The following is a 56,183-nucleotide window of genomic DNA, read 5'->3' as shown; positions in this document are numbered from 1 at the left end:
ACCACGTGCATTGATAAAAAGCACCTCAAAGACCAAAACGCTTTGCGCATGCGGCAACTCAAAAAGCAACACGAGCAGCTCAGTCAAGAAAAAGAAAAGACCGAGCAGTTGTTGCTGAACATCTTGCCGCGCACCATTGCCAAACGCTTGAAAGCCGGCGAAGAGCGCATTGCCGATGCCTGTCCATCGGTGAGCGTGCTGTTCGCCGACATGGTGGGTTTTACCAAAATGACCCGCACCATCACGGCCACGGCGTTGGTGGAAATGTTGGGTGATTTGTTTTCTCGGTTTGACTTGATCACCGAGCGACATGGCCTGGAAAAAATCAAAACCATTGGTGACTGCTACATGCTCGCCGGTGGTGTGCCTGAAGCGCGCAACGACCATGCCGAAGCCACCGTGATGGCCGCCATGGACATGTGCGAAGCTTTGAAAGAGCTTTACGAACGCACCAATGGTGCTTTGAATATGCGCATTGGCATCCACAGCGGCGCTGTGGTGGCGGGCGTGATTGGTATTCGCAAGTTCACCTACGACTTATGGGGCGACACCGTCAACGTGGCCAGTCGCATGGAGTCCACGGGCCAGCCCGGAAAAATTCACGTCTCTTCTGCCACTGCCGATTTGTTGGCCGGTAAGTTTGAGCTAGAGGCGCGCGGCATGATCGAAGTCAAGAGCTTGGGTCAAGTTGAAACTTTCTTTGTTGGCTCACCCATCAAAACGGCAGCCTGACCTGATGCGCACCTACCTGACCCCCTCAGCTTGGAGAAAACAGCCATGAGTTTGCGTGACATTGTCCCCACGGACAAAGAAATTGTGATGCGTGAAGATGACTTCATCGTCTCAAAGACTGATTTGAAAGGCCGTATCACTTACGGCAACAAAACGTTCATCGAGTTTTCGGGTTTCGAGGAAAAAGACATCTTGGGCATTCAGCACAACGTGATCCGTCACCCCGACATGCCGCGTGCGGTGTTCAAGATGCTGTGGAGCAGCATTCAAGAAGGTCGCGAAATTTTTGCGTACGTGAAAAACATTTGTAAAGACGGCAGTTTTTATTGGGTGATTGCCAACATCACACCGTCGGTCGACGAGAAGGGCCAAGTGCTGGGGTATTACTCTGTGCGACGTAAACCGCATGCACGCGCCATTCCAGTCATTTCGGCCCTGTATCGCAGGATGCTTGACGAAGAGCGTCGCGTGGGTTCGCGGGATGCCATCGCAGCGTCTACCCGATTGATGGATGATTTTTTGAACGAAAAAGGTATGGGCTATGAGCAGTTTGTCCTCACTCTTCAGTCGGCTTGAGTTGAGCCCCGCCAAGGGCCTATGGCTGCAGGCGCTGCTCAGCGCTGTGTCTGTCGCTTTGTTGTGGCTGCTGACCGGCACGTCGCCTGTGGTTGTTGCCCTGGCCGTGGCGATGCTGCTCGTGCTCGCTTTGTCCCTGCGTGGGCAAAAGAGCGACGCTGATTTGGTACGCCGAATGAATGTTGTTTTGAGCGGGGCTGCCAGCGGCGTGTTGGAGCCGCGCGTGACCAACATCACCAGCACCGGTCCGTTGGCCGAATGTGCTTGGAGCCTGAACGAAGTGCTCGACCAAGTCGAAGCTGTCTTCCGTGAGTCTTTGACCGTGGTGTCTCGCATGAGCGCGGGTAACTTTTCGCGCCAACCTCAAGCGGCTGGTTTGAAGGGCATTTATCCGCAAGTGCTGCACAAAATGGCGGATGCGCAAAATGGCGTGTCTCGCACAGTGCAATCCTTGCGCACGGCCATGACGGCCATGGCTTCAGGTGATTTCACCGTTCGTTTGGACGCCAGCAAAGACCAAGGCGAGTACAAGTTGATTCTTGAAGCTGCCCAATCGGCCATCCGCTCGTTGGAAACAGTGCTGGGTGAGGTGGTCCACGTCATGGATGCCATGGTCCGCGGTGACTTGACCCGTCGTGTGCATGCGCAAGGCGAGGGCAGCTTGGGCAAGCTTAAAGAAGACATCAACCGATCCTTAGAAGCCTTGGCAATTTCAATGCGCAGCATTGGTGACAACGCCCAGCAAGTGGCGGGCGCCGCCAGCGATACCAGCACGGCGATTGGTCAACTGGCCGATGGTGCACAAAGCCAAACCCACTACATCAGCGAAGTGGTGACCTCCATTCGCCAAACGTCGAATGCCGTCAACGACATCTCCAACAGCACCGAGTCGGCCAGCCGCCAAGCGCAGGAATCGGCCACGATCGTGCGCGATGGACGCGTGAAGATGGAGCACATGGTCGAGGTGGTCAATGGCATTGCGCGCAACTCCGAGAAGATCAACAAGATCACGGATGTGATTGAGAAAATCGCCAACAAAACCAACCTGTTGTCCCTCAACGCCGCCATCGAAGCCGCCCGCGCGGGTGAACACGGCAAAGGCTTTGCGGTGGTGGCGGACGAGGTGGGTAAGCTCGCCGCCAGCAGCGCCGACAGCACCAAAGAGATCACGCAGCTGATTCAGCAAGCCGTGTCTGAAGCAAACCGAGCCGTTTTGGTGGTGCGTGAGGTCAGTGGTGACATGGAGCGCATTGTGGCCAGCTCGTCGCAAACAGACGGCATGTTGCAACGTATTTCTGCCGCGGTGGAAGAGCAAACGCGAACCATGCAAGAGATCAACAGCAGCGTGTCTAACCTTGAGCAGATCGCTCATACCAACTCTTCCGCTTCGGAAGAGTTGGCTGCGAGCATGATCGAGTTGTCGAAAGTCGCAGACTCGACGCGTCGCGAAATCGAAAAATTTAAGATCTGACGGAACACGACATGGAACTGGTTCTCTTTGAAGTTGGCAAGGGGCGATTCGCTTTCTCGGCCATTGGTGTGAGCAAGGTTTTGGACATTTTGCCCGTGACCCCGCTGCCCTATGCGCCCGCCGACGTGGAGGGCTTGGTCAACGTCGCGGGTGCCGTTTATCTGAAGGTTGATTTGGCTGCCCGCTTAGGCATGGGCGCGCGATCTGCCGATCCCAATGGCAACCTGTTGGTGGTGACGGCGCAAAAAGACACGGTGGTGGTGCAAGTTGACCGCGTGTTCAACAAAATCACCCTCGAGTCTGATGCCATCAAGCTGTACGACGAGGGCGACGCCAACGCCTTGGTGCGCGGCGAGTTCTTGTTGCCCGATGGCATGGTGCTGTTGCTGAATGAGGCTTCGTTGGGCTTGCAGAATATGGAGCCGGAGGGGGTGCCTGAAGGCGGCGGTGGCTTGGTGGGGCAGCTTGAAGTGACCAATGCGGCGCAGGCCGCTGAGTTGGTCAGCAACGACATGCCCACGGTGACGGTGCAAGACGGTGGCGAGAGCTATGCGTTCCACATGGAAGACGTGTTGGAAATCGTTGAAATTCGCGATCTCACCGTTTTGCCGGGCGCGGGCGCTGAGGTGGAAGGCTTGATGCAGTTGCGCGGTACAGCGTTGCTGGTGCTGTCGCTCTCCAAATTGCTCAAATGTGCGCCCACGGTGGCTCCTAAATTTGTGTTGGTGGTGGCGGTTCACGGCGCCCGTCTGGGCATTTCGGTGGCCGACATGGTGGGCATTGAGCGCTACGAAAAAGACATCTTGCAAGCGATCACGGGTGGTGACTCACAGCTCGAAGGCTACTTGCCTGGCTACGGCGCTTTGGAAGGCCGGATGACGGGTTTGGTGGCGTTGGGCGGCTTGGTGTCTCTCGACGACATGACGCGACTGCGCCGTTATTTGATTCAACACGGGGTAGATATGGCAACCATGTCAGAGAAAGAACTGAAATCGGTGCGTCGCTTGTTGTCGTTCCGTTTGGGCGATGAGCGCTGCGCGTTGCCGCTGGCGTTGGTGGATCGGGTGGAAGAGTACGGCTCTGCCGTCAACTTGCCGCAAGGTGACGACTCGCTCGCGGGCGTGGTGCAGATCAAAGGTGAAGTGGCCCCCGTGCTGGACATGCGTGACATGTTGGGCATCAAAGGCAAAGACACCTCAGCCTACGTGGTGGTGCGTATTCAAGGGGCGGCTTGGGCCTTGGTGGTGGACAAAGTCGATCGCGTGATTGAGATCGCCGAAAAAGACATCACCCCTGTGCGCACCAGCCAAAACGATTATTTGACCGAAGTCGGTCGCTTAGACGGCGAGTTGATCTCCTTGCTGTCCTTGGAGCCCTTGTCCAGGGCTGCTTAACTTCAAAGGAACATCTTTGTCTAAAGACAATGTCAACGATTTAATTGCGCAAATGCGCACGGCAGTTCAAAACGCCAAAGGCACGACGGCGGCGTTGAACGCTGGCTTGACGTCCAAGCCCTCCTCTGCGAGCGTGGCTGCACCCGCACCTGTCTCTAACCAGGTGCGTTCGGACACGGCCATGCAATTGGAAATCGTGAACCAATTGATGTTGGGTGTTGAAACCCGTTTTGGCATCAAACCCGGCACCTTGGTGGAGCGCAAATTGGTGCGCATTTTGAAAGAAATGCCCATCTCTGTGTTGCGCGATTGGGTGAACTCCATGAACACGTGTTCATCGGAGCACCCAGAGTGGCAATCGCTGGTGGAGAACTTGACGGTTCACGAAACCTACTTTTGCCGCGACCCCGATTTGATGGAGATGTTGGCCAAAGACATCTTGCCCAACTTGATCGCCTCGCGAGAAAAAAATCGCCAGCTGCAAGTCTGGTCCGGTGCGAGCTCGACGGGCGAAGAGGTGTACGACTTGGCCTATATGTGCCTGCGCGGATTGCAAAAGGCGGGCAAGGCCCGTCAACAAACCGATGGTCGTGTGGTGCCTGAGTTGGGCTGGTCTTTGTTTGTGATGGGCAGCGATGTGTCCAACCAAGCGCTGCGTACTGCCCGCGAAGGCGTGTATGGCGAACTTGGTATGGGGTCGTTTCGCAATTTGCCTGAGCATTGGCGCGCCATGTTTGACGATGTCTCGATGGCACCGACCAACGCCATGCCCGGTGTGCGTTACCACAAGGTGCGTGATTGGGTGAAAAACTGTGTGCGCTTTGAGCGCTTCAATTTGATGAACAGCCGCCCACCTGTCCAAAACATGGATTTGGTGTTTTGCCGCAATGTGTTGATTTATTTTGAAGACTCGGTGAAGAAGACAGTACAGACCATGTTGGCGCGCTCCATGTCACCCGGCGGCGTGCTGGTGATGGGGGCTTCGGTGCAAATGTTGGTGCCTGAATATTTCGAACAGCGCTTGGGCAACGGTGGCCCTTGGTATGTGCGAAATGGGGTGTCCATATGATCAAACTGCTGATCTCCGACGACTCTGCGTTCATGCGCATCGCCATTCGCAAAATGGTGGAAGGTCATCCCGACATTCAGGTCGTGGGTGAAGCGCGCACGGGACAAATGTGCGTCGAGATGGCTGAAACACTGCGCCCTGATGTGATCACCATGGATGTGGAAATGCCCGTGATGGACGGCTTAGAAGCTACCCGCCAAATCATGGCGCGTTGTGCTTGCCCGATCATCATGCTGAGCAGCTTGACGGAGCGCAACTCAGTCACCACCATCAAAGCCTTGGAGCTGGGTGCGGTCGATTTCATCGCTAAAAAATCATCGTTTGTGCAGCTCGACATTGTCAAAATTGGTGACGAGTTGGTGGACAAGCTGCGTTATTGGGCGAAGAAGCGTTCGCGCTTTTCTGCCGGCGGTATACGCCCTATCTCTGGCGGTGTGGACACTTCAAAGCCGGTCTCTCAGCGAAAAACTGAAAATCAAGGCGTGCCGGGCTTGGTGGTGTTGGGCATTTCGACGGGTGGACCCGCGACCTTGCCTCAAATGCTCAAAGCCATGGGCAAGTTGAAATGTCCGGTGGTGGTGGCCCAGCACATGCCGCCTATGTTCACCAGTGGTTTTGCCCGGCACTTGAGCAGTGAAACTGGCTTGACCGTGGTGGAGAGCACCGACGGCATGGAAGCCAAGCCAGGCATGGTGATCATCATCAAAGGTGGCAGCGATGCCGTCATTCGCGAGCCGTTTCCCGGTCGTCTCATGCTGTACGAGCGCACCAGTGCTGAGGCGACGATTCATCCCAATGCGGATGTGTTGTTTCGCTCGGCAGCGACGGTGTCGTGCCCTGTCGTGGCGGTTGTGATGACCGGCATGGGCAGCGACGGCATGAAGGGCGCGCAAGAGTTGGTGGCCCGCAAAGGCAGTGCCGTTTTGGCACAAACGCCAGACAGTTGTATTGTCGACGGCATGCCGTCTTCTGTGATTGATGCCGGCTTAGCCACCGCCGTACTCGCGCCTGCAGCGCTGGGTGCACGGTTGGCGCGCATGGCGGGTGTGAGCGGCCTCTTGGGCGCCACCGTTCTTTAATTTGTTACGAGGTGAATTGAAATGTCCAAGAAAAATATCCTGATCGTTGATGACTCTTTTGTGATGCGCGCTTTGTTGCGAGGCATCATCAGCGCCGATCCTGATTTGGCCGTGGTGGGCGAGGCGACCAACGGTCTTGAAGCGCTGCAAAACATCAAAGAACTCAACCCCGACTTGGTGTTGTTGGACATTGAAATGCCGCACATGGATGGCATTGAGTGCTTGAAGCGCTTGCGCCTCATCAGCAACGTGCCTGTGATCATTGTTTCTTCTGTGGCCCAAACCGGTTCACCGCAAGCGCTGGAAACACGCAAGCTGGGTGCGGCCGAAGTGATCGCCAAGCCCTCGGGTGCCATGAGCTTGGACCTGAATGCGAAAAAAGGCCACGAGATCGTGACCGCTTCACGCAAAGTGCTTGGTATTTGATCTTCCGCTCGCGAAGACATCCAAGCATCACGTCATTCAGGTAATCAGCGCACAAGGGGCACAAGTCAATGTCAGATGACTTTATCGAAACCATATGGGCTCAATATGCGGTAGAGACCGAAGAGCATATTGAGGGCATTGAATCGCTGTTAGTGCGTGCCGACGGTGGCGAGCTGTCCGGCGAAGAAGTGTCCAGTCTGTTTCGTGCGTTTCACTCCCTCAAGGGTTTGAGTCGCGTGATGGAGTTGGGTGCACTCGAAGCCGTGGCCCACCGTGCCGAAGATTTGTTGGGCCTGGTGCGCGAAGGTGTGACCGGATTGGACAAGCCCACCGTGGATGTGCTGCTGCGTGCTTTGGATGCCATCAAGAGTTTGCGCGACGTGGCCGTAGCTGAACGCTCCGATGGTCAAAAACCTGAGGCCTTGTGCAAAGAATTGGAAGTTGTGTTCCGCAAAGCCTCTGGCGGTGGCGCGGCTGAGCCTGAAGCGCCTGTTGCTGCGGTGACCGCGGCGCCCCCTGCTGCGGCAACAACCCAAGCGGCTGAAAGTCCGCAGGCGACGGCACCTGTTGCGCCCAAAGCACCTGCTAAAAAAGCCCCGCCGCCTGAACCCAAAAAGTTGGTCAAAATTTCGGCATCTGGCACCGATGAAGATGCACCAGACGACCAGTCCATCTTTTTGCGCTTGCTGAAAAACGGGTTACCAATTCTTGAGCAGTTGGCGCTGTCGATCGCAGCCAAACAAGATCCCAAACAAATTTTGTCGGTGGCCAATGACATCCGCCGTCCGTTGGTGTGGATGGTGCGAGCTTCCGATAAGCTGGGTTATCTGGGCATCACCCAACGCATTCAAGATATCTCTGCGGCCTTGCCCAAAGACGAAACCATCAGTCGCGAAAACGGCGAACGTGTGGTGGACACCATCGTGTCCTTTTTGAGCGATTTGCGTAATTTGGGTGAGACCACGGGCACGGACCTCGGTGGCGAGTCTTTGAGCCAAGTGTTGTCACGCACTTTGCATGAGAGCTTGGACCATTTGCTCAACAACATTGGGCAAAACTTAGACCTGCTAGAGGCCGCCGTGGCCTACGCCGATGAAACGGTGGCCGGTCATGTGTCGCAAGAGTTCTCGCGTGTGCACGCTTATTTGACCTCGTTGTTTCCAGACTCGCATTGCGACGTGCCCTTGTTGTTGATGGATGCTTACGCACGCGCTGGCCGATCACACTTGACCTTGAACAGTGACGTCATCGCTTTGACCCGGGACACCGTCACTTTTGTTCGCGACGTGTGTCAGAGCAAAGACAAAAAACCGCTTCTCAACGAGACCTTTGTGGCACGCCAAGAGAGCCTGTCGCAACGCATGAAAGACTATGTCTGGGCACATGACAACGCCAGCGACATGTCGGCCCAAGAAATTCAAGCGTTTCACGCGTCCTTGCGTATTCCTCCCGAGTTGGCGGAGCTGTTGTCCTCTGAGAACACGCGTGAGTTAAAGGACCTGATGGACGACGGGTCCAAGGCCTACTTGATCGTGGCGCATTTGGAGTCGTCGGAGCAAGTTGCCACCTCATTTTTGTCGTGGGTGTCAGAGCGTGGACGCATCATCACCAACCGATCCGTGTTTGTGGAAGAAGAGAGTTGGTATGAGATGTTGTTCATCTCCAAAGGTGAATTCGGCGAGATTGACACGGAGATCAAACAACTTGATGCGGACCAACGTCTGATCAAGTTGCTGGGTCAACTCGGCGTGACCAGTGGTCCCGGCATGATCGAATTGGCGACACTTGAGGAACCTGAGGCAGTTGCTCCTGTTGCAGTTGCGCCAGCTGCTCCAGTTGCACCTTCTGCGCCTGCACCAAACCCCGTTGCTGCTGCGCCGGTTGCCTCTTCAGCGCCACTGGCCACACCGACACCCGCTGCCCCCACTGAAACGGCACCTGTGCCGGCGCCTGCCATGGCGGACACGCCAGCGGTGGCATCTGTGGCCAGCGTTGCTGAAGCACCCGCCGCTGCGGCGCCTGCTGCTGCCAAAGCAGCAGCACCTGCAGCGTCCGCGCGTGCACCTGCACCGGCTGCTGCCGCGGCCAATGTGATTCGTGTTCCCGGCGAGATGTTGGATCAGTTCATGAACCAAATTGGCGAGATGGTGTTGGTGCGTGGCCAGTTGGCGCACGTCATCGCCGACCAGCGTTTGCGCGAGCAGGCGGTGACGCTGCGCCGCTCCAGTGATTCGGGTTTGACCGATCTTGCAGGCGTGGCTCAACTGCAGCGCCTGATCGATTTGATCGACGAACAAAACCGCCGATTGCAAGAGACCGATGCGTTGATCCAAGGCGCTTTGTCGCGCTTGCAAGACAGCGTCATGGGCCTGCGCGTGGTGCCTGTGGAGTTGGTGTTCAAACGCTTTCCGCGCATGGTGCGCGACTTGGCGCAAGCCCAAGGCAAACAGATTCGTTTGGAGTTGACGGGGCAAGAGGTCAAGATTGACAAGGCCATGGTGGAGTCGCTGGCCGATCCGCTGCTGCACATGGTGCGTAACAGTGCTGACCACGGTATTGAAACCATTGCTGAGCGTAAGTTGACGGGTAAGCCTGAAGAGGCGGTCATTCGCATTCAGGCTGAGCAGCAGGGCAGCCGCATTTTGATTCGCGTCAGCGACGACGGCAAAGGCATTGACCCCGAGCGCGTGCGACGCAAAGCGGTGGAGCGTGGCTTGGTCAAAGAAGAAGACAGCCTCTTGATGAGCCGCGACGATATTTTGAAATTCATCTTCCGCGCGGGCTTCAGTACGGCCGATGTGGTGACCGAAACCTCAGGACGAGGTGTCGGCATGGATGTGGTGCGCACCAACGTGATGCGTTTGGGCGGCAATATTCACCTCGATTCCGAGTTGGGTCGCGGCACCATTTTCACCATGCAAATGCCTTTGTCGGCGGCGGTGCAAGAGGTGTTGTTGGTCAACACCGCAGGCCAGACCTTGGCAGTGCCGGGTCGCTATGTGGCTGAGTTGGTTGAAATCAGTGAGGCGGATGTGCAGTCGGTCAAAGGTCGCACGGCCATCATGTTGCGCGGTAACTTCTTGCCTATCGTGCGTCTCGAAGAGCTGTTGGGTTTCAAGCAAACCAGCGAAGGGCAACATCGCTTTGTGGTGGTGCTCTCCGATGGACAACGCACATTGGGTGTGTCTGTGGACGAATTTGTCGGCCGCCAAGAGTTGTTCACCAAAGACATTCATCCACGCTTGGCGGCTTTGCCAGGGGTGGGCGGTGCGTCGATCTTGGGCGACGGTCGCGTGGTGCTGATCCTCGATGGTGCCGCTATTTACCGCCTGGCTGAGAACATTGGTAACCATGCCCAGTTGCCTAAGTTGCCTCAAATCTCACAAATGCAGCAAGCTGAGCAAGCGCAGCCATTGGCTGTTGCTGCCTGATCTGTATGGCCATTTACCTCCAAGTTCGCGCAGGCCCTTTGCAACTCTTGGTGGACGCCTTGGGCGTGCACGAGGTGTTGAGTCTGGACGACTTGGCGGTGGGCGGGCAGGGCGGTCATGTGGAGTGGCGCGGCCAAGTGCTGAACTCGGTGGCGGTCCATACATTTTTTGGGCAAACACAAGGTGAACGTTTGATGGGCGTGGTCTACAGCGCCACTGAGGGCGATGCGCCCTTGATGCTCGAGGTCGATGAGGTGGTGGGGCTGCGCAACATCACCCCGGCCCAATGGCTGCCTATGCCACGTCTACCCGATGCAACCCGGGTGTTTTTTGATGCGTTGATTGATGACCTGCATTCAGACGCGCAGGTTTACCGCCTTCGCCGCCCTTTGGACAGCGCGCTCTTTCAGACGGACTTGGTGTCTGACGACCTCACAGGTTGATGCCGGGAATGGCAGAACGAATGGAGTTCTGCAAATACAGCTGAAGAAACAAACCTTCTAAGACGGGGCGAATCAGCGAAGTCTGGCTTTGCACAATTTCTTGCAACGATTCGGCGGTCATTTGAATGCAGACCATGTCGGTCACGGCAATGGCTGTGGCGCCTCGCACGCCGCCCGTCAAAATGGCTTGTTCACCAAAAGCTTCACCCGCACCTAAGCGGACCAAAAATGTGTTGGCTGGTGGCACAAACAAGTCGACCTCGCCAGACTCGATCATGTAAAAAGTGTGCGCTGCGTCGCCGCGCGAAAACAGCACGTCACCCGCTTTGTAGCTTTGAATGGGGAAATAGGCTTCGCTCATTTCAAACTTTCTGGGGTTTGGTCCATGCCCAATGTACGCATCACGGTGACGCGGCAAATGCTTCGCAAGCCTGCGTCGGTGGTGCGAATTTCTTCGACCGCACGTTGGATTGGAATCAGTCGGGTGTTCAGCAAGGTTTCTGCTTGCAAGGTCCAACGCATGGGCACGCCTGCAATGCCTTCAGCCAAGCCGATCACCGCGCCAGGACCCATGTAAAAAGAGGTGTCACCCGAGATCACACGCACTTGCCCTTGAAAGATGACGTGGGCTTCTTTCACCATGTCACCTTGGCTGAACAAGATATGACCTTTGCTAAAAATAGCGCTGCGCAAGAAGCTGGATGAGCGAAGACGAGAGAACAAGTGCTCCTCGCTGCTGAGCTTGGTGTCATGTGCATCGTCCGTGAGGGGTTGACCATTGCTGTCGAGCAACCCCGTTTTGGACAATTTTTGGGTATTGATCCCGAAAAAGAATGAATCCACGCTGAAATAAATCCTTGATATTTATTGTGATTTCATCACTTTTGCTAAACTAGTGTTAATTTTAAACCTTACTGAGAAAACTGCTGATGCGCTACCCGGTTTTTGCAAGGTTTGACGCCGCCTGTGTGTTCGCTAGCCTTTACCTTGCTTTGGTGCTCCTGCCGTCTCAGGTGCAAGCGCAATCCGCCGTTTGTTTGGGTGACGCCAGCGCATCCAAGCCTTACGTGGTGTCTGTGGTTCCTCAGCTGCCAGCATCTGAGACCTACAGCCATTGGGCACCCTTGCTCGAGGCCATTGGCGTGGCGACCAAGCAATGTTTCATCCTCAGTATTTCGAAATCCATCCCTGATTTTGAGACCGAATTGTTGGCTGGCACGCCTGACTTTTCATACATGAACCCCTACCACCAAGTGATGGTTCATCGCCGTCAGGCTTACCGTCCGTTGGTGGCCGATGCCACACCTCTGACGGGCATTTTGGTGGTGCGTCGAGATAGCGGCATCAACAAGATCGAGGACTTGAACGGCAAATCTTTGGCTTTTCCGTCGCCCAATGCCTTTGCCGCGTCGTTGGTCACGCGTGCCATCTTGAGCCAGCGTGGCATTGACATCAAACCCATTTACGTCAAAACCCACAGCAATGTGTACCGCAGTGTGTTGCAAGCTGACGTCGTCGCGGGCGGCGCGATTAACAACACCTTGCTGCGCGAGCCTGAAGGGCTACAAGCGCAACTCAAAGTGCTTTTTGAGACAGCGGGCTACCGCGCCCATCCGTTTTCGGCCCATCCGCGCGTGCCGGCTGCCTTGCAAGAAAGTGTGCGCAAGGCTTTTATGGCCTACGCGGGCACCGAGGCGGGCAAGGCGGTCATGAACAAAGCGCAAATGCCCCAGCCTGTGTCCGTGGATTACGGTCGTGATTACTTGCCGCTTGAACAAATGAAAATTGAATCGTTTGTTGAAGCTCCCAAACGCTAAGGGCTGCTCCAGGCATGACTGATCTGAAAAAAAACTCTTCCAATGCCTTCGCGCGCCTCGCGATTTTTCTTGTGGCGATGGTGTCGTGCTTGTTGTTGGGCGGCTCATGGCTGGTGTACAGCCACTCTGAAAAGCTGTTTAAAGAACGCCGCCAAACCTCGATGGTCATGCTCACAGAAGGCGTCTCTTTGGCGGTGCTCGAGAGTTTGTTGGTGCGTGATTTTGGTGCCATTGAGGCACGTTTGATCCAAGCACTGTCCAATGGCAACGTGCAATCTGCGGCGGTCACCGATGTGCGTGGCAATGTGATTGCCAATGTCGCACGTGACGCCAAAACAGGCCGTCCGATGGCCGTTTTTTCAGAGCAGCGCATGACGCCGCCTGTCGGCGGGCCCAGCTCGGTGGTGGACGACGATGGCAATTTGCTTGCTTGGCATGTGCTCAACAGTTCGAATCCGGTGGGCTGGTTGCGCATGGAGGTGGCCGATGACACCAAACAAGCGCTGCGCAGCTTGGCGCGTGAAACATTGATCGTGGCCGTTGGTTTTTCGGGTTTCATGTTGTTGGTGTTCGGCTGGATTTTGCGGCGCGCCTATGTGGTCATTGACGGCAATGAAGTGCGTTTGCAAACCGAGAACTCACACCTCACGGACAAAGCCAACAACGACCCATTGACAGGCCTGCCCAACCGCATGGCGCTGATGCACAAGCTGCAAGACAGCATGGCGCGTTTAGACGAGGCGGGTTCGGGCAGTTTGGCGGTTTGTTTCATCGATTTGGACCGTTTCAAGCCCGTCAACGATCAGCATGGCCATCGGGTGGGCGACAAAGTGTTGCAGTCGGTGACCAGCCGCATTCGAACCATGGCGCGTCAGGGTGACTTTTTGGCCCGCATTGGTGGTGACGAGTTTGTGCTCATCGTGCACGGCTTAGCGAACACCTGGGAAGTCGAGCCTGTCTTGAGCCGTTTGTTACACGTGACGACCACCCCATTTTTGGCCGAAGGTCATTCCGCTCGCTTGGGCTTCAGCATTGGCGTGACGATTTATCCACAAGATAAATCGGACGCCAACACCTTGATCAACCATGCCGATCAAGCCATGTACAAAGCCAAACGCACCGGCGGCGGTGGTTGGGCGTTGTGGCACCCGGAGGCTGATTGATGCGCCCGGCAGTGTGGCCCTTGCTGGTCGCTTGGCTGGCTTACAGCACGTTCGCTTTGGGTTGGTACATCCACCAAAACCCTGGTTTTTTAAATGCAATTTGCAGGACAACTTGAGATGAATTTGAATCAATCTAACAAAGAACGACACAACATTGAGTTGATTCTTCAACCGCAACGCAACAAAGCCGATGTGCTGATGTTGTGGACGTTGTCCTTCTTGGCCTTGATCAGCTTAGGGATTGCTTATTTCACGCAAACGTGGGGGGCAGCTTTGACGATTGGTTTACCCGCGCTTGCTGTTCCTTTTGCCATTTATTCGATGGCGCCCGGTTCACTGGGCTCGCGTTTGGCCACCGCTTGTGCGTTCATGGTGTATTCCGCTTTGATGATTCAGCAAACCGGTGGCATGTCCGAGATGCACTTCAGTATTTTTGTGATGCTGGCGTTCTTGTTGTATTACCGCGATTGGCGTCCCTTGGTGGCCGCAGCAGGGGTGATCGCAGTGCACCATGTGGGCTTTGCTTATTTGCAAGCCACGGGCCTCGGCGGCCTCTTCGTGATCGATGGGGCGATCAACCCTTGGATCATCATCTTGCATGCCGCGTTTGTGGTGTTCGAAACGGCGGTGCTGATTTTCATGGCCGTGATTCTGCGCCGCGAGGCGGTGGAGTCTGCTTTGGTGGCAGAGCTGGCGGGTGACATCAGCCAAGGCAACTTTGCGGTGCAGGCGCACCAAACGACCCAAGCTGGCTTTCCCCTGTTGAAGCAAGTCTCGGACATGCAAAAGTCTTTGGATGCCACACTGCAAGACATCACCAAGGTGATGAACGGCGTGGCGCAAGGTAACTTTGCAGGCCGTGTCACGGTGGAAGCCAAAGGCGATTTGAACGCGCTGAAGCAAAACATCAACCAAAGCATTGAGGCCCAACAAGCTGTTTTCCACGACATCACGTCGGTGATGAATGCGGTCGCACATGGCAACTTGACAGACCGCGTGACCGTCTCTGCCAAAGGCGATTTGGAAGCTTTGAAGCACAACGTGAACCAAAGCATTGAAGCCCAGCAATCATTCTTTGACGACATCACCCAGGTGATGCAGGGCTTGGCGCAAGGTAACTTGAATGGCCGCGTGAGCGTCTCTGCCCAAGGTGATTTGGAAGCCCTCAAGGCCAACATCAACAATTCGTTAGAAGCCTTGCGCAACGCGATGGTGCTGATCCATAACAACACGCGCCAAGTGGCTGCCGCATCGAACCAAACCAGCAATGCGATTGGTCAGATTTCTGATGGCGCACAAAATCAAACACACGCCATTGGCCAAGTGGCGACGGCAGTGCGTCAAACCGTGACTTCGGTGTCGGATGTGTCCAAGAACACCGAGTTCGCCAGCCACCAATCGAAGAAATCTGTCGAGTCTGTGCGCTCCAGCATGCGCAAGATGGAAGAGATGGTCACGGTGGTCAACAACATCGCCAGCAACTCCGAGAAGATCAACAAAATCACGGAAGTCATCGAGAAGATCGCCAACAAGACCAACCTCTTGTCACTCAACGCCGCCATTGAGGCCGCGCGTGCGGGCGAGCACGGCAAAGGGTTTGCTGTGGTGGCCGACGAAGTGGGCAAGCTCGCCTTGAACAGCGCTCAGAGTTCACAAGAAATTGCAGCCTTGGTGCAACAAGCCGTGGAAGAAGCACACCGTGCGGTGGCCGCCGTGATGGAGGTCAACAAAGACATGACCAACATCGAACAAGGTGCCCGCGAAACCGACACCATGCTGCAACGCATTGCGGCTGCCCTTGAGCAGCAGAGCGCTGCGGTCGAAGAGATCAACGCCAACTTGAGCAACGTGGACAACATTGCGCGCAGCAATGCTGCGGCTTCTGAAGAAATCACGGCCACCGTGATTGAGCTCTCCAAAATCGCGGATGCAACACGCCGCGAAGTTGAAAAGTTCGACACCTAATACTGGCGTAACGGGGTGGAGCGGCTTCCCCCCACGTTTTGTTTGACTTAGCGTTTGGCGTACTTGGTGCCCGCACTGGGCTTGCTGGCAACCGCAGACTTTTTACCTTTTGCGGATGCCACCTGAGTGGTCGGGCGGGATTTGCCCGCCACAAACAGCACCACGGTTTGACCCGCTTTGAAACTGGTGGTGACGGCCACTTTGTTCCATTCGGCCACCTGCTCGGGCTTCACGTTGTTGCGTCCAGCAATGCTGCTCACGGTGTCTTGTTTGCCCGCTTTGACCGTGATGCGTCTGAGCACTTGTTCAGGCGACAACTCAAGCCTGCCGTTGTCAGCGACGCGTGCCGTCACGTCATCGGCCATGTGCGAGGTGCGAGGCACCAGCAAGGCTGAGCCTGCGCGGATCAACATCTGCGGTGGGATGTTGTTGATGCTGCGAAAGTCGGCTTCGCTCATACCGACTTTTTGCGCAGCTTCGGAGACCTTCATGTTGCTGGGCGCAATCCAGGCTGTCCAGGTCGCCATGCGCCCCGTGGGTGAGGCCTCGTAGTTGCGCTGAAACACCTCGGCGTTGTCCCAAGGCAGCAAGATGGCGGGTATGCCTGCAGCCAGTAAAACGGGGCGATGGGCTGATGGGTTCAGGGCTTTGAAATCGTCCAGCGAGATTTCAGCCAATTTGGCCGCGATGGTCACGTCCATGTCGCGCGGCAAGGGCACGCTTTGGAAGTAAGGGTGGTTGGGAATACGGGGCAGCACCACATTGAAGGCGCTCGGTTTGCCCACAATGTTTTTCATGGCCTGAAACTTAGGGACGTACATGCGCGTCTCCATCGGCATATTCAGGTCGGAGTAGGTGGTGGGCAAGCCCGCGCGTTGGTTACGGGCGATGGCTTTGCCAACGTTGCCTTCACCCCAGTTGTAGGCGGCCAATGCCAAGTGCCAGTCGCCGAACATTTTGTAGAGGCGTTCCAGGTAGTCGAGTGCGGCGCGGGTGGAGGCTTGCACGTCACGGCGGTCATCACGAAAGGCGTTTTGCTTCAAGTCAAAGCTCTTGCCCGTTGCAGGCATGAATTGCCACATGCCACTGGCGCGTGCGCTGGACACGGCTTGCGGGTTGAAGGCGCTCTCAATAAAGGGCAACAGGGCCAACTCGGTGGGCATGTTGCGCTGCTCAAGTTCTTCAACGATGTGATAGAGGTATTTGCTGGAGCGCTCGCTCATGCGTTGCAAGTATTCGGGCTTGGCGCTGTACCACTGCGCGCGGTCAATGACCAAATCATTGTCCAAGTCGGGCATGGCGTAGCCCTTGCGAATGCGCTCCCACAAGTCGTTAGGAAGGGCCAAGTTGGCGACGCCTTCGCGTGTGGCTTGGCCTTTGCTCACGGGGCTGAGACTTGTGCTCGGGGCTGACGGCATGGGCGTAGCAGGGGCTACACGGCGCGGCGCTGGCTGCGTTTCGGTTGGTTCTAGGGTGGTGCAGCCTGCCAAAAGCGCGATGGCTGATAGCAAGGCGGTGTTTAAAAATCTCATCAAAAGTCGTTTTTCCATTGGCGCAGGGCCGCAAAGACTGCCACATCGTCGGCTTGTGTCTTGGCGTTGAGGCCTGCATGTTGTGCCACAGCCTGTCGCACATCGGGGTGACGAGCCCGTAAAAATGGGTTGATCTGCAATTCGGTACCAAGTCGGGCGGGGAGGGTGGGCATTCCCTGTGCGCGCAAACTTTGACAATGGGTCTCGTAAGCCTGCAAGTCCGTGTTGTGGGGTTCCACGGCGAGGGCGAATCGCAAGTTGGAAAGAGTGTACTCGTGGGCACAACACACCCGCGTGTCGGCGGGTAAGGCAGCCAGCGTGTCCAGCGAGGCCAACATTTGGGCGGCCGTGCCTTCAAACAAACGGCCGCAGCCGCCAGAAAACAAGGTGTCGCCACTGAACAGAACTGGGCTGGGTTGGGCGTCGGGTAGGAAGTAGGCCACATGGCCAGCGGTGTGGCCGGGCACGTCGAACACGTCGACGCGTTGGCCCAGCAACACCAGCGGTTCACCGGCCATGACGGGTGTGAACGGCAGGGGGATGTCTTCTCGCGCTGGGCCAAAGACGGTTGCGCCTGTGGCTGCTCGCAATTCTGCGACCCCTCCGACATGGTCGGCATGGTGATGGGTGACTAGAATCGCGGCCAACGTCAGCCCCGCGCGTGCGAGCGCTTGCAACACGGGCGCTGCATCGCCGGGGTCGACCACCACCGCTTGGTCGTCTTGTTGCCACAGCCACAGATAGTTGTCGGAGAACGCGGGTAGTTCAATGAGTTTCATGACATCTCAACATCTAAAAACCGATAGTTTGCACGAATGGCTGCTCACGCCTGCGGGCCAGTACCTGTTGCAGTGGGAACAAGCGTGTGTGGATCAGGCCGTTTCGGATGTGTTCGGCTTTCATGCCCTGCAATTGGGTTGGCCTGAGCTGGATGCTTTGCAGGCCAACCGCATGCCCTACCGATGGCTGGGCTGCGACCAAATGATGGCACACGCTGTAGACAGGCAAGAGACGTTCCTCACCAACTACGAAGCCTTGCCTTTCGCAGATGTCAGCCTCGATTTGGTGGTTCTTCCCCACAGCCTTGAGCTGAGTTGTGACCCGCACGCCACGTTGCGTGAGGTGGCGCGCGTGTTGGTGCCAGAAGGCCGTGTTGTGATTTTGGGTTTTAACCCCAACAGCGTGTGGGGCCTGCAAAAAAGCGCTGGCAAGGGGGCACCTGATGTGGGTGATTTGATGGGGCATTGGCGCTTGCGCGATTGGCTGCGGCTGCTGAGCTTTGAGGTGCAAGACATGCAGTTTGGGTGCTACCGTCCTGCTTTGCAGTCAGAGCGCTGGCTGCAGCGCTTGTCGTGGATGGACACGTTAGGGTCCCGTTCATGGCGAATCTTTGGCGGGATTTATATGGTGTCGGCGGTCAAGCGCGTGCGAGGCATGCGCTTGATGGGACCGGCTTGGAAGACAGCATCGGCCCTCCGGGGCAAGGTTGTGACAACGGCCACTAAAGGCATGGAATGAACGCAGTAGAAATTTACACCGACGGCGCTTGTAAAGGAAACCCGGGCCCCGGCGGCTGGGGCGCCTTGCTGCGCTCCCCTTCGGGTCAAGAGAAAGAGTTGTTCGGCGGCGAGTTAGGCACCACCAACAACCGCATGGAGTTGATGGCCGTCATTGAGGCGCTGCGCGCACTCAAACGTCCCTGTCAGGTGGCCCTTTACTTGGACAGCGAATACGTCCGCAAAGGCATCACCGAGTGGATTCATGGCTGGAAGGCGCGTGGCTGGCGAACAGCGGCCAAGCAGCCCGTTAAGAATGCGGATTTGTGGCAACAGTTGGATGCCTTGGTGCACGATGGCGACCATCACATCGCTTGGCATTGGGTCAAAGGCCATGCCGGACACGTGGACAACGAACGCGCAGATGGCTTGGCTAACCGAGGTGTGGAATTGGTGCAGTCTCATCGGTGACAAATACTGTGAAGCCTTTGTAAATCTGCCATGGCGTGAGCCTTGGCTGGTACATTGGCCGGTTGTGTGAATAAAACTCAAAAGAAACAACCTTATGGCGTCCAAAAAGATTTATCCCCTCGTGGCTTTGGTGGGTATCACGGCTGCATCTGGCTTTGCTTGGTGGTACCAAAATAGTCCGAAATCGGATACCACTGTCGTGGCGGTTGGTGCACCGAGTGGCCCCAGAGCCGTGGGTGTGGAGGTGGCGCCAGTGCAAAAAACCACCCTGCGCGACGATGCCGAGGCGCAGGGTAGTTTGCGCTCTCGTCAAAGCGTGATGCTGCGGCCTGAGGTGGCCGGGCGTGTTGTGTCGCTGGGCTTTTCCGACGGAGCTCGCGTGAGTACCGGCCAGCTCTTGGTGCAGCTCGATGACACCTTTCAGCGTGCGGAAGTGCAACAGTCATTGGCGCAAATGTCTGTGGCGCGTGCCAATTACAAACGCAACCAAGATTTGGTGGCCCAAAATTTCGTGGCGCAGCGCGTGCTCGAGGAAAGCGCAGCGGCGATGCAAGTGGCCGATGCTCAGCTGGGTTTGTCCTGCGCCCGCTTAGAGCGCATGCGCATCATGGCGCCTTTCAACGGTGTGGTGGGCATTCGCAATGTCAACGTCGGCGACTACGTGAAAGATGGCGCTGATTTGATCGGCCTTGAAGACATTGGCATGCTGTATGTGGATTACCGCTTGCCAGAGCGCTACCAAGCGCAAGTGAAGTCAGGGCAAGTGGTGGAGGTCAAACTCGATGCCATGCCTAACCGCTTGTTCAAGGCGACGGTGCAAGCGGTGGATCCGTTGATCGATGCCAATGGCCGTTCCATTGGTGTACGGGCGGTGCTGGTCAATGGGCCGGGTGAGCCAACTGGGCCAGGTTCCGGTGCAGGTGCAGGTGCAGCTGCAGGTGTAGCAGGCACTCGTCCACCCGCCGCTCAGGCCGTTGTGGCTGAAGTCGCTTCAAATGCAACGATCCCCCAAGTTGGGCGCGGCATCACGCTGCCCACACCGCAAAGCCTAGGCTGCCCGCCCAGCATGTTTGACAATCGAAAAAATGCGTCAGCTTCTGGTGGCAGTGGGCCCTTGCGACCCGGTATGTTTGCACGCGTGACAGCTGTTTTCTCGGTCAAGCCCAACGCATGGGTGGTGCCTGAAGAGGCCATCGTGCCGCAAGGTGGCAAACAGTTTGTGATCAAAGCAGTGGCACCTGCCGATTTTGCCGCCAGCGCTGCCAGTGCCGCCAGTGCCGCCAGCGCGCCAGCTTTGCCTGAGGGCACCAAGTGGGTGTCTCAGCGCACCGAAGTCAAATTGGGACTGCGACGCGGTGGCCAGGTTGAGATCATCAGCGGCGTGGGTGAGGGTGATGTGGTGGTGATTGCCGGCCAGCAGCGTTTGCAAAAAGACGGTTCTGCCCTGCGCGTGGTGGAGATGGGCAAGCCGCCTGCCAATCCTGCATCCGCTCCTGTCTCTGGGCCCGCAGCCTCAGCCTCAGTGCCAGTCGCCTCAGCCAGTCGCTAAACCTACCGCAAAGAAGTTCCTATGCAGTTGTCTGAGATATCCATTCGCCGCCCAGTGTTCGCCACCGTGCTTTCGCTGTTGATTGTGTTGGTGGGCTTTGTGTCGTTCACGCGCTTGAATGTGCGCGAGTACCCCAAGATCGACAACCCTGTGGTCACGGTCGAAACCAAGTACACGGGCGCGTCCAGTGCGGTGGTGGAGTCGCAGGTGACCAAGGTGTTGGAAGACTCCCTCTCGGGCATCGAGGGCGTGGACGTCATCACCTCCATCAGCCGCCAAGAGCAAAGCCAAATCACCGTCAACTTTGTGTTGTCGCGCGATCCCGATTCTGCGGCTGCCGATGTGCGCGACAAAGTCAGTCGTGTGCGCCAGAAGCTACCTATAGGTATCGATGAACCGGTGATTGCCAAGGTGGAGGCCGACGCTTTTCCGGTGATTTGGTTGTCCTTCAGCGCGGACAACTTGAATGTGCTGCAGTTGACCGACTACGCCAACCGAATTGCCAAACCCATGATGCAGACCGCGCCTGGTGCGTCGGATGTACGGGTGTACGGCGAGCGCAAATATGCCATGCGCATTTGGCTGGATCCAGACCGTTTGGCGGCCTACAAACTCACCACCCAAGACGTCGAAGATGCGCTGCGCCGCTCCAACGTCGAAGTGCCGGCCGGACGTGTGGAGAGCAAGCTTCGCGAATTCAACGTCACCACCTCGACGGACTTGCAAAAGCCCGCCGAGTTCAGGCAGGTGGTCATCAAATCTGTAAATGGCTTTCAGGTTCGCATTGGGGACGTGGCGCGTGTCGAGCAGGGCCCGCAACTGGAGCGCACCGCGACGCGCCTGAATGGCAAAGACGCCATCACGTTGGGTGTGATTCGCAATGCCACTGCTAACCCACTGGATTTGAGTGCCGCCATTCGCGCCATGATTCCCAAAATCAAAGAGAACTTGCCGCCCGGCGTTGAGATTGAAGTGGCCAACGACAACTCGGTGTTCATTGATCGGTCCATCAAGGCCGTGTACCAAACCATCATTGAGGCGGCCATTTTGGTGGCCTTGGTGATTTTTGTGTTCTTGCGCACCTTCCGCGCGTCCATCATTCCGCTCGTGACCATCCCTGTTTGCTTGATTGGTACGTTTGCGCTGATGGCCATGTTTGGCTTCACGATCAACACGCTGACCATGTTGGCGTTGGTGTTGGCCATTGGCTTGGTGGTGGACGATGCCATTGTGGTGTTGGAGAACATTTACCGGCACATTGAAGAGGGCATGTCGCCGTTTCATGCTGCGATCAAAGGTGCGAAAGAGGTGGGCTTTGCTGTGATTGCGATGACCATGACCTTGGCTGCCGTGTATGCCCCGTTGGCGTTCACGCCAGGGCGCACGGGTAAGTTGTTCACCGAGTTTGCCTTGGTATTGGCCGGTTCGGTGGTGGTGTCTGGTTTTGTGGCGCTGACGCTCACCCCCATGATGTGTTCGTTGATGCTTAAGCACAACCCTAAGCCAAGTTGGTTCGATCGCACGATGGATAAGCAGTTGCAACGCTTGTCCAACGGGTACGGCCGTGTGCTGGTTTGGACGCTGTCGCACCGTTGGTTGGTGGTCGCGGTGATGGTGGCAGCGGGTATTGGCACCTTCACTTTGCTCAAATCCACCAAGAGCGAATTGGCACCGCTGGAAGACCGTGGCGTCATCTTGACCGTCATCAACGGCCCTGATGGTGCCACCATGGACTACACCACCCGATATGCCAAAGCCATTGAAAGCATGTCGTCCAAGTACACCGAATTTGACCGCATCTTCACCGTGGTGGGGAACCCCACGGTGGCACAGGGCAACGTGTTTTACCGTGCAAAGCCATGGGAAGAGCGCACAAAAACAACCTTGGAAATCGCCCGTGAGATGACGCCCGCCGTGTCGTCCCTACCCGGTGTGACGGCGTTTCCGATCACGCCACCTTCGCTGGGCCAAGCGTTCCGCGAGCGTCCGTTGAACTTTGTGATTTTGACCTCCGACAGCTACCAAAACTTGTCGCAAGTGGTGCGCAGCTTTCAAGAGGAATTGGCCAAGAACCCAGGCATCGTGAGTGTGGACACCGACTTGCGGCTCAACAAACCCGAGATCAGCATGGAGGTCGACCGTGAGCGTGCAGCTGACATGGGCGTGCCGGTCGACGCGATTGCGCGTGCCGTGGAAACCATGATGGGTGGGCGACAAGTCACGCGCTACAAACGTGAAGGTGACCAATACGATGTGATCGTTCAAACTTCGCCGACAGGCCGTGACACGCCGGATGACATCGAGCATATTTTTGTGCGTGGCCGCAACGAAGCCATGATTCCTTTGTCTGCTTTGGTGAAGATCAAAGAAGTGGTGGTGCCGCGTGAGTTGAACCACTTCAGCCAGCGCCGCAGTGCCTCGATCACCGCCAACTTGGCGCCTACTTATTCCTTGGGCGAAGCTTTGACCTTCATGAATGAGACCTCGAAAAAATTGCTCAAGCCCGGTTATTCCAGCGATTTGAACGGGACTTCGCGGGAGTTTGTGAAATCGGCTGGCTCGTTGGTGATCGTGTTTGTGCTGGCCCTGCTGTTCATCTTCTTGGTCTTGTCGGCCCAGTTTGAGAGCTTCGTCGATCCCTTGGTCATCATGCTGTCTGTGCCTTTGTCGATGGTGGGCGCTTTGCTGGCCTTGCAGTTCAGTGGTGGCACCTTGAACGTGTTCAGTCAAATTGGCTTGATCACCTTGGTTGGGCTGATCACCAAACACGGCATTTTGATTGTGGAGTTTGCCAACCAGTTGCGCGAGGAGGGCATGGAGTTGTTTGCCGCTATCACGCAATCGGCCACCTTACGTTTGCGCCCGATTTTGATGACCACCGGCGCCATGGTGCTGGGTGCTATTCCGTTGGCTTTGGCCACGGGCGCAGGTGCGGAGAGCCGCCGACAAATCGGTTGGGTGATTGTGGGTGGCATGAGCTTGGGCACCTTGCTCACCATTTTTGTGGTGCCCACCATGTACACCTTGTTGGCACGCCGCAAGGTGCCCGGCGCCATCACGATTCGCCACGAAGACGCTGAAGTGGGGGCCTGACGCGTTTGGCCTTTGATTTTGCTCAGTTGTCATGCCCCGTGATTCAAGCGCCCATGGCGGGTGGCGTGAACACCCCCGCATTGGCCGCTGCCGTGGCCAAAGCGGGTGGGGTGGGTAGTTTTGGGTTTACTTACACCAGCCCCGAAAAAATCAGCGCAGATTTAAACGCCACTCAAGCGTTGACAGTGGGCCCTTTGAATGCCAACTTCTTCGTGTTTCAGCCCGTGGCATTGCCTGATGTTGCACAACAAGCGGCGGCATTGCTGGCTTTGCGCGTACTTGGTTTGCCCGAGGACTTCGTGCTGCAAATGCCGCAAGCGCCTTTTTATCCGGACTTAGAAACCCTGCTTCAGCCCGTTTGGCAACACCGGCCTGCTTTGCTGACCTTCCATTTCGGCATTCCGTCTGACGCGGTGATGCAACAGGCCAAAGCGTTGGGCATCACCGTGGGCATCACGGCCACGAGTCTGGCTGAAGCGAAGCAGATTGAGGCGGCAGGCGCTGACTTCATCGTGGCCCAGGGCACGGAAGCCGGAGGCCATCGCGGCACGTTTGAGCCAGATGGTGCTGATGCAGAGCTGGCTTTGGATGACTTGCTGCGCCTGCTAGTGCCAAGCATTCGTTTGCCCATCGTGGCTGCGGGTGCTGTGATGGATGGTGCAGATATTCACCGTGTGATGCGTTTAGGGGCTGTGGCTGCGCAAATGGGCACCGCATTTTTGTGTTGCGACGAGTCGGGCGCGAGTCCTGCGCACCAAGCGTTCATTCGCCATGAGCACGCCAGAGGCACTGCCTTCACGCGTGGCTTTTCCGGACGTCGTGCCCAAGGCATTGCCAACCAATTCATGACCCAGTTGGAGGGGCAAACCACCTTGCCTTTTCCGATTCAAAACACCCTGACGGGCCCCATTCGTCAACGCGCCGTGCAGCGCAACGATGGCGAGCATCAAAGTCTGTGGGCGGGTCAGGCTTACGCCAAAGCGCAAGCCTTGCCTGCGGCTGTCTTGATGCAGAGATGGCGTGAGCAGCTGTTGGCTTGCCAGCAGGCTTAAATAGCGCCTTCAAACATCATCACATCCACCTCATCGCCGATGGCCACATTGCCTTGCGCGTGATGTAGCACGATGAGGCCATTGCCTTGCACCATGGAGCTCAGCACGCCTGAGCCTTGGTTGCCCGTGGTGCGCACTTGCAGCGTGCCATCTGGGGCACTGCTGACAAAGCCCCGTTGGTACTCCGTGCGGCCCGCTTTTTTGCGCAGCGGCTCTAAGCACTTGGCGCGCAACATGGGGGCTGGCTGGGCACTGCTGCCCATCATGCGCAGCAATGCAGGGCGCACGAAGGCGAGGAAGGTCACCATCACGGCCACAGGGTTGCCGGGCAAGCCAAACAGCACCGATTGACCAATGCGACCCACGGCCATGGGGCGACCTGGGCGCATGGCGATTTTCCAAAACGCCACGTCACCGAGTTTTTTCATCATCGTTTTGGTGAAGTCGGCTTCGCCCACGCTCACGCCCCCGCTGGTGATGATGGCATCGGCTGCTTGTGCGGCTTTGGCAAACGCCGCTTCCAACAACGCTGGCTCGTCGCGCACGACGCCCATGTCAATCACCTCGCAGCCCAGCCGAGTGAGCAAACCGAAAACGGTGAAGCGGTTGCTGTCGTACACCGCACCTTCACGGGGCGATTCGCCCAAGCTCATCACTTCGTCGCCCGTAGAGAAATAAGCCACGCGCAAACGGCGGTGTACCCGGACATCAGGCAGTCCCAAACTGGCGATCAACCCGAGGGCGGCAGGGGTGAGGTGCTGGCCCGCTTGCAAGGCGGCTTGGCCTTGCATGAGGTCTTCGCCCAACAAACGGCGGTTGTCACCGGCTTTCAAGAGTTTGGGCGGGATGGTGACGGTGGTCACATCGTGGTCGCTGTGGACTTGGCAAAACTCTTGGGGTGCCACCGTGTCGAGGTTGTCGGGCAGGATGGCGCCCGTCATGATCTTCAAGCATTCGCCAGCGTTGACTTTGCCTTGCCAGGCCTTGCCTGCCAAGGCAGTGCCGGCCAAGCGCAGGGTCAGGGGCTGATCAGCTTGCAGTTGCGCTGCATCGAACGCAAAGCCGTCCATGGCCGAGTTGTTGTGGGCGGGTACGCTGATGGGCGAGATCACGTCCTGGGCCAACACCCGACCCAAGGCATCGAACAAAAATACGTCTTGCGCTTCGCTGGCAGGCAAGGGGTACGTCAGCTGGGCGAGGAAATCGCCCACTTGCTGCACGCTCAGGGCTTGGGGATCGTAGCCCTGCAAGGCTGCGGCGATGTCGTCCAGGCTTTTCATACGGGCTGTGCTTCGAGGGCTTGTAACTCTTGCAGGGTGTTGACGTTGGCAAAGGCGAGGGGGTCGTCTTGCGGGGCATCAAAAGGCACCAACACGGTTCTGTGTTGGCCCGTCCATGCGTCGATCTTGCGACCACCGGCGTGGGTAAAGGCCACCAAACTCTCCAGCATCGACACTTTGATGAGACAAAAAACGGGTTGGCTGCGCAGTTCGGATTGACCTTGGGCATTGGCCTCTGGGGCGGCTGCCATCGCCATGTCGGCATCGTCGCGCACCAAGGCTTGCGCCAAGCGCTCGGCCAAGTCCAACGGTAAGCGCGGCGTGTCGCAGGGGACAGTCAGCAAATAAGGTGTTTCGCAACGCTCAAGGCCGACCAAAAAGCCAGACAAGGGCCCCGCAAAGTCTGACGACACGTCGGGCCAAACCGACGCGCCAAACGACTCGTATGCGGACAGGTTGCGGTTGGCGTTGACCATCACACTTTCGACCTGTGGCCCTAAGCGCATCAGGGCGTGCAAGGCGAGGGGCATGCCGTTGAAGTTTTGCAGACCTTTGTCGACGCCGCCCATGCGGCTGCCGCGGCCACCGGCCAAGATGAGGCCCGTGATGTCTTGTGGATGAATGGCTTGGGTCATGGCAATGGCTTTGAAAAGAGAGGATCAACCACCGATGTAGCTCATCTCGACGCGACGCACCGCTGGGGCGTTGTCGGCGGGCAAGCTGGCTCGGAGTTGTGAGTAACGGTCGTCACGGCGGTGCCAAATGTGACCGATGGCCGAGGCCAGTTGCGCGTCGGTGGCCGTGTCTTGGCGCAAGAGGCTACGCAGATCATGACCTTGAGTCGCAAATAAGCAGAGGTAGAGCTTGCCTTCGGTGGACAGACGTGCACGGTTGCAATCGCCGCAAAACGCTTGCGTGACGCTGCTGATGACGCCCACTTCGCCCAAGTTGGGGTCGAACTGGCCGGCTGAATTGGCGTAGCCCCAACGCTGCGCGGTTTCGCCCAGCTGGGTGGCGTCGAGGGCGATCAACGGGAATTCTTCCTGGAGTTTGGCAATCACGTCTGCCGAAGGCAGCACGTCGTCCATGCACCAACCGTTGGTGGCGCCGACATCCATGTACTCGATGAAACGCAGCGTGATGCCGCTGCCACGAAAGTGGCGTGCCATGGGCAAGATTTGATCAACGTTGGTGCGACGCTTGACCACCATGTTGACTTTGAGGCCGCTGAAACGTCCGTGTGCGTCAAGGCCGAGGCCAGCAGCTTTTGCGGCTTCTATGCCCTCCAACACATCGGCGACGGGGAAGTCGACGTCGTTCATTTGGCGGAACACGGCGTCGTCAAGGCCATCCAAGCTGACGGTCACACGGTTCAAGCCCGCGTCTTTGAGCTGCTGGGCTTTGCGCTTGAGCAAGGAGCCGTTGGTCGTGAGCGTCAGATCCAGCGGTGAGCCATCGGGGGTGCGGATGCTGGCCAGTTGTGCCACCAAAATTTCTAAGTTTTTGCGCAGCAGGGGCTCACCGCCTGTGAGCCGTATTTTGCGCACGCCGTGGGCTACAAAAATGGTGGCTAAGCGGGTGATTTCTTCAAAGTTCAACAAACTGCTTTGCGGCAAATAGGCATAGTCTTTGTCGAACACTTCTTTGGGCATGCAGTAGTTGCAGCGGAAGTTGCAGCGGTCGGTCACGCTGATGCGCAGATCGTGCAAAGGTCGACCTAGGCTGTCGCTCAGTAGGCCCACAGGTGCAATGGGGTGGGTGGGCACTGTGGCCACCAAGGATTGGAGCCGTTGATCGACTAAGGGAATGACGCGTTCTGACATGGGTTTGATTTTGCCTCATTGCTTTTGCGCACTTGCCAGCCAGACGCTGTGGCGACAAGTGATCGGGATAACCATGAGGGGGAGACGGGTGGGCTTCTCAGAGAATATAAAGATGTCTGAAGCAATCATCTTAGAAACCCGTGGACTCATCAAAGAGTTCAAGGGCTTTGTCGCCGTCAACGGCGTGGACCTGCGCGTCAAGCGAGGACAGATTCACGCTTTGATCGGGCCCAACGGCGCGGGCAAAACCACCGTCTTTAACCTGTTGACCAAATTTCTGATCCCTACCCAAGGGCAGATCGTGTTCAACGGCCACGACATCACTTCGGAAAAGCCTTCACAGGTGGCGCGTCGCGGCATCGTGCGCTCTTTTCAAATTTCGGCAACCTTTCCCAATTTGACGGTCATGGAAAACGTGCGCATCGGCTTGCAGCGCGCGACCGGACTATCCATGCATTTTTGGAAATCGGAACGCAGCCTGAACCAACTCAACGACAAAGCCATGGCGCTGCTGGATGAGGTCGACCTGGGCAATATGGCCCACTTGACTGCTGTCGAGCTGCCTTATGGCCGCAAGCGTGCCCTTGAGATCGCCACCACCTTGGCCATGGATCCCGAGTTGATGTTGTTGGACGAACCCACGCAAGGTATGGGCCACGAAGACGTGGATCGGGTCACACAACTGATCAAAAAAGTCGGTGCCAACCGAACTATTCTGATGGTGGAGCACAACATGAACGTGGTCTCCAAAATTGCCGACACCATCAGTGTGTTGCAGCGTGGCCAAGTGATTGCTGAAGGGCCTTACGCCGTGGTGTCACAAAACCCTCAAGTGCTAGAAGCCTACATGGGCACCGCCGACAACCAACTGGAGGGGGCGCATGGCTGAACCCAAAGAATTTTTGCGCATCAGCAATTTGCAGGCCTGGTACGGCGAGTCTCATATCCTGCATGGGGTGGATATGACCGTGAACGAAGGCGAAGTGGTCACACTGCTGGGCCGCAACGGTGCGGGCCGCACCACGACCATCAAGTCAATTCTGGGCTTGGTTGGTCGTCGCACGGGCACCATCACCATCAAAGGCCAAGAAACCGTGACGTGGGCGCCGCACCAAATTGCCAAATTGGGCATCGGGTATTGCCCTGAAGAACGCGGTATTTTTTCTGCCTTGACCTGCGAAGAGAACTTGTTGCTGCCGCCCGTCATTGCGCCCAATGGCATGACGGTGGAAGAAATCTACGACATGTTTCCTAACTTACTAGAACGTCGCAACAGCCCAGGCACGCGCCTGTCTGGCGGCGAGCAACAAATGCTGGCTGTGGGTCGCATTTTGCGCACCGGGGCACGGTGCCTGCTGCTCGACGAGATCTCGGAGGGCCTTGCCCCAGTGATCGTCCAAGCGCTGGCACGCATGATCACGGCCCTCAAGGCCAAGGGTTTCACCATCATCATGGTGGAGCAAAACTTCCGGTTTGCCGCGCCGCTGGCAGACCGGTTTTACGTGATGGAACATGGCCAGATGGTGGAAACCTTCAGCTCGCAAGAGCTGTCCTCCAAGATGGGCATGTTGAACGAGTACTTGGGCGTCTGATTTTTTCTAACTGGAGACAACACAATGAAACGCAAACTTCTTTCCCTGGCCGCCATGGCTGCATGTGCCTTTGCTGGCACTGCACAAGCCCAAATCTCTGACGGCATCGTCAAGATCGGTGTGCTCAACGACATGTCGGGCTTGTACTCTGACATCACGGGCCCTGGTTCGGTGACCGCCGCCAAGATGGCCGTCGAGGACTACATCAAGGCGACCAAGAGCACCCTGAAAGTTGAAGTGGTGGGTGCTGACCATCAAAACAAACCTGACGTGGGCTCCAACGTAGCACGCCAGTGGTACGACACCGACAAGGTCGACATGATCGCTGACGTGCCCACCTCATCCGTGGGCCTGGCCATTGCGAAATTGTCTGCCGACAAAGGCAAACTGCACGTCAACTCCGGCTCTGCAACGGCCGATTTGTCAGGCAAGGCCTGTAATGCCAACACCATCCATTGGGCTTATGACACTTGGATGCTGGCCAACGGCACCGGCAAAGCCATTGTCAAAAGTGGTGGCGACACGTGGTTCTTCTTGACCGCTGATTACACGTTTGGTCAAGCGCTTGAGCGCGATACCGAAGCCGTGGTGCTGAAAAACGGCGGCAAGGTGTTGGGCAAAGTGCGCACACCGTTCCCAACACAAGACTTCTCTTCTTTCTTGTTGCAAGCACAAGCGTCTAAAGCCAAGATCATTGGTCTGGCCAACGCAGGTGGTGACACCACCAACTCGATCAAGCAAGCTGCCGAATTCGGCATCACCAAAGGCGGCCAAAGCTTGGCGGGCTTGTTGGTGTTCTTGCCCGACGTGCATTCGCTGGGTTTGAACATCGCCCAAGGCCTGCAGTTGACCGAAACCTTCTATTGGGACCTGAACGACAACACCCGCGCTTTCACCAAGCGTTTTGCGGCACTCCAAGGCGGCAAGTACCCTTCGATGGTGCAAGCGGGCGTCTATTCCAGCGTGATTCACTACTTGAAGGCCGTGGACGCCGCCAAGACCGATGACGGCACCAAAGTCGCCGCCAAGATGAAAGAGCTTCCCACGGACGATCCTTTGTTTGGCAAAGGCACCGTGCGTGCTGACGGTCGCAAGATCCATCCCGCCTACCTGTTCCAGGTCAAGAAGCCTTCGGAGTCCAAAGGCCCTTACGACTACTACAACTTGGTGGCCACCATTCCCGCCAATGAGGCCTTCCGCCCATTGTCTGAGAGCGAATGCCCCTTGGTTAAGAAGTAATCACACCCTACTGTTCAAGCAAGTCGAATCATCATGGAAATCTTTGGCATACCTTCGCAAGCCCTGTTTGGGCAATTGCTGATCGGACTCATCAACGGGTCCTTTTACGCGATGCTCTCTTTGGGTCTTGCCGTGATTTTCGGCTTGCTGAACATCATCAACTTCACCCATGGCGCCCAGTACATGCTGGGTGCCTTTGTGGCCTATCTGGGTTTGACCAAGCTAGGGATCAATTACTGGGTTGCGCTGGTCGTCACACCTCTGGTAGTGGGCGCCACCGGCATGCTGATTGAGCGCACCATGCTCAAGCAGTTGTACAAGCTGGACCATCTCTATGGTCTGCTACTGACCTTCGGGCTGGCCTTGATCATTCAGGGTCTGTTTCGTCACGAATTCGGTTCTTCGGGCATGCCTTATCCGGTGCCCGAAGTTTTCAAGGGTGTTTACAACACCGGTTTCATGTTCCTGCCCAAGTACCGCGCATGGGTCATTGTGGCTTCGCTGGTGGTCTGCCTTTCCACGTGGTACGTGATTGAGCGCACCAAGTTGGGCGCCTACTTGCGCGCAGCCACCGAGAACCCAAGCTTGGTTCAAGCGTTTGGCATCAACGTGCCGCGCATGATCACCTTAACGTATGGCTTCGGCGTCGGCTTGGCTGCTTTTGCAGGCGTGATGGCGGCACCTATTTACCAAGTGAACCCCACCATGGGGGCTGACATCATCATTGTGGTGTTTGCCGTGGTGGTGATCGGTGGCATGGGCTCCATCATGGGGGCCATCCTCACCGGATTTGGCTTGGGCCTGATTGAAGGTCTGACCAAAGTGTTTTACCCAGAAGCCTCCAGTACGGTGATTTTCATCATCATGACCATTGTTCTCCTGATCAAGCCAGCCGGGTTGTTCGGCACCCAAAAGTAAGACCATGACCCCTGTCTCGACACCCTCCATTCAGACTCAGTCGTTCACGCACCAATGGGTGGCCTTTGCCCTCATGGTGTTGGTTCTGGCCATCGCGCCCATCTGGGTTTATCCGATCTTCCTGATGAAGGTCATGTGCTTTGCCTTGTTTGCTTGCGCCTTTAACCTGCTGATCGGTTTTGGTGGCTTGCTGTCGTTTGGCCACGCCATGTTTTTAGGCACCGCTGGCTATGCAGCAGCGCATGCGGCCAAAGTTTGGGGCTGGAATCCGGAGTTAGTCGTGTTGTTTGCAACCGGCTGTTCGGCCTTGTTGGCTTTGCTGACGGGGATGCTGGCCATCCGTCGGCAAGGCATTTACTTTGCGATGATCACCTTGGCCTTCTCGCAAATGGTCTTCTTTCTTTATTTGCAAACGCCGTTCACAGGCGGCGAGGATGGCATTCAGTCGGTGCCACGCGGCAAGTTGTTTGGTGTCATCGATCTGAACGACAACACGGCCATGTACCTGTTTGTGTTGACGATTTTCCTGGCCGGATTCGCCATGATCTGGCGCATCATTTATTCGCCTTTTGGTCAAATCCTCCAGGCCATCCGCGAAAACCAAGACCGTGCCATCTCGCTGGGTTACGACACCGACATGTTCAAACTCATCGCGTTTGTGATTTCTGGCGCTTTGGCTGGCACGGCTGGGGCTACCAAGTCACTGGTGTTTCAGTTGGCTTCCCTGACCGACGTGCATTGGTCCATGTCGGGTGAGGTCGTCTTAATGACCTTGCTGGGCGGCTTGGGCACCTTGTTCGGACCCGTAGTTGGCGCGGCTGTGATTGTGAGCATGCAAAACTACTTGGCCCAATTTGGCGCTTGGGTCACCATCATCCAAGGTGCGATTTTTGTGGTTTGTGTGTTGGCGTTTCGGCGCGGCATCATTGGTGAAATCGCCAACTGGATCAAGAAGCCTTTGTGAGGCCCAAGCGGGCTCATGCCAGCCCGAGGCTTCAACGAAAAACCGCCTGGTCAAGTTCACAGGCGGTTTTTTTGTGGTCAAAGCTATTGAGCGGCAAGGCTATCAGCGCATAAAATTTTTGACGTAATCTGCGCCCAAACCCACCGCTTCAAAATGTGCGCGGTATTTCTCGATGCGGGTGAACACATCGTCGTAGCCCGTGGCATTGCCTTGGGTGTCGACGTACATCAGCGCGCCATGAACCGTGAACATGGTGATCATGTCTTGGCAATCGTCAGGCACGACCAAGGTGTGCGTTTCACCGGGCGGCTCAAAGACATAGCTGCCTTCTTCGGCGACCCAATCGTGCTCCAAGTACAACCATTTGCCACGCAACACATGGGCATGAACTTGACCAGAGTGGCGGTGACGCTGCAAGAGACCTGAGCGTTTGACTTTGAGCAAGTGGATGTAGAACCCGCCTGACACGTTCAAATGCAGCGGCCGCGACCAAATGCCGGGCGCAACGGGTGCCCAAAGGCGTTCATCTGAGGTTTGTACGTCATGAATGACCATGTCGGGGGCCATGCCCCATGGTTGTGGCTTGGCGTAGGGCACGCGGTCATCAGCGGGGGAGGGGGGAGTGTGGGGCTGCGTCACAGAGGCTCCAAAAAGTGATGGCATGAGGTTATGTCAGGATGCCTGGCTTGTCAGCCTAATGCGCGACAGCGCACCCGATGCATCGCTGAATCCATCGGTTTGAGAGTTCGCAAGCCCCATGAAAGTAAAATCAGACTTAATCCACGCTGTTTGTTTTAACTTTTCTAACGAGACACCATGTCCCTTAACAATGTCACCCCCGGTAAGAATGTGCCTGAATCTTTCAACGTGATCATCGAAATTCCGATGAACGCTGATCCTGTGAAGTACGAAGTGGACAAAGAGTCCGGCGCGTTGTTTGTCGACCGTTTCATGGGTACAGCCATGCATTACCCCACCAATTACGGCTATGTCCCCCAAACTATCGCGGGTGACGGCGACCCTGTGGACGTGTTGGTCATGACACCGTTCCCCTTGCCACCCGGCGTGGTGGTGCCTTGCCGCGCTTTGGGCATCTTGATGATGGAAGACGAAGGCGGTTTGGACGGCAAAGTGTTGGCCGTGCCCACCGAAAAGATCTTGGCCCGTTACAGCAACATCCAATCGTTGGCTGACATCCATGAGTTGCAGTTGCAACAAATCTCGCACTTCTTTGAGCACTACAAAGACCTCGAAAAAGGCAAGTGGGTCAAGGTCAAGGGCTGGGAAGGCATTGACGCTGCCAAGAAAGAAATCTTGGACGGCATCACCAACTACAACATCGCCAAGTAATTTCTGGTGCTGACTATCAAGCCCGCCTCGGCAACGAGGGCGGGCTTTTTTGCGCCTGCTTGTAGCGCGCACGCGTTGTTTTATTGCGGTTCGTTGTGTTTGAAAGGGCTGCGCGCAGCCAAGTGATCGAGGTAGTTGTCAATGCCTGCGCGTTCGCGCTCTAGGAATCGTTCGACCGCATCGGCAAAAACGGGGTGCGCCAACCAGTGGGCGCTGTAGGTGGGCACGGGCATGAGGGCCCGGGCCATCTTGTGTTCGCCTTGGGCGCCACCTTCAAACCGCTGAACGCCGTTGGCGATGCACCAGCTCAGGGGCTGGTAGTAGCAAGCTTCAAAGTGCAAGCAATCAACACGCTCTAAAGCGCCCCAATAGCGGCCGTAGGCGATGGGTTCGGTGCCACCCAAGCCCTGCACGGCAATCAGGCTGCTGGCGATGGGCAGGCCTTCGCGTTCGGCGATGTTCATTACCCAGTTTTCTGGCATCTCGCGCTGCATCTGGGCAAAGAAGTTGCGACTCAGGTAAGGGGCGTTGCCGTGTTCGAGGTAGGTGCGTTCGTAGCAGCGGTAGAAAAAATCCCAATCACCAGAGCTGATGGCCGTGCCGACTTGGGTGCGAAAGACGACGCCTGCATCGGCGACGCGGCGGCGTTCTTGGCGAATTTTTTTGCGCTTCTCTTGCGACAGGCTGGCTAAGAAGGCCTCGAAATCAGCAAAGCTTTGGTTGTTCCAATGGAACTGCACGGTTTGGCGCTGCATCAAGCCCAAGGCGTCGCAGGCGACGCGGTCGTTGGGGCTATTAAACAATAAGTGAAACGAAGACAGCTTCAGTTGTTGGCACAGCGCCAGCACCGCTTTGAGCAAGGCTTGGCGTGCCGTGGCATCGACGGCGAGCAAGCGAGAGCCCGGCACGGGGGTGAAGGGCACCGCGCTGGTGGCTTTGGGGTAATAGTGCAAGCCGTGTTCGCCATAGGCATTGGCCCAAGCCCAATCGAAAACGTATTCGCCGTAAGAATGGTCTTTGAGGTAGAGCGCACAGCCCGCGACCAAGTCATCCTGGTGCCAAAGCGTGACAAACTGAGGGATCCAGCCCGTCTCTGCTGTGGCGCTGCCGCTGGTGTGCAACGCTGCCAAATACGCGTGACGCATGAAGGGGGAGGGCACATCCTGGCTTTGACTCAAGATATCCCAAGCTGCGGCGGGGAGATCCATTGGGTTGTCGAACACGCGAATGACATAATCAGACAGGTTTTTAGACATGTTTTTTTCGGACGGTGTTGCTTCTGCCATGACTCTCAAAATTTGTGTTGCTCAGTTGAATTTTGTCGTGGGTGACATGGCTGGGAATGCCCAAAAAATCATCCACTGCGCCCAAGAGGCTTACGCGCTAGGCGTACGTTTGGTGTTGACGCCAGAACTGTCTTTGTGCGGCTACGCTGCAGAAGATTTGTTCTTGCGCCCCTCGTTCATGGCAGCCTGTGATGATGCCTTGAAAACAGTGTCCCATGCGCTGGCAGGTCTTGACGGGTTGCATGTGGTGGTCGGGCACCCCACGGGCGAGAGTCAGCGGACACGCTCGGTGGCAGTACAGCAGCGGTTCAACATGGCCAGTGTGGTGTGCGAAGGACGCGTGGTGGCCTCGTATGCCAAGCGCGAATTGCCCAACTACCAAGTGTTTGACGAGCGCCGTTATTTCACCCCAGGTGACGTGCCGTGCGTGTTTGAGGTGCAGGGCGTGCGCGTCGGTTTGCTGATTTGTGAAGATGCTTGGTTTGATGCGCCCGCAGCGGATGCCAAAGCAGCAGGTGCAGAGCTTCTGGCGGTGATCAACGCCTCGCCGTTCCATGTGGGCAAGGGCGACGAGCGCGAGCAGGCCATGCGCAGCCGCACACAAGCCACACAATTGCCCTTGATTTACGCCCATTTGGTGGGTGGGCAAGACGAGGTGGTGTTTGAGGGACGTTCGTTTGCATTGAATGCCGATGGCGCTTTGGCGGCGCGGGCGCCGAGTTTTGAAGAGCATCATTTTTGTGTTGCGTACACCGCAAGTGCTGTCACTGCCTTGGAGGGCGAGGTGGTGGCCGAGGCTTCGTTGGAGTCAGATTTGTGGCACGCTTTGGTATTAGGCGTGCGCGATTACATTGGTAAAAACGGGTTTCCTGGTGCGTTGTTGGGCTTGTCTGGTGGTATCGACTCAGCGTTGGTGCTGGCCATCGCGGTGGATGCTTTGGGCGCCAACCGCGTTCGCACGGTGATGATGCCGTCACCCTACACCGCCGAGATCAGTTGGGTGGATGCGCGCGACATGGCCCAACGCATGGGCGTGCGTTACGACGAGGTGTCCATCGTCCCGGAGTTCGAAGCGTTCTTGGGCTCACTCAAGGCCGATTTTGAAGGCACCCAACTCGATACCACCGAGGAGAACATTCAAGCCCGCATTCGTGGTACTTTGCTGATGGCGTTGTCTAACAAGTTTGGGTCCATCGTGTTGACGACGGGCAACAAGAGCGAAATGGCCACAGGCTATTGCACGCTGTATGGCGACATGGCGGGTGGTTTTGCGGTCATCAAAGACGTCGCCAAGACCTTGGTGTTCAAACTGGCGCATTGGCGCAATGCGAACGACCCTTACGGCACGGGCGTTGAACCTATCCCCGAGCGCATCATCACGCGTCCACCTAGCGCCGAGTTGCGTCCCGACCAAACCGACCAAGACAGTCTGCCGCCTTACGAGGTGCTGGACGAGATCGTGTCGCGTTTCATGGAAAACGACGAAAGTTCTGCCGACATCATCGCCGCGGGTTTTGCGCCCGCCGATGTGGAGAAGGTGACGCGTTTGATTCGCATCAATGAGTACAAACGCCGCCAGTCGCCCGTGGGCATTCGGGTGACGCACCGCAGTTTTGGCAAAGATTGGCGTTATCCTATTACCAACAAATTTCGCGCTTGAGTTTCAGTTCTTTAACGCAAGCGCTTGTCTCTCTTCAGTTTCAAGTTCAAGGAGTTTCCCCATGAAGCAAATTACCGCAGTGATCAAACCTTTCAAACTCGAAGAAGTGCGCGAAGCCTTGGCCGAGTGCGGCGTCACAGGCCTGACCGTCACCGAGGTCAAGGGTTTTGGGCGACAAAAAGGGCACACTGAGTTGTACCGTGGTGCCGAGTACGTGGTGGATTTTTTGCCAAAGGTGAAGGTCGAGGTGGTGGTGAAGTCCGAGGACGTTGACAACTGCGTCGATGCCATTGTTCGCGCGGCACGCACCGGAAAAATTGGTGACGGCAAGATTTTTGTGACCGCTGTGGAGCGTGTGGTGCGTATCCGTACCGGCGAATTGGACGAAACAGCCATTTGAGTTTCTGCGTCAAATGAAAAGCCGCCGTCTTTACAGACGGCGGCTTTTTTTCATGTTTCAGCGTTGAAGTTCGTTGGGCTTAGAGCATGGCTAATCGGGGCTGAGGGGCGAAACCAGCCGCTTGCACCAAATCGCGCAACAGGGTTTGAGGGTGCTCGCCGGTGCGAATCAAGTCCATCTGCCAGTCACTCAAAAAACCTTGAGTGACGCTATTTTTGGCAAAACTCAACAGACCGTCGTAATAACCTTGGGTATTGAGCAGCCCGATAGGTTTGTCGTGGTAGCCGAGTTGGCGCCATGTCCAAACTTCAAAGAATTCTTCAAAGGTGCCAATGCCGCCTGGTAAGGCCAAGAACACATCGGCGCGTTCGGCCATCATGCGTTTGCGCTCGTGCATGGTGTCCACCACATGCAGTTCGTTGCAGGCGGTGCGGGTGTTTTCTGTCGGTTGAAGTGCTTTGGGAATGATGCCCACGACGCGACCGCCAGCATCTGCCGTGGCTTGTGCGACCAAGCCCATGAGTCCGTTGTTGCCACCGCCGTAGACCAATTGGCCATGGTGGCTGCCAATCCATTGACCTACTTCGCGAGCCACATCTGCATAAATAGGCAAGACGCCATCGCGTGAACCACAGTAGACGCAGACTGAAAAAGCTGGGATGTTGTCAGAGGTCATGATGAGGCGATCACGTTGGTCCAAAGCGCGGCTGACCAAACACCCAAGCACAGCACCAGGCTCATCAGTACGGCGGCACTGCCAATGTCTTTGGCACGTTTGGCAAGTGCATGCCACTCAGGGCCAATTCGGTCGATGGCTGACTCGATGCCTGTGTTGAGCAACTCGACCACCATGACTAAAAAAACCACCGCGACGAGCATGGCGATTTCAAGCCAAGTTTTGCCTAGCCAAAATGCAGCAGGCACCAAGACAAAGGCTGCGATGGCTTCTTGGCGGAATGCTTTTTCAAACCAAGCGGCGCGCAAACCGCTGAGGGAGTAGCCAAAGGCATGAAAGAGGCGACTGAGCCCTGTGCGTTGCTTTTGAGGATTCACTTCCATGACGGTGCCCTTAGCGGCTCAATGGCTCGGAGTGAATGAGCCGAGTACCAGCCCAAACATCGTGCCAGAACTGGCCTTCCGGTTGAAAACGACTGAGCACGGCCCAGACACACGCCCAACCCAAAAGCAACAGCAAGGTTTCACCGCCAGACAGGGCCAAGCCAGAGATCACGATCAAGGGCGGCAAAAACCAAACCCAGCTCAACACGTAGCGCCACAAGGCACGCCCTTGAGAAAGGGCTTTGCCAGAGGTGTCAACCAGGCGAATACGCCAAGTTTTCATGGCGAGGGTCTGGCCTTTGTGACCAAACCAAGTGAAGTAAATACCAAAAATTAGGAACAAAAAAGCTTGCAAGCCGTGGCGATTATCAAGCGCATGCCGGGTTTGACTGAGCGTGCTGAACAAGTAGCCGGCCATGAACATGACGGCGAACAGAAGCAGACCTTCGTAAATCCAACAGGCCATGCGACGACGCAGGCTAGGCGTGCGGAGCGCCGCATCGGACGCCTCAAGGTTTGCGTTCATTCTGGGGAAACCGTGTTCTCGGGATTCAGCGCGGCGTCTGGTGAGGAAGCTGTTGTGGTGATAGGCAACAACGTAGCGGGGGCGGATTGATCGGAGGCAATGCGTGGCAGCGCTTTTGTTGAGCTGGCTGCTGGCGGTGTTGTGATTTTTCCAGCCGCCACAGGTTTGACGGCAGGCGCTACACCGGTCAAGGGTTTGATTTGTTGGGCTGCTAGTTTTTGCTTGGCCTCTTCAGGTAAGGCCGAGTAGGCTTCCCATTTGGCGCGTTTGTCTTCTTGAAGCAATTGCTGTGCATTTGCGAAATTCAGGCGAGCCGTTGCGCGTTGTTGTGCGGTCAATGCGGCCCATTCGCGCATGCGACTTTGGATGGTGGTGCGCTCGTCCGGTGAAAGCTGTGCAAAGTTTTGTGACACGGCGAGCCACTTGCGTTTGTGAGGCTCTGTCATCGATGGCCACAGCTGCACCAAAGGCGACAAGGCTTGTTGCTGGGCGGTTGTTAACTCGTGCCACTGGGGACGATTGGTCAGGGCGACTGCGCCTGAAGCTGTTGGTGAACCGGTGGCCGTTGCGGTCTGTGCTGCGCTAGGGTTGTCGATGGCCAAAACAAACACACTCACTAAAGTGAGTTGCATAAAACACAACGGTAATTGGCTCAAGACAGGCATAGGCACGATTTACTGTTGTGGGTCAGGAGTAGTGGGGTTTTTGAGGAACTGTAGGAAGCCTGGGTCCGCGTAAGCGGCAGGCGGCAAGTCATCGGTCAGCAGAACAGCGTCAATTTCTGCCAACTCGTTGGCACGATCGTCGTCCAAAATGGTGGAAATGAGGGCCAAACCCGCCACCAGAGCAATGAGTGGGAAGAAGGAAGCCAAACGGCTCCACAAATTCAGACCTTCGTCACCCAAATGAAGCAAGGCTGTACCGTTTTGTTGAACGCCAGCTTGGCTGAGTTGCAGTCGAGTTTGGGGAATAAGGCGGGCAGCTACAGCACGCGTGCGGGCTGCGCGAAGTCGTTCGGAGATGTCGTGAGGCAGGTCCAGGGTGTCGTTGTTGAGGCGGGCGGCGATGCGTTGCCCAAATTGGTCTTGAAGCGAGGGGCTGAGTGTGTGTGTAGTCGTCATGGTTGAATTCCCTTTGCTTTGAGCGCTTTGCTGAGCGCTAGAACGGCACGCGAACAGTGCGTTTTGACACTTCCTTCTGAACATCCCATGGCAGTTGCCGTCTCTGCAACATCGAGATCCTCCCAATAACGCAGCAAGAAGGCTTCTCGTTGACGTGCGGGCAAATTTTGTATCTCTTCTTCAATATCTTCCACGCGCGCAGTCATTGCGAAATTATCTTCTGCGCTCTGTGTCATTTGTGTGTCATTACCAACAACCAACGACTCTAAAAGGTCAAAGTCACTTTCCTCATGGCTGGATTCGAAATCGCTGAAGTTGCTGAACAAGGCACGTTTGGTTTTGTTTCGGCGAAACCAGTCCAACGTGGTGTTGGACAAAATGCGATGAAACAACATGGGCAGTTCATTGGCGGGCTTGTCCCCGTAATGCTCGGCGAGTTTCATCATGCTGTCTTGAACAATGTCAAGGGCCGCCTCATCGTCTCGAACGTGATAAATCGAGCGTTTGAAGGCTCGTTTTTCTACGCTGCGGAGGAAGTCGGAAAGTTCTTTTTCTGAAGCCACAAAGGACCGTGTTCAAGATGAGACGGGCGCGATTATGTCACTTGCTTAGCCATGCGTTTGCGCTCTGGCCGATGGGGGCATCGCTTGATGCCATAATAGCGGGCTGCAATTCGACAAAAAATAAGCAAACGGGTCTGGGTCCGACGCAATCACTCATGCGTCCATGGCTGAAGGCCTTAAGTTTCGACGCTGCCCCACAAGGGTTCGCCAAGAAGCACCCCGGGTTTTTCGTTGACGAAATTCACTAAGGTTAATCATGAATACTTCCACTGCGGATAAAAATTCCGCCACAGCCTTGAACGGGCAATCGCAGGAGCTGATGGGCTCTGAGATTCTCGTGAAAGCGCTTCAAGCTGAGAACGTCAAGTTCGTCTGGGGTTATCCAGGCGGCGCCGTTCTCTACATTTACGATGCTTTGTACAAGCAAGACACCATTCAGCATGTGCTGGTTCGCCATGAACAGGCGGCAGTCCATGCAGCAGACGGTTACGCGCGTGCGACGGGCGATGTGGGCGTTGCCCTCGTCACCTCAGGTCCAGGTGCTACCAATGCGGTGACCGGCATTGCGACTGCCTACATGGACAGCATTCCTATGGTGATCATCACCGGTCAAGTGCCTACGCACGCGATTGGCTTAGATGCTTTCCAAGAGTGCGACACCATTGGCATCACACGCCCAATCGTCAAACACAACTTTTTGGTCAAAGACGTCCGCGATTTAGCGGTCACGCTGAAAAAAGCATTTCACATTGCACGCAGTGGACGCCCCGGTCCTGTGGTGATTGATATTCCCAAGGACGTGTCTTTTAATAAGACCATGTTTGAGGGCTATCCCGCCGACGTGCAAATGCGCTCTTACAACCCCGTGCGCAAAGGCCACGGCGGTCAAATTCGTAAAGCCCTCCAATTGTTGATGGCGGCCAAGCGTCCTTACATCTACACCGGTGGCGGCGTGCTGTTGGGGAACGCTTCACAAGAGTTGCGCACCTTGGTCGACATGCTGGGCTATCCGTGTACCAACACCTTGATGGGTTTGGGCGCTTACCCTGCCAGCGATCCCAAGTTTTTGGGCATGTTGGGCATGCACGGCACCTTGGAAGCAAACAACGCCATGCAAAACTGCGATGTGTTGTTGGCCGTGGGCGCCCGTTTTGACGACCGCGTGATTGGCAATCCCAAGCACTTTGCGCAAAACGAACGCAAGATCATTCACATTGACATTGACCCCTCGAGTATTTCCAAGCGTGTGAAAGTGGACATCCCAATCGTGGGCGATGTCAAAGACGTGCTGGTCGAAATGATCGAGATGATCAAAGAGTCGGGTTTGAAGCCCGATTCGTCAGCGTTAGGCGGCTGGTGGGAAACCATCGACGCATGGCGCAAGCGCGATTGCATGAGTTACGACCGCGAGAACACGACGGTTATCAAACCTCAGTACGTGATCGAAACCTTGCACAAAATGACCAAGGGCACGGACACCTACATCACCTCTGATGTCGGTCAGCACCAAATGTGGGCGGCTCAGTACTACGGCTTTGACGAGCCACGCCGCTGGATCAACTCGGGCGGTCTGGGCACCATGGGCGTGGGTATTCCATACGCCATGGGCATCAAGTTGGCCAAGCCTGACAGCGAAGTGTTTTGCGTGACAGGTGAAGGTTCGGTCCAAATGTGTATCCAAGAGCTGTCCACCTGCTTGCAATACAACACGCCGATCAAGGTCATGGCGCTGAACAACCGCTACCTTGGCATGGTGCGTCAGTGGCAAGAGATCGAATATTCCGGCCGTTACAGCCACAGCTACATGGACGCTTTGCCCGACTTTGTGAAGTTGGCAGAAGCCTACGGCCACGTGGGCATGTTGATTGAGCGCCCTGAAGACGTGGAGCCTGCGTTGCGCGAAGCACGCAAACTCAAAGATCGCACGGTGTTCATGGACTTCCGCACGGACCCCACCGAGAACGTGTTTCCAATGGTCAAGGCTGGCAAGGGCATCACCGAAATGCTGTTGACCAGCGAAGATTTGTGATCAGGGAGAAATAGACATGAAACATATCATTTCCCTGATGCTCGAAAACGAACCTGGTGCACTCTCGCGTGTGGTCGGTTTGTTTTCTGCCCGAGGCTACAACATTGAGTCGTTGACGGTGGCCCCCACCGAAGACGCCAGCTTGTCGCGCATGACCATCCAAACCCACGGTTCAGATGATGTCATCGAGCAAATCACCAAGCACTTGAATCGCCTCATCGAAGTGGTCAAGGTGGTTGATTTGACCGAAGGTCCCTACACCGAGCGCGAGCTGATGCTCGTCAAAGTGCGCGCAGTGGGCAAAGAGCGTGAAGAGATGAAGCGCATGGCGGATATATTCCGTGGCCGCATCATTGACGTGACTGAGAAGAGCTACACCATTGAGCTGACGGGCGATTTGTCCAAGAACGACGCGTTCTTGGAGGCAATTGACCGTAGCGCAATTCTCGAAACTGTTCGCACGGGCGCTTGTGGCATCGGCCGCGGTGAGCGCATCTTGCGCGTTTGATTTCCAACCCCTTTCAAAAATTTTTTAGGAGAGACCATGAAGGTTTATTACGACAAAGACTGTGACTTGAGCCTGATCAAAGGCAAAACCGTGGCCATCCTTGGCTACGGCTCACAAGGCCACGCCCATGCACAAAACTTGAACGACAGCGGCGTTAAAGTCGTGGTCGGTTTGCGCACAGGTGGCGCATCTTGGGACAAAGTCGGCAAAGCCGGCTTGACCGTGATGGAAGTGAATGACGCAGTGAAAGCCGCTGACGTGGTCATGATCTTGTTGCCTGACGAAATGATCTCTGAGGTGTATGCCAACAACGTGGCCCCTCACATCAAGCAAGGCGCATCGTTGGCGTTTGCTCACGGCTTCAACGTCCATTACAACCAAGTCGTGCCACGCGCTGACTTGGACGTGTGGATGGTCGCACCGAAGGCCCCTGGCCACACCGTGCGCAACACTTACACCCAAGGTGGCGGCGTGCCTCACCTCGTGGCCGTGCACCAAGACAAGAGCGGCAAGGCCCGTGACTTGGCTTTGAGCTACGCCATGGCCAACGGTGGCGGCAAGGCCGGCATCATCGAAACCAACTTCAAAGAAGAAACCGAAACCGACTTGTTCGGCGAGCAAGCCGTGTTGTGCGGTGGTGCGGTTGAACTGGTGAAGATGGGCTTTGAGACTTTGGTCGAAGCTGGCTACGCCCCAGAAATGGCTTACTTCGAGTGCTTGCACGAGTTGAAGCTGATCGTTGACTTGATCTATGAAGGCGGCATCGCCAACATGAACTACTCGATCTCGAACAACGCCGAATACGGCGAGTACGTGACCGGTCCTGAAGTGATCAACGCACAAAGCCGTGAAGCCATGCGCAACGCTTTGAAGCGCATTCAAGATGGCGAATACGCCAAGATGTTCATCCAAGAAGGCCGCTTGAACTACCCAAGCATGACTGCACGCCGTCGCAACACCGCCGATCACCAGATCGAAGTGGTGGGTGGCCAACTGCGCGCCATGATGCCTTGGATCGCCAAGAACAAATTGGTTGACCAAACCCGCAACTAAGCCCGGCTTTTTTGCATGAACAAAGGCCACTTCGGTGGCCTTTGTCATTCATGGGCGAAGCTGAATTTTGAGCGTGCTAGCCCTTACACTCAACCCTTCATTTTGGGAGCAAGACGCATGTCTGATTTACACGATAGTGCTGAGGAAAACGTGCCTCGCAAACCCAGCAAGGGTATTTACGTCTTGCCCAACTTATTCACATTGGCGGCCTTGTTTGGTGGCTTTTATGCCATTGTGATGGCCATGAATGACCGATTTGAAATGGCGGCCATCGGTGTGTTTTGCGCCATGGTGCTAGACAGTTTGGATGGCCGCGTGGCCCGTATGACCAATACCCAAAGTGCTTTTGGCGAGCAAATGGACTCCCTGGCAGACATGGTGTCATTTGGTGCTGCGCCTGCTTTGATTTCTTACGAGTGGGCATTGAAGGGCGCAGGGCGCTGGGGTTGGGTGGCGGCCTTTGTGTACATCTCTTGTGCTGCTTTGCGTTTGGCTCGCTTCAACGTCAACACCGCTGTGGTAGATCGACGCTTTTTTCAAGGCTTGCCATCGCCCGCAGCTGCGGCGCTGGTGATGGGTTTCATTTGGGTGATGAATGACATGGGTTACAAAGGCTCAGAGGTCATGTGGCCCATGTTTGCCATGTGTTTGTATTCTGGGTTGACGATGGTGACCAACGTGCCTTTTTACAGCTTTAAAGACGTTCAAATGAAAAAGAGCGTGCCTTTCGCTGTCATCGTGATGTTGGCCTTGGTGATTGCCGTCATCAATATTCACCCGCCTATTGTGTTGTTTGCGCTCTTCATGTTTTATGGACTGAGTGGCTACGCCTTGTACGCTTGGCGGCGTGCCAAGGGCTTGCAAACCAGCGTTATCAGCATGTCCACGGATGAGCCCGATGAGCAAGGTTTGCACAAATGAGACAGGGAAGGGCTTGGGCTTTGTGCTAAATTCAGGCCATGCAAAATTTTTCGCTGACACTACTGCTTCTATCCCCCAACGGGCGGAGTTGGTAGCGCACGCGCAATCCCAAACAAGGCCCGTATGCAACCGCAGCGGGCCTTTTGCTTTGGGGTCGATCCACACGTTGCAGGTTTTTCAAGTTTTTAGGAGTTCTGACCATGACCGACAAGCTCATCATTTTTGACACCACCTTGCGTGACGGCGAACAATCGCCTGGCGCCTCTATGACGCGCGACGAAAAATTGCGCATCGCGCGCCAGTTGGAACGTCTGAAGGTGGATGTGATTGAAGCCGGTTTTGCTGCCAGCTCAAACGGTGACTTTGAAGCGGTTCAAGCTATTGCCAACGCCATCAAAGATTCGACCATTTGCTCTTTATCCCGTGCCAATGACCGAGACATCAGCCGTGCTGCCGAGGCCCTCAAAGGTGCCAACAGCGCCCGCATTCACACCTTCATTGCAACTTCGCCCTTGCACATGGAGAAGAAGTTGCGCATGTCGCCTGAACAGGTGCTGGAGCAGGCCAAGCAATCGGTGCGTTTCGCCCGGAATTTGGTGGGTGACATCGAGTTCAGCCCAGAAGACGGCTATCGCAGCGAGATGGACTTTCTCTGTCGCGTGATCGAAGCCGTGATCGCCGAAGGTGCCACCACCATCAATGTGCCTGACACGGTGGGTTACGCTGTGCCAGAGTTGTACGGCAACTTCATCAAAACCTTGCGTGAGCGCGTGCCCAACAGTGACAAAGCCATTTGGTCGGTGCACTGCCATAACGACTTGGGCATGGCGGTGGCCAACTCTTTGGCCGGCGTAAAGATCGGTGGCGCTCGTCAAGTGGAGTGCACGATCAATGGCTTGGGCGAGCGTGCTGGCAACTGTTCGTTGGAAGAAATTGTCATGGCCGTCAAGACGCGCAAAGACTATTTCGACTTGTCGATGGGTATCGATACCAAGCAGATCTTGGCTGCTAGCCGCATGGTGAGCCAAACCACGGGTTTTGTGGTCCAGCCGAACAAGGCGGTGGTAGGCGCAAATGCATTTGCGCATGCCTCTGGTATTCATCAAGATGGTGTGCTCAAAGCTCGCGATACCTATGAAATTATGCGTGCGGAAGACGTGGGCTGGAGCGCCAACAAAATTGTGTTGGGCAAACTCAGTGGTCGTAATGCCTTCAAACAACGCTTGGAAGATTTAGGCGTGCAAATGAACAGCGAAGCTGATACCAACACCGCCTTCGCCAAATTCAAAGAATTGGCAGATCGCAAGAGCGAAATTTTTGACGAAGACATCTTGGCGTTGGTCAGCGAAGAAAGCCTGATTGCAGAGAATGAGCAATTTGCCTTTGTTTCTTTGTCCCAGCACAGTGAGACCGGTGAGCGTCCCCATGCCAGCGTTGTGTTCACGTTGGCCGGCAAGGAAGTTCGCGGCGACGCCCATGGCAATGGCCCGGTGGACGCCTCACTCAAGGCGATCGAGTCCCATGTCAAGAGTGGCGCTGAGATGGTTTTGTATTCTGTCAACGCCATCAGTGGTTCTACAGAAAGCCAAGGTGAAGTGACGGTGCGTTTGCAAAATAGTGGACGCGTGGTGAACGGTGTGGGCTCTGACCCCGACATCGTGGTGGCATCTGCCAAGGCTTACTTAAGTGCGCTGAATAAGCTCCAAAGTAAATCCGATCGGGTAGCTGCCCAAGGTTAAGTTGTACAGAATTTAACTTCTTATCAGTTATCTCATGTAAATCGCGCAAGTCTTTGATCTTGCGCGATTTTTTGAATTTTGTTAAACTACACCTAATTCTGATTTTCAAGCCTAAGGATGCCACCTTGAAACGACTGCTACTCGCCATTTCTTTGGGCTGTTTGACCACTTTTTGTACCGTCGCCGTGCAAGCTGCGACCCCCCAAAAGCCAACAGTTCAAAAATCCAAGAAATTGGTGGCCAAGGCACCTATACGCAGCAAAGTGGGCAAAGTCATTCCCACCAAGCCATCTTTCGGTCACATCGCTGGTTTGCAGGCCACTGCTGATGATCTCGATTTGAAGTCCAGTGTGGCCTACGTGATTGACCAAGACACGCAAGAGGTTTTGCTTAGCAAAAATGACCGCGCTGTTTTGCCTATTGCATCCATCACCAAACTCATGACAGGTTTGATTGTGAGTGAGTCAAAGCTGCCAATGGATGAGGCGATCACCATCACCCAAGACGATGTTGATACAGAAAAGGGCAGCAGCTCACGCTTGCGCGTTGGCACCACGTTGACCCGTGGTGAACTGATGCATTTGTCCCTGATGTCTAGTGAGAACCGCGCAGCCCATGCCTTAGGTCGTACTTATCCTGGGGGGTTGTCGGTTTTCGTGGGGTTGATGAACACCAAAGCCGCCCAGTTGGGTATGCGCGACACACGCTACAGCGAACCAACTGGCCTGTCGAGTCAAAACCAATCCAGTGCCAAAGATTTGGCGACCTTGGTCGGGTTGGCTTACAACGATGCCATGTTGCGCGAGTTGTCAACGTCGCACAGTCATCAAGTAGAAGTGGGCAAGCGAACCTTGCAATACAACACGACCAACCGGTTGGTAAAGAACCCGAATTGGGACATTGGTTTGCAAAAAACTGGTTATATCTCTGAGGCGGGCCAGTGCTTGGTGATGCAAGCCAAAATAGCGGGCCGAAAGTTGATTTTGGTGTTCTTGGATTCAGCTGGCAAACTCAGCCGTATCGGGGACGCCGAGCGCGTGCGTCGTTGGGTGGAAGTGAACCACGCACAACGTCCGCAGACCTGAAACGCCACGTATCACAAAAAGGCCAGCCAATTTGCTGGCCTTTTTTCGCCTCATGTCGCGTTTAATTTGTCTTTGAAGCCCAACGCATGAGAAATCGCTTGGGTGGTCATTTGAAGCTTGGGCAACCATTCTTCATCGAGGCGGTCTGCGGGGGCTGAAATGGACAAACCTGCCACCAGTTTGCCTTGGTCGTCGTGAATACCTGAGGCCATGCAACGCACGCCGAGTTCGAGCTCTTCGTTGTCACGCGCCACGCCGTATTGGCGGGCTTTGGAGAGCTCGCGCTCAAGAACCGGCAACTGGGTGATGCTGTTGCGCGTTTGGCCGCTCAGACCAGTGCGGGTGGCGTAGGCGCGAACACGTTGGGCATCGTCCATGGCCAAGAACAATTTACCGACAGAGGTCAAGTGAAGCGGGGCACGGCCACCAATGGCGCGCACCACTTGCATGCCCGAGCGCTCGCTGAAGGCACGTTCCACATACACAATTTCGTCACCTTGGCGCACACTCAAATTGACAGGTTGTTGAATCAGCTTGTGCAATTCGCGCATGGGCTGGAAGGCCACATCGCGAACGTTCAGGCGATCTTTGACCAAATTGCCCAGCTCAAGTAGGCGCATGCCCAAGCGATAGCTTCCAGCCTCTGGACGCTCGACAAATCGACCGACAGCGAGATCGTTCAAGATGCGATGGGTTGTCGAGGGATGCAGCCCCGTTCGTTCGCTGATTTCTTTCAGCGTGATGGCCTCTTCGCGGGAGGCGAGAACGTCGATGAGCGAGAACATCCGCTCGATCACTTGAATGTTGGGAGTCGCGGGAACGGTAGATTTGCGCATCTCTATATTTTACTTGGTGAAATTAATGTCCACCCATTCGTTATTTTGGAGCAACTGAAAGGGCTGGAAATTGGTTTTGTAGCGCATTTTGGGGCTGTCCTCGACCCAATAGCCGAGATACACAAAGGGCAACTTCAATTGATGCGCATACTCGATCAGCCACATGACGTTGTAAGTGCCGTAGCTGGCCGAGTCGTGCGGATCGTAAAAGGTGTAGACCGCAGAGAGGCCGTCTTCTATTTCGTCCACGATCGATACCATTTTTAATGCACCCGGCGTGCCATCGTCGTTGGCAGGCGCTCTGAATTCAACCATTTGCGACCGAATCCGGCTTTGCAGCAAAAATTGTGCATATTGCTCGACGCTGTCTTGGTCCATCCCTCCACCAGGGTGGCGATGCCATTGGTAACGTTTATAAAACTCGTAATGTTCAGCTTCAAAATGCAGCGGTAAGAGGCGAGCGACCAAGTTCCCGTGTTTCTTCCAGGCACGTTTTTGGCTTCGTGTTGGTGCAAAGTCCTCTGTTTTCACACGCAAGGCCAAGCAGGCGCGACAGCTGTCGCAATATGGTCTGTACGTGAACAAGCCGCTGCGACGAAAACCTTGGCGGATTAGGGATGAATAGGCAGCGTCGTCAACTTGCTCACTGGGCGACGCCACTTGCGACCGTGCTGTGATATGGGTCAAATAACTGCACGGGTAAGGCGCCGTTGCATAAAACTGCAAAGGTTGTGCGGGCAAGTCTTGACGGTGTGTCATCACGCTTGGTGGCCTGGAGCTAAAAGTGCCTGCCAGTGTATCGGTTGAAGTTGCCAGTCAAGCGGACTCTGCGCTTGAGCTGCTGAAATGCCCTTGATAAAGACTGTCCGTTCAATTTCTTGTGCACCCAAAGAGGCCAAGTGACGGGTGTTTTGCTGGCAATCAATCCACGGGACACCTTGCGCTTTGGTTAGCGCGACCAAAGCCGATAGCGCGATCTTTGAGGCATCTGTTTGCAGGGCAAACATCGACTCGCCAAACACCGCGCGTCCCAGAGCGACGCAATACAGACCTCCAACAAGCTCGCCATTGACCCACGTCTCAACGCTGTGCGCGAATCCGGCCTGGTGAAGGTCCACGTAGGCTTTGATCATGTTGGGCACGATCCAGGTGCCTACTTTGCCTCCCCGGGGAGCGTTAGCGCATCGTTGCATCACGAGTTCAAAAGCGCTGTCCACCCGAATCTCGCAATCGGGTGCGGCTAAAAAAGCATGCAGTGTTTTGCGCAAAGACCGATGTAGTTTGAATGATGCAGGTTTGAGCACCATGCGCGGATCTGGAGACCACCACAAAACGGGTTGTCCTTCACTGAACCAAGGAAAGATGCCTAAGCCGTAGGCTTCCTGTAAACGCGGGGCCGAAAGGTCATTGCCAGCCGCGACGAGACCCGCCAGTTCAGTCCCCTGAGGTTGTGCTGTGGCGGCCTTGGGAAGGGCAGTGTTCGCCTCTAACCAAGGAATCGACGGTGTTGGATGGCTCATTCAGGGTTTTCTCTGCTGGCGTGAGGAAGTTATTGGGCTGAGAAATCCCTACAATTGTGAATGAATTTGTAGAACTCTTGTTCAACTTTCCGCTACTTGGAGCTACGTATGCAACTCATGTGGGTGTCTGGGCCCACCGCCACCGTGCGGACCATTTCCATCACGGCACGTACAGTGCTTTTGGGAGCCTGTGCGTCTGCGTTCGTCTTGGTGGCGTTGGGTGTTCTGTTGCATTTTGTTGGCTTTCGCATGGCCATCGAGTTCAGCCCCGGCCTTGCGCGAAGCATAGGGGGGGTGACGACGGAGGCGGAGCAGCAAAAATTAGAGGCCACTTACCGTGACCACTTGGACCAATTACGGCAAACCATGAACACGACCGTCCAAGAAATCCGCCAACTGGAAACGCTCAAGAACCGATTCATGGACATCGCTACGCCACCACAGGTTCGCGACAAATATGCCAAAAAAGAAGAGGCAAAAGGCGGCCCTTGGGTTCCGCCCCGTTACCAAAGTAACCGCAGCCAGCCTCTGCACCTAGATTTAGTCACAGCCCAAGACGAATTTTCGCAAACGCAAACTGCTTTGAAGTCTCTGGCGCAAACGTGGTCCACGCAGTTGAACTGGCTCAATGCTTTGCCCACAGGGGTGCCGATTGGCAAAGACTACCGTGTGACCAGCGGGTTTGGCATCCGTAACGACCCCTTCACTGGCCAGCTGGCGATGCACGAAGGACTTGATTTTGTAGCGGAGCATGGCTCAGGCATCGTGGCCACCGCTGCTGGAACTGTGACACGCTCAGCTTGGGATGCCTCTTACGGCAACGTGGTGGAAATCAGCCATTTGGAAGGTTTCACAACCCGTTATGCGCATCTGAGTCAGCGGATGGTGCAAGAGGGGCAGAAAGTTCAGCGCGGCGAAGTCATTGCGCGTCTCGGTAGCACAGGTCGTTCAACGGGCCCACACCTGCATTACGAAGTCATGCGCCATGATCGGGTGTTGAACCCAATGCAAATTTTGCTGCAAACCACCGCCAGCGCGCCTTAATTTCCCAGTCTCCACCAGGACCGCCATGTTTGAAAAACTCAAAGGCAAATCGTTTGCCCCCTCGCAAGAGCGCTTCGACACCATCATTGGCCGCACCACACACATTTATGGCCGTTTGGTGCTCTTAGACAGCGTGCGCATTGATGGCAAAGTCACCGGCAACATTGAAACGGGTAAAGACAACAAAGTCACGGTTGCCATTGGGCCGACGGGCGAAGTTGCTGGCGACATCACGGCACACCGCGTCATGGTGGCGGGCAAGGTTGAGGGAAACATCTATGCAGCTGAACGGGTTGAGTTTCACAAAGACTCGATCGTTCAGGGGGATATTTCCTATGGCTCTATTGCCATCGAGCACGGTGCCCGTTTGCTAGGGTTGGTGATTCAAAATCCGAATCAACCCGTGATGCAAGTCTCGGCAACGGATGCCCAAAATGCCATCCGCAAAGCCCAAGAAAGCAGGTCTTGATTCAGCGGTCTTGCTGTGGCCTGTCAGTTCGTCAAGACCATGAAAAAAGCCCCTGCGAGCAGGGGCTTTTTGGTTTTGGCGGAGCAAGCGGGATTCGAACCCGCGGTGGGCTATTAACCCACACACGCTTTCCAGGCGTGCGACTTAAACCACTCATCCATCGCTCCGAAGCCTTAGATTGTAACAGTGGGCGAGTACACTTCCGCGCTGTTGTTTAGTTGACGCTTAATTCTGTCGGAGTGCTGCATGAAATTTCGTTTTCCCATCGTCATCATTGACGAGGATTTTCGTTCTGAAAATACCTCCGGCCTTGGCATTCGTGCCCTGGCCGACGCCATTCAAGGCGAGGGTTATGAGGTCATGGGTGCAACGAGTTATGGTGACCTGAGTCAATTTGCGCAGCAGCAGTCTCGCGCCAGTGCATTCATCTTGTCAATTGACGATGAAGAGTTCACGCCTGGCCCCGATCTGGATCCCGCCGTTTTGAACTTGCGTAACTTCATCGAAGAAGTACGTCGCAAGAACGCGGACGTGCCCATCTACGTTTACGGCGAAACCAAAACATCACGCCACTTACCCAACGATATCTTGCGCGAGTTGCATGGCTTTATTCATATGTTTGAGGACACGCCGGAGTTTGTGGCACGTCACATCATCCGTGAAGCCAAAAGCTATCTGGAGAGTGTGCAGCCGCCATTCTTCAAAGCCTTGTTGGATTACGCCGAAGACGGTTCGTACTCATGGCACTGTCCTGGCCACTCGGGTGGTGTGGCATTTTTGAAAAGTCCTGTGGGTCAGATGTATCACCAGTTTTATGGTGAAAACATGTTGCGCGCTGACGTCTGTAACGCCGTAGAAGAGCTGGGCCAATTGTTGGACCACAACGGCGCGATTGGCGAGAGCGAACGCAATGCCGCCCGTATCTTCAATGCGGACCATTGCTTCTTTGTGACCAACGGCACCAGTACGTCCAACAAAATCGTGTGGCATCACACGGTGGCTCCCGATGATGTGGTGGTGGTGGACCGCAACTGCCACAAGTCGGTGTTGCACGCCATCATCATGACGGGTGCTGTGCCTGTGTTTTTGAAGCCCACGCGCAACCACTACGGCATCATCGGCCCTATTCCTCAAAGTGAGTTTGAGCCTGAAGCGATACAGGCGAAGATTGCCGCCAACCCTTTGCTCAAAGGTGTGGATGCCAAGACGGTGAAACCGCGTGTTCTGACCCTAACGCAATCTACTTACGACGGCGTGCTGTACAACACAGAAACCATCAAAAAGATGTTGGACGGCTACGTGGCCAACTTGCATTTTGACGAGGCTTGGTTGCCCCACGCGGCCTTCAACCCGTTTTATGGCACCTACCACGCCATGGGTAAGAAGCGTGAGCGACCCATGCATTCGGTGGTCTATGCCACGCAATCGATTCATAAATTGTTGGCTGGTATCAGCCAAGCCAGTCATGTCTTGGTTCAAGACTCGCAACAAACCAAGTTGGACCGCCATCTGTTTAACGAAGCGTATTTGATGCACACCAGCACCAGCCCGCAGTACAGCATCATTGCCAGCTGTGACGTGGCTGCGGCCATGATGGAGCCGCCTGGCGGCACCGCCTTGGTGGAAGAGAGCATTGCCGAAGCGCTTGATTTCCGCCGCGCCATGCGCAAGGTGGACGACGAGTACGGCCTGGACTGGTGGTTCAAGGTGTGGGGCCCCGATGAGTTGGTCGAGGACGGCATAGGTAGCTCGGACAGCTGGATCATCAAAGGCCAAGGCGAGTCGTCCAAGTGGCATGGCTTTGGTAACTTGGCTGATGGCTTCAACATGTTGGACCCGATCAAGGCCACCATCGTCACGCCCGGTATGGATTTAGATGGCAAGTTCGACACCTCGGGCATTCCAGCCAGCATCGTCACGAAGTTTTTGGCCGAGCACGGCGTGATCGTCGAGAAAACGGGCCTCTACAGCTTCTTCGTCATGTTCACCATTGGTATCACCAAGGGCCGCTGGAACTCGTTGTTGACAGCGTTGCAGCAGTTCAAAGACGACTACGACCGCAACCAGCCAATGTGGCGCATCCTGCCCGAGTTCTGCCAAAAGCACCGAGCCTACGAGCGCATGGGTTTGCGCGATTTGTGCCAACACGTTCACACGCTCTACGCCAAGTACGACATTGCACGCTTGACCACCGACATGTACTTGAGCGACCTCACGCCCTCGATGAAGCCCAGCGACGCCTATGCCCAAATCGCGCACCGCAACACAGAGCGTGTGGCGATTGACGATTTGGAAGGCCGCATCACCACCAGTTTGGTCACACCATACCCACCTGGTATTCCGCTGTTGATTCCAGGTGAAGTCTTCAACAAGAAAATCGTGGACTATTTGAAGTTCGCTCGCGAATTCAACTTGCAGTGCCCGGGGTTTGAGACCGACATCCACGGTTTGGTGGAAGTTGTGGGCGTTGATGGCAAGAAGTCCTACTTTGCCGATTGCGTCAGAGGCTGAGCACCGCGTTGCGCCTTGGTTCACGCATGATCTAAACGGCCTTGAGTTTTCAAGGCCGTTTCTCTAGGTCTGGTTGAATCCGTAGAAAACTTGCAAAGCGAGGCAAGCCTTTGTCGGTCAGCCCCCGATACCGATACGTGACCCATTCTCCGATCGCAGGCGGCTTTTGGCGATCTTGGGCAAGCAATCCCGTGCCTAACTTGAACCGTTTGCCTTGCGATGTCTCGACCAACAAGGCGCCTGTTTGTCCTGCGTATTGCCCCGTTCCAGCCAAGTGTTCGATCACGCGGGCTTCTGCATCGTCATGCGGTTTGAGTTTGAGTTGATCGTTGCTGCGGCCTGATTTATAGGTGGCATTGGCGCGGTGCAACATCAAACCTTCAGCCCCCGAGCTGACTTTGTCATTCAGGAGTTGCTTGAGCGCTGTGGCGGAGTCCAGTTGTTTTTGAGAGACCGCTTCGACCCAAGTTAAGCCAAGTGCCGTTACCAAGCTTGTGTAGGCTTGTATGCGTGCGGTGAATGTACCTCTGTGCATGGGTAAATCAAACACCATGAAGTGCATCTTTTGCCAGTCGGCATCACGGGCGTTGGCTTGTTGAATCACGGAGACGGCGGCCGTGAATTGCCCGCGTCCAGCCCACAACTCGCCTTCAAAAGGTGTGTCAGGCCAACCTTGGGTGAACCAAGCCGGCGGCCTTAATACGGTGCCGCCCCGCGTCAGCAATTGCTGCCCATCCCAGTAGCCGCGAACGCCATCAAACTTCTCGCTCACCCAATAGTCGCGTAAATCGGCGGCGCTTGTGTAGGTGTTCGCCAGCCAAATGGGCGGCACTGTGGCGGCTTGGGCGCAGGGCCGCCACAGCAAAGACAAGGAGAAGAGGGAAAGCAAAGGGCGGCGTTGCATGCTGGCTTCTCCTTGGCGCGCATGAACACATGCGCAAGTCGATCACAAAGCCACACCTTTGCGGCTTTTATGCCAGCTTACTCTGCTGAAGGCTCGGCAATGCCACCTACAACTTGGCTAAATCCGCCGTCAACATAGGTAATTTCGGCGGTCACGCCGGCTGCCAAATCGCTCATCAAGAACGCGGCCACGTTGCCCACATCGGTGATGGTCACGTTGCGGCGAATGGGCGAAGCCTCGGCCACCACGCTCAAAATCTTGCCAAAGCCTTTGATGCCGCTGGCCGCCAAGGTTTTGATGGGGCCTGCGCTGATGCCGTTGGCGCGCAAGTTGCGTCCGCGTGCGCCCAGCGACTCGGCTAAGTAGCGCACCGACGCTTCCAGCGACGCTTTGGCCAAGCCCATGGTGTTGTAGTTCGGCACCGTGCGGATGGCACCCAAGTAAGACAGAGTCAACACGGCGGCGTTGTCGTTCAAGTAAGGCAGGGCTGCTTTGGCCATGGCGGGAAAACTGTAGGCACTGATGTCGTGGGCGATTTGGAAGCCTTCGCGTGACAGGCCATCTAAGAAATCACCGGCAATCGCTTCGCGAGGCGCGTAGCCAATGCTGTGCACGAAGCCGTCAAAGGTGGGCCAATGGGCTGACAAATCTGTGAAGAGTTGTTCAATTTGTGCGTCACTCCCCACGTCGCAGTCAAAAATGAGCTTGGAGTCGAAGTCTGCGGCAAACTCGGTAATACGGTCTTTGAAACGCTCGCCGACGTAGCTGAATGCCAATTCAGCACCCTGATCGTGACACGCTTTGGCGATGCCATAAGCGATGGAGCGGTTAGACAACACGCCGGTGATCAACAATTTTTTTCCAGAAAGAAAACCTGTTTTTGTACCCATGGATGAAATGCTCCAAAAAAATCTTGCAGAATTGTCGCATGCGGTTTTTGGCGTTTTTATTGGCGATTTTTTGCGTGGCTCCTTCATGGGCGGGCCATGCGTATGCCCAATTCGGAGACATCAAATACCCACCG

Annotated in this window: 55 protein-coding genes and 1 tRNA gene (2 of these 56 running past the window's edge); 35 read left to right on the top strand and 21 right to left on the bottom strand. The window is 55.8% G+C overall.

Going from position 1 to position 56,183, the window contains the following annotated elements; translation table 11 throughout:
• The 9 genes from B9Z42_RS10205 to B9Z42_RS10165 all read left to right on the top strand — a co-directional run.
• A protein-coding gene (locus tag B9Z42_RS10205) for an adenylate/guanylate cyclase domain-containing protein (RefSeq protein ID WP_100133265.1) crosses the window boundary here: on the top strand, window positions 1–732 show its 3' portion. The gene continues 447 nt to the left of window position 1, outside the view; the window shows 732 of its 1,179 coding nt (coding positions 448–1,179); its start codon lies off the left edge, out of view; the stop codon is at window positions 730–732.
• A 45-nt stretch (window positions 733–777) separates the two neighbouring features.
• Complete coding sequence (locus B9Z42_RS10200; RefSeq protein ID WP_100133264.1) at window positions 778–1,308, top strand: PAS domain-containing protein; 531 nt, start codon at window positions 778–780, stop codon at window positions 1,306–1,308.
• A complete protein-coding gene (locus B9Z42_RS10195) occupies window positions 1,274–2,779 on the top strand; it encodes a methyl-accepting chemotaxis protein (protein WP_100133263.1) in 1,506 nt (501 codons plus the stop codon). Before B9Z42_RS10200 ends, B9Z42_RS10195 begins: the two co-directional genes overlap by 35 nt.
• Window positions 2,780–2,790: 11 nt before the next feature.
• Entirely contained in the window at window positions 2,791–4,173 is a 1,383-nt protein-coding gene (locus B9Z42_RS10190; RefSeq protein WP_100133262.1) for a chemotaxis protein CheW, read from the top strand.
• Between the two features lie 16 nt (window positions 4,174–4,189).
• Window positions 4,190–5,242, top strand: a complete 1,053-nt coding sequence (locus tag B9Z42_RS10185; RefSeq protein WP_100133261.1) for a protein-glutamate O-methyltransferase CheR — start codon at window positions 4,190–4,192, stop codon at window positions 5,240–5,242.
• Window positions 5,239–6,321, top strand: coding sequence for a chemotaxis-specific protein-glutamate methyltransferase CheB (gene cheB, locus B9Z42_RS10180; RefSeq protein WP_100133260.1), 1,083 nt, complete (start codon window positions 5,239–5,241; stop codon window positions 6,319–6,321). The genes B9Z42_RS10185 and cheB overlap by 4 nt, the downstream gene beginning before the upstream one ends.
• A 21-nt stretch (window positions 6,322–6,342) precedes the next feature.
• On the top strand, window positions 6,343–6,747 hold the full coding sequence (locus B9Z42_RS10175; RefSeq protein ID WP_100133259.1) for a response regulator: 405 nt from the start codon (window positions 6,343–6,345) through the stop codon (window positions 6,745–6,747).
• A 68-nt stretch (window positions 6,748–6,815) separates the two neighbouring features.
• Window positions 6,816–10,178 carry a chemotaxis protein CheA gene (locus B9Z42_RS10170; RefSeq protein ID WP_100133258.1) on the top strand — a complete coding sequence of 1,121 codons (3,363 nt, stop codon included), beginning with the start codon at window positions 6,816–6,818 and terminating at the stop codon, window positions 10,176–10,178.
• A gap of 5 nt (window positions 10,179–10,183) precedes the next feature.
• Window positions 10,184–10,621, top strand: a complete 438-nt coding sequence (locus tag B9Z42_RS10165) for a hypothetical protein (RefSeq protein WP_100133257.1) — start codon at window positions 10,184–10,186, stop codon at window positions 10,619–10,621.
• Here the strand turns inward: B9Z42_RS10165 and B9Z42_RS10160 are convergent.
• Both B9Z42_RS10160 and B9Z42_RS10155 read right to left on the bottom strand, forming a co-directional pair.
• Window positions 10,611–10,982 (bottom strand): cyclic nucleotide-binding domain-containing protein, encoded by a 372-nt coding sequence (locus B9Z42_RS10160; RefSeq protein ID WP_100133256.1) that lies wholly within the window; start codon window positions 10,980–10,982, stop codon window positions 10,611–10,613. The two genes, B9Z42_RS10165 and B9Z42_RS10160, sit on opposite strands and share 11 nt — an antisense overlap.
• Window positions 10,979–11,464: a cyclic nucleotide-binding domain-containing protein gene (locus B9Z42_RS10155; protein WP_100133255.1), complete on the bottom strand. Its 486-nt coding sequence runs from the start codon at window positions 11,462–11,464 to the stop codon at window positions 10,979–10,981. The genes B9Z42_RS10160 and B9Z42_RS10155 overlap by 4 nt, the downstream gene beginning before the upstream one ends.
• Before the next feature lie 86 nt (window positions 11,465–11,550).
• On the opposite strand from B9Z42_RS10155, the gene B9Z42_RS10150 reads away from it, so the two are divergent.
• The 3 genes from B9Z42_RS10150 (at window position 11,551) to B9Z42_RS10140 (ending at window position 15,566) form a co-directional block, all read left to right on the top strand.
• Complete coding sequence (locus B9Z42_RS10150) at window positions 11,551–12,438, top strand: phosphate/phosphite/phosphonate ABC transporter substrate-binding protein (RefSeq protein WP_100133254.1); 888 nt, start codon at window positions 11,551–11,553, stop codon at window positions 12,436–12,438.
• A 14-nt stretch (window positions 12,439–12,452) separates the two neighbouring features.
• Window positions 12,453–13,601 (top strand): GGDEF domain-containing protein, encoded by a 1,149-nt coding sequence (locus B9Z42_RS10145; RefSeq protein WP_100133253.1) that lies wholly within the window; start codon window positions 12,453–12,455, stop codon window positions 13,599–13,601.
• Window positions 13,602–13,718: 117 nt separating this feature from the next.
• On the top strand, window positions 13,719–15,566 hold the full coding sequence (locus B9Z42_RS10140; protein ID WP_158235937.1) for a methyl-accepting chemotaxis protein: 1,848 nt from the start codon (window positions 13,719–13,721) through the stop codon (window positions 15,564–15,566).
• Between the two features lie 47 nt (window positions 15,567–15,613).
• Here the strand turns inward: B9Z42_RS10140 and B9Z42_RS10135 are convergent, their stop codons facing one another.
• Both B9Z42_RS10135 and gloB read right to left on the bottom strand, forming a co-directional pair.
• On the bottom strand, window positions 15,614–17,098 hold the full coding sequence (locus tag B9Z42_RS10135; protein WP_100133251.1) for a transglycosylase SLT domain-containing protein: 1,485 nt from the start codon (window positions 17,096–17,098) through the stop codon (window positions 15,614–15,616).
• Window positions 17,098–17,877, bottom strand: a complete 780-nt coding sequence (gloB, locus tag B9Z42_RS10130) for a hydroxyacylglutathione hydrolase (protein ID WP_100133250.1) — start codon at window positions 17,875–17,877, stop codon at window positions 17,098–17,100. The genes B9Z42_RS10135 and gloB overlap by 1 nt, the downstream gene beginning before the upstream one ends.
• On the opposite strand from gloB, the gene B9Z42_RS10125 reads away from it, so the two are divergent.
• From B9Z42_RS10125 to B9Z42_RS10105, 5 genes are all read left to right on the top strand, one after another.
• Complete coding sequence (locus B9Z42_RS10125; RefSeq protein WP_100133249.1) at window positions 17,876–18,616, top strand: class I SAM-dependent methyltransferase; 741 nt, start codon at window positions 17,876–17,878, stop codon at window positions 18,614–18,616. The genes gloB and B9Z42_RS10125 overlap by 2 nt on opposite strands.
• The gene (rnhA, locus tag B9Z42_RS10120; RefSeq protein ID WP_100133248.1) at window positions 18,613–19,065 is read left to right on the top strand and encodes a ribonuclease HI; all 453 of its coding nucleotides are present in this window, start codon (window positions 18,613–18,615) and stop codon (window positions 19,063–19,065) included. The genes B9Z42_RS10125 and rnhA overlap by 4 nt, the downstream gene beginning before the upstream one ends.
• 94 nt (window positions 19,066–19,159) lie before the next feature.
• A complete protein-coding gene (locus B9Z42_RS10115) occupies window positions 19,160–20,614 on the top strand; it encodes an efflux RND transporter periplasmic adaptor subunit (RefSeq protein ID WP_100133247.1) in 1,455 nt (484 codons plus the stop codon).
• A 21-nt stretch (window positions 20,615–20,635) separates the two neighbouring features.
• Entirely contained in the window at window positions 20,636–23,707 is a 3,072-nt protein-coding gene (locus tag B9Z42_RS10110) for an efflux RND transporter permease subunit (RefSeq protein ID WP_100133246.1), read from the top strand.
• A 5-nt stretch (window positions 23,708–23,712) separates the two neighbouring features.
• On the top strand, window positions 23,713–24,759 hold the full coding sequence (locus B9Z42_RS10105) for a nitronate monooxygenase family protein (protein WP_143474073.1): 1,047 nt from the start codon (window positions 23,713–23,715) through the stop codon (window positions 24,757–24,759).
• Here the strand turns inward: B9Z42_RS10105 and glp are convergent.
• From glp to moaA, 3 genes are read right to left on the bottom strand one after another with little or no spacing between them, the layout of a single operon-like run.
• Entirely contained in the window at window positions 24,756–26,039 is a 1,284-nt protein-coding gene (glp, locus tag B9Z42_RS10100; protein WP_100133244.1) for a gephyrin-like molybdotransferase Glp, read from the bottom strand. The two genes, B9Z42_RS10105 and glp, sit on opposite strands and share 4 nt — an antisense overlap.
• Complete coding sequence (gene mobA / locus B9Z42_RS10095; protein ID WP_100133243.1) at window positions 26,036–26,674, bottom strand: molybdenum cofactor guanylyltransferase MobA; 639 nt, start codon at window positions 26,672–26,674, stop codon at window positions 26,036–26,038. Before mobA ends, glp begins: the two co-directional genes overlap by 4 nt.
• Window positions 26,675–26,698: 24 nt before the next feature.
• Window positions 26,699–27,862: a GTP 3',8-cyclase MoaA gene (gene moaA / locus B9Z42_RS10090; protein ID WP_100133242.1), complete on the bottom strand. Its 1,164-nt coding sequence runs from the start codon at window positions 27,860–27,862 to the stop codon at window positions 26,699–26,701.
• 112 nt (window positions 27,863–27,974) lie between these two features.
• Between moaA and B9Z42_RS10085 the strand changes: the two genes are divergently transcribed.
• The 5 genes from B9Z42_RS10085 to B9Z42_RS10065 are packed head-to-tail and all read left to right on the top strand — an operon-like array spanning window position 27,975 to window position 32,575.
• Window positions 27,975–28,751: an ABC transporter ATP-binding protein gene (locus tag B9Z42_RS10085; protein WP_100133241.1), complete on the top strand. Its 777-nt coding sequence runs from the start codon at window positions 27,975–27,977 to the stop codon at window positions 28,749–28,751.
• Window positions 28,744–29,454: an ABC transporter ATP-binding protein gene (locus B9Z42_RS10080; protein ID WP_100133240.1), complete on the top strand. Its 711-nt coding sequence runs from the start codon at window positions 28,744–28,746 to the stop codon at window positions 29,452–29,454. Before B9Z42_RS10085 ends, B9Z42_RS10080 begins: the two co-directional genes overlap by 8 nt.
• A gap of 24 nt (window positions 29,455–29,478) precedes the next feature.
• A complete protein-coding gene (locus tag B9Z42_RS10075) occupies window positions 29,479–30,693 on the top strand; it encodes an ABC transporter substrate-binding protein (protein ID WP_100133239.1) in 1,215 nt (404 codons plus the stop codon).
• A 30-nt stretch (window positions 30,694–30,723) separates the two neighbouring features.
• Window positions 30,724–31,611, top strand: a complete 888-nt coding sequence (locus tag B9Z42_RS10070) for a branched-chain amino acid ABC transporter permease (RefSeq protein ID WP_199172027.1) — start codon at window positions 30,724–30,726, stop codon at window positions 31,609–31,611.
• A 4-nt stretch (window positions 31,612–31,615) separates the two neighbouring features.
• Window positions 31,616–32,575 (top strand): branched-chain amino acid ABC transporter permease, encoded by a 960-nt coding sequence (locus B9Z42_RS10065; RefSeq protein WP_100133237.1) that lies wholly within the window; start codon window positions 31,616–31,618, stop codon window positions 32,573–32,575.
• Between the two features lie 102 nt (window positions 32,576–32,677).
• On the opposite strand, the gene B9Z42_RS10060 is transcribed toward B9Z42_RS10065, so the two are convergent.
• Window positions 32,678–33,214, bottom strand: coding sequence for a 2,4'-dihydroxyacetophenone dioxygenase family protein (locus tag B9Z42_RS10060; RefSeq protein WP_100133236.1), 537 nt, complete (start codon window positions 33,212–33,214; stop codon window positions 32,678–32,680).
• Window positions 33,215–33,391: 177 nt separating this feature from the next.
• Here B9Z42_RS10060 and ppa point away from each other — a divergent pair, with 177 nt between their 5' ends.
• Window positions 33,392–33,925, top strand: coding sequence for an inorganic diphosphatase (gene ppa, locus B9Z42_RS10055; protein WP_100133235.1), 534 nt, complete (start codon window positions 33,392–33,394; stop codon window positions 33,923–33,925).
• An 80-nt stretch (window positions 33,926–34,005) separates the two neighbouring features.
• On the opposite strand, the gene B9Z42_RS10050 is transcribed toward ppa, so the two are convergent.
• Entirely contained in the window at window positions 34,006–35,181 is a 1,176-nt protein-coding gene (locus B9Z42_RS10050; protein WP_100133296.1) for a GNAT family N-acetyltransferase, read from the bottom strand.
• A gap of 28 nt (window positions 35,182–35,209) precedes the next feature.
• Between B9Z42_RS10050 and B9Z42_RS10045 the strand changes: the two genes are divergently transcribed.
• Both B9Z42_RS10045 and B9Z42_RS10040 read left to right on the top strand, forming a co-directional pair.
• Complete coding sequence (locus B9Z42_RS10045) at window positions 35,210–36,871, top strand: NAD+ synthase (protein ID WP_100133234.1); 1,662 nt, start codon at window positions 35,210–35,212, stop codon at window positions 36,869–36,871.
• A gap of 61 nt (window positions 36,872–36,932) precedes the next feature.
• The gene (locus tag B9Z42_RS10040) at window positions 36,933–37,271 is read left to right on the top strand and encodes a P-II family nitrogen regulator (protein ID WP_100133233.1); all 339 of its coding nucleotides are present in this window, start codon (window positions 36,933–36,935) and stop codon (window positions 37,269–37,271) included.
• 79 nt (window positions 37,272–37,350) lie between these two features.
• On the opposite strand, the gene B9Z42_RS10035 is transcribed toward B9Z42_RS10040, so the two are convergent.
• From B9Z42_RS10035 to B9Z42_RS10010, 6 genes are read right to left on the bottom strand one after another with little or no spacing between them, the layout of a single operon-like run.
• Window positions 37,351–37,947, bottom strand: coding sequence for a TIGR00730 family Rossman fold protein (locus B9Z42_RS10035; protein ID WP_100133232.1), 597 nt, complete (start codon window positions 37,945–37,947; stop codon window positions 37,351–37,353).
• Window positions 37,944–38,330 carry a diacylglycerol kinase gene (locus B9Z42_RS10030; RefSeq protein ID WP_100133231.1) on the bottom strand — a complete coding sequence of 129 codons (387 nt, stop codon included), beginning with the start codon at window positions 38,328–38,330 and terminating at the stop codon, window positions 37,944–37,946. Before B9Z42_RS10030 ends, B9Z42_RS10035 begins: the two co-directional genes overlap by 4 nt.
• Window positions 38,331–38,340: 10 nt before the next feature.
• Window positions 38,341–38,856, bottom strand: coding sequence for an RDD family protein (locus tag B9Z42_RS10025; RefSeq protein WP_100133230.1), 516 nt, complete (start codon window positions 38,854–38,856; stop codon window positions 38,341–38,343).
• On the bottom strand, window positions 38,853–39,488 hold the full coding sequence (locus B9Z42_RS10020) for a DUF3106 domain-containing protein (protein WP_158235936.1): 636 nt from the start codon (window positions 39,486–39,488) through the stop codon (window positions 38,853–38,855). Before B9Z42_RS10020 ends, B9Z42_RS10025 begins: the two co-directional genes overlap by 4 nt.
• A 42-nt stretch (window positions 39,489–39,530) precedes the next feature.
• Window positions 39,531–39,977 carry a DUF3619 family protein gene (locus B9Z42_RS10015; protein ID WP_100133228.1) on the bottom strand — a complete coding sequence of 149 codons (447 nt, stop codon included), beginning with the start codon at window positions 39,975–39,977 and terminating at the stop codon, window positions 39,531–39,533.
• The gene (locus B9Z42_RS10010; RefSeq protein ID WP_100133227.1) at window positions 39,974–40,540 is read right to left on the bottom strand and encodes an RNA polymerase sigma factor; all 567 of its coding nucleotides are present in this window, start codon (window positions 40,538–40,540) and stop codon (window positions 39,974–39,976) included. Before B9Z42_RS10010 ends, B9Z42_RS10015 begins: the two co-directional genes overlap by 4 nt.
• Window positions 40,541–40,796: 256 nt before the next feature.
• Between B9Z42_RS10010 and B9Z42_RS10000 the strand changes: the two genes are divergently transcribed.
• The 6 genes from B9Z42_RS10000 to B9Z42_RS09975 all read left to right on the top strand — a co-directional run bounded on the left by B9Z42_RS10000 (window position 40,797) and on the right by B9Z42_RS09975 (window position 47,875).
• Window positions 40,797–42,569, top strand: a complete 1,773-nt coding sequence (locus tag B9Z42_RS10000; protein ID WP_100133225.1) for an acetolactate synthase 3 catalytic subunit — start codon at window positions 40,797–40,799, stop codon at window positions 42,567–42,569.
• A gap of 16 nt (window positions 42,570–42,585) precedes the next feature.
• Window positions 42,586–43,077 (top strand): acetolactate synthase small subunit, encoded by a 492-nt coding sequence (gene ilvN / locus B9Z42_RS09995; RefSeq protein WP_100133224.1) that lies wholly within the window; start codon window positions 42,586–42,588, stop codon window positions 43,075–43,077.
• Window positions 43,078–43,113: 36 nt separating this feature from the next.
• Window positions 43,114–44,130, top strand: a complete 1,017-nt coding sequence (gene ilvC, locus B9Z42_RS09990; protein ID WP_100133223.1) for a ketol-acid reductoisomerase — start codon at window positions 43,114–43,116, stop codon at window positions 44,128–44,130.
• 117 nt (window positions 44,131–44,247) lie between these two features.
• Window positions 44,248–45,051 (top strand): CDP-diacylglycerol--serine O-phosphatidyltransferase, encoded by an 804-nt coding sequence (pssA, locus tag B9Z42_RS09985; protein WP_100133295.1) that lies wholly within the window; start codon window positions 44,248–44,250, stop codon window positions 45,049–45,051.
• Between the two features lie 200 nt (window positions 45,052–45,251).
• The gene (locus B9Z42_RS09980; protein ID WP_100133222.1) at window positions 45,252–46,790 is read left to right on the top strand and encodes a 2-isopropylmalate synthase; all 1,539 of its coding nucleotides are present in this window, start codon (window positions 45,252–45,254) and stop codon (window positions 46,788–46,790) included.
• Window positions 46,791–46,975: 185 nt separating this feature from the next.
• The gene (locus B9Z42_RS09975) at window positions 46,976–47,875 is read left to right on the top strand and encodes a serine hydrolase (protein WP_369806868.1); all 900 of its coding nucleotides are present in this window, start codon (window positions 46,976–46,978) and stop codon (window positions 47,873–47,875) included.
• 50 nt (window positions 47,876–47,925) lie between these two features.
• Here the strand turns inward: B9Z42_RS09975 and B9Z42_RS09970 are convergent, their stop codons facing one another.
• Genes B9Z42_RS09970 through aat form a run of 3 tightly spaced genes read right to left on the bottom strand, consistent with a single transcriptional unit; the run spans window position 47,926 to window position 50,231 of the window.
• Window positions 47,926–48,711, bottom strand: coding sequence for an IclR family transcriptional regulator (locus B9Z42_RS09970; protein ID WP_100133221.1), 786 nt, complete (start codon window positions 48,709–48,711; stop codon window positions 47,926–47,928).
• Window positions 48,712–48,720: 9 nt separating this feature from the next.
• Window positions 48,721–49,470: an arginyltransferase gene (locus B9Z42_RS09965; RefSeq protein WP_100133220.1), complete on the bottom strand. Its 750-nt coding sequence runs from the start codon at window positions 49,468–49,470 to the stop codon at window positions 48,721–48,723.
• Window positions 49,470–50,231: a leucyl/phenylalanyl-tRNA--protein transferase gene (gene aat, locus B9Z42_RS09960; protein ID WP_100133219.1), complete on the bottom strand. Its 762-nt coding sequence runs from the start codon at window positions 50,229–50,231 to the stop codon at window positions 49,470–49,472. The genes B9Z42_RS09965 and aat overlap by 1 nt, the downstream gene beginning before the upstream one ends.
• A 108-nt stretch (window positions 50,232–50,339) precedes the next feature.
• Here aat and B9Z42_RS09955 point away from each other — a divergent pair, with 108 nt between their 5' ends.
• The gene (locus B9Z42_RS09955) at window positions 50,340–51,275 is read left to right on the top strand and encodes a M23 family metallopeptidase (RefSeq protein WP_199172021.1); all 936 of its coding nucleotides are present in this window, start codon (window positions 50,340–50,342) and stop codon (window positions 51,273–51,275) included.
• 25 nt (window positions 51,276–51,300) lie between these two features.
• Window positions 51,301–51,744, top strand: a complete 444-nt coding sequence (locus B9Z42_RS09950; RefSeq protein ID WP_100133218.1) for a polymer-forming cytoskeletal protein — start codon at window positions 51,301–51,303, stop codon at window positions 51,742–51,744.
• A gap of 76 nt (window positions 51,745–51,820) precedes the next feature.
• On the opposite strand, the gene B9Z42_RS09945 is transcribed toward B9Z42_RS09950, so the two are convergent.
• Window positions 51,821–51,911 (bottom strand) — tRNA-Ser (locus tag B9Z42_RS09945).
• 79 nt (window positions 51,912–51,990) lie between these two features.
• Between B9Z42_RS09945 and B9Z42_RS09940 the strand changes: the two genes are divergently transcribed.
• Entirely contained in the window at window positions 51,991–54,255 is a 2,265-nt protein-coding gene (locus B9Z42_RS09940) for an arginine/lysine/ornithine decarboxylase (protein WP_100133217.1), read from the top strand.
• Between the two features lie 49 nt (window positions 54,256–54,304).
• Here B9Z42_RS09940 and B9Z42_RS09935 read toward each other — a convergent pair whose 3' ends face one another.
• Together B9Z42_RS09935 and fabI are read right to left on the bottom strand one after the other, a co-directional pair.
• Window positions 54,305–55,159, bottom strand: a complete 855-nt coding sequence (locus B9Z42_RS09935; protein WP_100133216.1) for a DNA ligase — start codon at window positions 55,157–55,159, stop codon at window positions 54,305–54,307.
• Between the two features lie 77 nt (window positions 55,160–55,236).
• Window positions 55,237–56,049: an enoyl-ACP reductase FabI gene (gene fabI / locus B9Z42_RS09930; RefSeq protein WP_100133215.1), complete on the bottom strand. Its 813-nt coding sequence runs from the start codon at window positions 56,047–56,049 to the stop codon at window positions 55,237–55,239.
• Between the two features lie 74 nt (window positions 56,050–56,123).
• Between fabI and B9Z42_RS09925 the strand changes: the two genes are divergently transcribed.
• Window positions 56,124–56,183, top strand: the beginning of a protein-coding gene (locus B9Z42_RS09925) for an extracellular solute-binding protein (RefSeq protein ID WP_233203598.1). 1,761 nt of this gene lie beyond the right edge of the window; the window shows 60 of its 1,821 coding nt (coding positions 1–60); the start codon lies at window positions 56,124–56,126; the stop codon falls past the right edge of the window.

Source organism: Limnohabitans sp. B9-3, assembly GCF_002778325.1.
Taxonomy (GTDB): domain Bacteria; phylum Pseudomonadota; class Gammaproteobacteria; order Burkholderiales; family Burkholderiaceae_C; genus Limnohabitans; species Limnohabitans kasalickyi.
Note: the sequence above shows the minus strand (reverse complement) of the source record. Positions and strands in the feature narration are given on the sequence as shown.

Bases quoted from the DNA above. Each gene is read 5' to 3' on its own strand.
- B9Z42_RS09980 (WP_100133222.1), top strand. From the start codon at position 45,252: ATGACCGACAAGCTCATCATTTTTGACACCACCTTGCGTGACGGCGAA.
- B9Z42_RS09955 (WP_199172021.1), top strand. From the start codon at position 50,340: ATGCAACTCATGTGGGTGTCTGGGCCCACCGCCACCGTGCGGACCATT.
- moaA (WP_100133242.1), bottom strand. From the start codon at position 27,862: ATGTCAGAACGCGTCATTCCCTTAGTCGATCAACGGCTCCAATCCTTG.
- B9Z42_RS10115 (WP_100133247.1), top strand. From the start codon at position 19,160: ATGGCGTCCAAAAAGATTTATCCCCTCGTGGCTTTGGTGGGTATCACG.
- B9Z42_RS09950 (WP_100133218.1), top strand. From the start codon at position 51,301: ATGTTTGAAAAACTCAAAGGCAAATCGTTTGCCCCCTCGCAAGAGCGC.
- B9Z42_RS10150 (WP_100133254.1), top strand. From the start codon at position 11,551: ATGCGCTACCCGGTTTTTGCAAGGTTTGACGCCGCCTGTGTGTTCGCT.
- B9Z42_RS10175 (WP_100133259.1), top strand. From the start codon at position 6,343: ATGTCCAAGAAAAATATCCTGATCGTTGATGACTCTTTTGTGATGCGC.
- B9Z42_RS10020 (WP_158235936.1), bottom strand. From the start codon at position 39,488: ATGCAACTCACTTTAGTGAGTGTGTTTGTTTTGGCCATCGACAACCCT.
- rnhA (WP_100133248.1), top strand. From the start codon at position 18,613: ATGAACGCAGTAGAAATTTACACCGACGGCGCTTGTAAAGGAAACCCG.
- aat (WP_100133219.1), bottom strand. From the start codon at position 50,231: ATGAGCCATCCAACACCGTCGATTCCTTGGTTAGAGGCGAACACTGCC.
- B9Z42_RS10030 (WP_100133231.1), bottom strand. From the start codon at position 38,330: ATGGAAGTGAATCCTCAAAAGCAACGCACAGGGCTCAGTCGCCTCTTT.
- B9Z42_RS10110 (WP_100133246.1), top strand. From the start codon at position 20,636: ATGCAGTTGTCTGAGATATCCATTCGCCGCCCAGTGTTCGCCACCGTG.
- B9Z42_RS10080 (WP_100133240.1), top strand. From the start codon at position 28,744: ATGGCTGAACCCAAAGAATTTTTGCGCATCAGCAATTTGCAGGCCTGG.
- B9Z42_RS09970 (WP_100133221.1), bottom strand. From the start codon at position 48,711: ATGCGCAAATCTACCGTTCCCGCGACTCCCAACATTCAAGTGATCGAG.
- fabI (WP_100133215.1), bottom strand. From the start codon at position 56,049: ATGGGTACAAAAACAGGTTTTCTTTCTGGAAAAAAATTGTTGATCACC.
- B9Z42_RS10170 (WP_100133258.1), top strand. From the start codon at position 6,816: ATGTCAGATGACTTTATCGAAACCATATGGGCTCAATATGCGGTAGAG.
- B9Z42_RS09935 (WP_100133216.1), bottom strand. From the start codon at position 55,159: ATGCAACGCCGCCCTTTGCTTTCCCTCTTCTCCTTGTCTTTGCTGTGG.
- B9Z42_RS10195 (WP_100133263.1), top strand. From the start codon at position 1,274: ATGAGCAGTTTGTCCTCACTCTTCAGTCGGCTTGAGTTGAGCCCCGCC.
- B9Z42_RS10135 (WP_100133251.1), bottom strand. From the start codon at position 17,098: ATGAGATTTTTAAACACCGCCTTGCTATCAGCCATCGCGCTTTTGGCA.
- B9Z42_RS10015 (WP_100133228.1), bottom strand. From the start codon at position 39,977: ATGACGACTACACACACACTCAGCCCCTCGCTTCAAGACCAATTTGGG.
- B9Z42_RS10065 (WP_100133237.1), top strand. From the start codon at position 31,616: ATGACCCCTGTCTCGACACCCTCCATTCAGACTCAGTCGTTCACGCAC.
- B9Z42_RS10045 (WP_100133234.1), top strand. From the start codon at position 35,210: ATGACTCTCAAAATTTGTGTTGCTCAGTTGAATTTTGTCGTGGGTGAC.
- cheB (WP_100133260.1), top strand. From the start codon at position 5,239: ATGATCAAACTGCTGATCTCCGACGACTCTGCGTTCATGCGCATCGCC.
- B9Z42_RS10200 (WP_100133264.1), top strand. From the start codon at position 778: ATGAGTTTGCGTGACATTGTCCCCACGGACAAAGAAATTGTGATGCGT.
- glp (WP_100133244.1), bottom strand. From the start codon at position 26,039: ATGAAAAGCCTGGACGACATCGCCGCAGCCTTGCAGGGCTACGATCCC.
- ppa (WP_100133235.1), top strand. From the start codon at position 33,392: ATGTCCCTTAACAATGTCACCCCCGGTAAGAATGTGCCTGAATCTTTC.
- pssA (WP_100133295.1), top strand. From the start codon at position 44,248: ATGTCTGATTTACACGATAGTGCTGAGGAAAACGTGCCTCGCAAACCC.
- B9Z42_RS10040 (WP_100133233.1), top strand. From the start codon at position 36,933: ATGAAGCAAATTACCGCAGTGATCAAACCTTTCAAACTCGAAGAAGTG.
- B9Z42_RS10085 (WP_100133241.1), top strand. From the start codon at position 27,975: ATGTCTGAAGCAATCATCTTAGAAACCCGTGGACTCATCAAAGAGTTC.
- B9Z42_RS10165 (WP_100133257.1), top strand. From the start codon at position 10,184: ATGGCCATTTACCTCCAAGTTCGCGCAGGCCCTTTGCAACTCTTGGTG.
- B9Z42_RS09940 (WP_100133217.1), top strand. From the start codon at position 51,991: ATGAAATTTCGTTTTCCCATCGTCATCATTGACGAGGATTTTCGTTCT.
- B9Z42_RS10075 (WP_100133239.1), top strand. From the start codon at position 29,479: ATGAAACGCAAACTTCTTTCCCTGGCCGCCATGGCTGCATGTGCCTTT.
- B9Z42_RS10160 (WP_100133256.1), bottom strand. From the start codon at position 10,982: ATGAGCGAAGCCTATTTCCCCATTCAAAGCTACAAAGCGGGTGACGTG.
- B9Z42_RS10050 (WP_100133296.1), bottom strand. From the start codon at position 35,181: ATGTCTAAAAACCTGTCTGATTATGTCATTCGCGTGTTCGACAACCCA.
- gloB (WP_100133250.1), bottom strand. From the start codon at position 17,877: ATGAAACTCATTGAACTACCCGCGTTCTCCGACAACTATCTGTGGCTG.
- B9Z42_RS10025 (WP_100133230.1), bottom strand. From the start codon at position 38,856: ATGAACGCAAACCTTGAGGCGTCCGATGCGGCGCTCCGCACGCCTAGC.
- ilvC (WP_100133223.1), top strand. From the start codon at position 43,114: ATGAAGGTTTATTACGACAAAGACTGTGACTTGAGCCTGATCAAAGGC.
- B9Z42_RS10035 (WP_100133232.1), bottom strand. From the start codon at position 37,947: ATGACCTCTGACAACATCCCAGCTTTTTCAGTCTGCGTCTACTGTGGT.
- B9Z42_RS10000 (WP_100133225.1), top strand. From the start codon at position 40,797: ATGAATACTTCCACTGCGGATAAAAATTCCGCCACAGCCTTGAACGGG.
- B9Z42_RS10140 (WP_158235937.1), top strand. From the start codon at position 13,719: ATGAATTTGAATCAATCTAACAAAGAACGACACAACATTGAGTTGATT.
- B9Z42_RS10145 (WP_100133253.1), top strand. From the start codon at position 12,453: ATGACTGATCTGAAAAAAAACTCTTCCAATGCCTTCGCGCGCCTCGCG.
- mobA (WP_100133243.1), bottom strand. From the start codon at position 26,674: ATGACCCAAGCCATTCATCCACAAGACATCACGGGCCTCATCTTGGCC.
- B9Z42_RS10190 (WP_100133262.1), top strand. From the start codon at position 2,791: ATGGAACTGGTTCTCTTTGAAGTTGGCAAGGGGCGATTCGCTTTCTCG.
- B9Z42_RS10125 (WP_100133249.1), top strand. From the start codon at position 17,876: ATGACATCTCAACATCTAAAAACCGATAGTTTGCACGAATGGCTGCTC.
- B9Z42_RS09965 (WP_100133220.1), bottom strand. From the start codon at position 49,470: ATGACACACCGTCAAGACTTGCCCGCACAACCTTTGCAGTTTTATGCA.
- ilvN (WP_100133224.1), top strand. From the start codon at position 42,586: ATGAAACATATCATTTCCCTGATGCTCGAAAACGAACCTGGTGCACTC.